Raw genomic sequence first — 57,671 nt, 5'->3', positions numbered from 1 at the left:
CTATGAAAAACATATCCTTCCGCTGAAATAACGGCGGTATCACAAGCGGGCGTTTTTTATGTATAATATCGTTCCTGAAAATTCAATGATGTGTTGGTATATAACTGCTTTATTCCTGATTTTGACCGGATGCAGGGAGTCCTCTGGTCGGACAGACAGCAGCAGGCTGAGGGAGACAACGTATGGAACCTGCTATAAGGTGACCGGCGTAAAAGACGGAGACACATTTGTACTGCTGATGAACGGCAGGGAACAGGTGGTTCGGTTTGCTCATATCGACTGCCCCGAAAAGAAACAGCCTTTTGGGAACCAGGCAAAACAGTTTGTTGCCGGGCTATGCTTTGGAAAATATGTCAGGCTTATTCATTATAACCGGTACGACCGGAACAGGCGGCTGATTGCGGAAGTGATCCTGGAAGACGGGCGGAACCTTAATAAGGAACTGGTAAGGAATGGCCTTGCCTGGCATTTTAAGAAATATTCCGGTGACACAGCATATGCGATACTGGAGACAGCAGCAAGGCAGCAACGGAAGGGGCTTTGGGCGGCGGAGAACCCCGTGGCACCCTGGAACTGGCGTCACCGGTAAAGGCCTGAATCAACAGTGTTACGGATTACGGTTTCCCGTAAACGAAGCAGCAAATGGCAGGCTATCTTAGCGGTAGCATGATACGGGATGTTACCGGGTTTGCTGTTGCCAAAAAAGTTTATTCATAATACAACCGCATAAAATGGAGAATGACTTAAAACTAAAGCTGGAGCAGCTGCATCAAAGAGTGGATGCGCTGAAAGATCAGATCAATACCGAAGAAGCTACCAAGAATGCTTTTGTGATGCCGTTTATTCAGGCAATCGGTTACGATATTTTTAACCCTACCGAAGTGATCCCGGAATACATTTGCGATATCGGAACAAAGAAGGGCGAAAAAATTGATTACGTGATCAAAAAAGACGGAGCGCCCGTTCTGATCATTGAATGCAAACACTGGAAAGAAAGCGTGGATGCGCACAATTCCCAGCTGCACCGTTACTATCATGTTTCCAAGTCCCGGTTCGGGGTGCTGACGAATGGATTGGTCTACAATTTTTACGCCGACCTGGAACGGCCGAATATTATGGATGATAAACCGTTTTTTACCCTGGAGCTGGCTAACCTGAAGGATTCCAGCATCCGGCTCCTTGAAAAATTTACCAAGAATGGCTACAATCTTATGGGTATTTTGGACTCAGCGGAAGATCTGAAATATATTAAAGCCATCCGCAACGAGTTCGAAAAAGAACTGAAAGACCCGTCCGATGAATTGGTAAAACTTTTGGTAAACCGTTTTTTTGATAAATCCCTGACGGCATCCCGGCTGAACAGTTTTAAGGAATACACCAAACGCGCCTTATCAAATGCGATCAATGAGTCCATTAATTTCAGGCTGAAAAATGCATTGAATATTAATGAGAAAAACCCTTCCAAACAGGAACCCCGCGAAGTAGCGCCGGTTGATGAGAACCCGGAAGGATTGAAGTGGATCACTACTGAGGAAGAAATAGAAGGTTCACAGATCGTAAAAGCCATTCTGCGGGAAGTAGTGCCGGCAACACGGATCGCATTCAGGGATACGCAGTCGTATTTTGGCATTTTGCTGGACGATAATAACCGGAAACCACTGGCGCGGCTGCATTTTAATTTCTCCAAAAAATACCTGGAGCTTTTCCACAGGGGGAAGGATAACGGAGAGAGAAAACTACTGGCATCACTGGATGATATTTACCAGTACCGCAAGGAGCTGTTGGCCACCGCAGATCATTATCAGCAAAAAAATGAGACGGAGGAACCATCCAATGAAAGATAAAGTCTATTATGGAGAAAAGCTTTTTGATCCCCGCTGGATCGAAAAACGGAAACGGATTTTGCGCCGGGACAAGAACAAATGTGTGATTTGTGCCAGAACGGAAGGAAAGCTGCATGTACACCACAAGCAGTATCATTTTGTTAAACGCTTACAAAAACATGCCGATCCCTGGGATTATAGCGACGACTTACTAATCACCTTGTGCGAAAGCTGTCATAGCCGCGGGCACTACCGGTATGAGGTGCCGATAAAATACATTTAATAATTACAAACAGCCTAAACAACGTTAAGCGATGGGATTTTTTGATCTATTTAGAAAGCAGGTACCTGTTCCGGCGGAAATACCTGATGAAGCAAGAAGTAATACACTTCCTGAAATAAAAGAATCTGATTTTATTGATGATTCTGATCCGGTGGAAGAAAACGGCGCTACTTATTCTGTGGTGTTCGGCTCAAAACTGCCCATCGATATTATCTATGGTTTTTTGAAAGAAGACTATGAAAATAAAGCCTATAATGATGCTTTGACAAATCCGGATCAGTCCTATAAAGCGGCAAACCTGGACATTGTCCGCAGCAACCTGGAGATAAAATTCAAACAGGTTTTTCTAAAGTATGAAGACATGCTGCGGGATATTGATTTTCATATACTTTCCCGCGGACAGGCCGGTTTAACAGATATTGTGGAGTTGTTAAGGTCAAAACAAAATACGTATGAAAAACATGTGGAGGAGTTGAAGAAGATGAAAGAAGATCTCGATAAAGGGGCCTTATACATGATGGGGATCTTTAAATCGTATGAAGTGGGATTCACCCGGGGACTGGCATCGCTCTCTTTACACAATTTAAAAATAGACGCTTCATTATGAAGAAAGACTGGTGGACAAAAATCGGCTGTTTTTTAACGGGCTGGAACTATCGCATATTGGGCACCTGTACGGAAGCCAGCAAAAAGCAGCTGAAGAAATATTCCTCGGCAATTTTGATCCTGATGATTCTCTGGTCGTTTATCGGCTATTCCTTTGCCGAACGGTATGTCAATGCGCCCCTGTGGGGCTGTATTCTAACGGCGTTTATTTTTGTGCTGATCATTATTCAAATTGAGCGCCAGATCATTCTTACAGTTGGTAAAAGTCAATGGCTGGGCATTTTTCGCCTGGTGATTGCTTTTATTATGGCAGTTCTCGGATCCGCTATTCTGGATCAGATCATTTTTAAAGATGATATTGAAAAGAAAATGATCCAGATCGTGGACCGGCAGGTTAATGAGCAGCTGCCCAACCGGTTGATGATCATCGATAAAAAGTTACAGGAGCTTCAAACGGAGATTGATTCGCTGGATAAAAAGAATCTGGCATTGCACGAAGAAGTAGCAAGGCGGCCAACAATACCATCAGTTTCGAAAACCACGACCAATATACAGGTCAGACGTGGTGACGGGAGCTATGCTACCAGACCTCAGACCACGGTGTCGATCACGCCGCTTCCTAATCCAAAAATAAAAGAAACTGAAATCAACGAACAGAACCTGACTGTGTTCCGGAATCAAAAAGAAGCGTACACGCAAGAAAAATTAAAAGCAGAGGCCTCATTAAGACAGGATTTGAAATCCAGCCAGGGCTTCCTGGAAGAGTTGAATGCCATTATAGAGATATTATCGGAACGACCGGTGGCATTGTTTTTTTATTCCATCCTTTTTGCATTTTTAATGTTTCTCGAATTATTTGTGGTGGCCAGTAAAATCAACGATACAAAATCCGATTACGATCTTGTAGTAGAGCATCAATTGAATCAGAAAATAAAGACATTGAATCAGTTAACCCAATGATCCAGGAGGCAGTGTTCGGGAGCGCTGAATTTTGTCCGGCAGGACATTGTAATTGTACCTCCTTGTGATTTACAGGTATCCGACTGCCGCTTTTGCAGCAATACTGAACAGGGCCTACGCACTGCGCAGGATCTTTTCCATTTTCCGGCCCTTCGCCAGTTCGTCCACCAGCTTGTCCAGGTACCGGGCCTGCTGTGTCAGCGGGTTTTCGATTTCCTCTACGCGGTAGCCACAGATCACCCCGGTAATAAGCCGGGCATTGGGATTCAGGGAAGCCTGCCGGAAGAAGTCCTCAAATGTTACCCTGTCTTTTATCAGCTGCTGCAACTTCCGGTCATTAAAGCCGGTCAGCCAGGTTATGACCTGATGCAATTCTTCTTTGGTCCGGCCCTTCTTCTCCACCTTATCAACATACATGGGATAAACAGAAGCGAAGATCATTTTTGCGATACGCTGATCCTGGGTATTGGAATTGTTCATGTCTTGTGCTTTAGCAGTGCTCTTTTTATCAATTCAACTTCCACGTGATCCGCAGCAGATTGCTTTATGTATCGCCGCCGGTCTTTTCGAAAGCGCACTGCCAATTTACAAAATATTCTTCAGGTTAGGGCCTGTGACGGCTCGTTTTCACCATGTCGCATAAAAGCGCATGTTCGTTTGGTTTTCACCTGGCAAAATGCGATGCGGTTGCGGATTTTGCGATGAATCAACTGGAGACAGTATAGCCCTTGCTGTTCCCGGAATACGGCCGAAGCATCGATCTGGGCAGGCAATTGTTGTTCCTGTATGCGGCTATAGCCCAAGTTCGGTATTGATAAAGTCCTTTACACCCCGGGGGCCGGTGATTGCAAGCCAGGCGACAGCTGCATTTCCGGCAATTTTTAATTCAAAGTCAAAAAAATCGCAACACAGCCGCTCTGTCTTTATAAATTCCGTCAGCTCATCCACAACGGCATCGCTGCCTTTAAACTGATAGGCATAACCATTTTTCAATGCTCTTTTTTTAATGACCTGTTTTTTTAAGCGTTCAATGACCGTCATCTTCCTTCTTTGCATTTCCTGGCTGGTTAACTTACAGGCCATGATTTGTGGCTGATCGCTGTTATCGCAACTGTCTGAACAGGGGGTAGTGATTTTATTTTTTGCCATGTCGGTTTGTTTAGGCCGCAACATTTCGCGGTATCCCGCAGTAGCAGCAAACAGAAAAATCAGCAAAAGACCTTTTATGATCATTGCTGGGCAGAGCGGGGTGCGTAGAAGATAATGCAAACTCCGATCAATGCAATCAATCCGCCGATAATGTCATAACGGTCCGGCTTAAACCCGTCTATTTTCCATGCCCATAGCAGGGAAAGTACAATAAAGATACCACCATAAGTAGCATACACCCGGCCAAAATTGGAGGGTTGCCATGTAGCCACCACACCATAAAAAGCAAGAATAAAGGCGCCGAGGATACCGTACCAGACAGGCTGCTCTTCTTTGAGCCATAGCCAGATGAGATAACCACCGCCAATTTCACAGATGCCCGCCAGAATAAAGATGAATAAGGATTTTATAATAAGCATGATCCTGAACGAATGATTGATTAATTGTTATTGTTTTTGGGTCTTGCCACACCACATCCAATGGCCTTAGTAGCTGTAATGGCCGGCTGCTTGCCGGCATCCAGTGCATTGATGGCTTCTCTTACGTAGTTCGTGTGTGCGGCGTTCGACTGTTGCGGATCATCATCGATCGCACCGGTGTATTCGATTACCAGCGTGCTCTTATTTTTTCTTATTAGGAATAAATGCGGGGTTTTGGCAGCGCCGTACAGGTTGGTTACCTTTTGACCAGGATCGAACAGGTAGGGAAATGTATAGCCTTTTTCTTTGGCACGTTCTTTCATGTTTTCAAAACTGTCTCCTTTTGAAATGGCCGGATCATTGGGATTGACAGCGATTACAGGATAACCGCGCGGACTGAATTCTTCATTCAGCGAAATGATGCGCTGTTCATAGGCCTTTGCATAGGGGCATGTATTACAGGTGAACACAACAATGAATCCTTTTGCTTTTGGAAAGTCATCAAAGCCAACCACCTTTTCATTGGTATTGGTTAACCTGATATCGGGCGCAATACTGCCGGGTGCAAGGGGACGGATCTGGGCATTTGCCAAAGCTGCCAGGAATAGTGTAAGTAAAAGAATCGTCGTTTTCATCGTTATTTATTTTGGTGATAAATTTTCACAAGATCATTAAAGTCATATGTTCCTTCATGGAACTTTCGTTTATTTTTTGCTTTGTTCACAATAAGGGTAGCAGGTAGTGCTCCGGACCAGGCGGTATCAATATTGTTCATATAGGTTTGTGCATCGGATTCATCCAACAGGAATACTTCATTTTTCAACTCCAGTTTTTTAACCAGGGGAAGCACAGTCTTGTCCAGGTCCGATTTAAAGTCGAGACTCACTAAAAGAACTTTGACTTTGCTTTGCTTAAACCGGTTATTGAATGTTTCAAAATGCGGCAGCTCTCTGAGGCAGGGAGTACACCAGGAAGCCCAGAAATTGATGATAAAGACGGTATCCCTGCCATTGTTGATGCGTGTGTTCAGGGTATTCAGTTTTATCGGGGGCACCGACTGTGCTCCGGCTTTTCCTGAATCGGTTATACAAATGAGAAAAAGTAATAAGAAAAGGGGACGCATGTTATAAGATTTATAATAAAATAAAAGCGGCTGAACGTATTACCTTTACAAAGGTAAACCATGGAGTATAGTCTACGGTCAAGTAAAAACTTTGAAATTTTATGTTAATAGGAGCATTGGTGGCGCGAACCGGTCTTTCGCGTGATACGATTCGCTTTTATGAGAAGGAGGGGCTGATTTCTGTGACCCGGAAAGAGCGTCGTAACAACAACTATAAAGAATATTCCGAAGCCGTACTGGAGCGGCTGCTAACCATAAAGCGACTTAAGAACTTTGGTTTTACATTGAAGGAGTCGGCTGAGGTACTGTCGATGATCGAAACGAATGAGGCCACTTGTGATAATGTAAGGGAAATGATCCACAGGAAGATCGGGTTGCTGGATGCACGGATAAAAGACATGCTTGTTCTGCGGAACCAGCTGATCAACGGTGTTAAAAAATGCTGTAGTCCTTCAGGACCGCGGGAAAACTGTCGGATAATCATATCTGATAATTCTCTATAAAGCCGTACCGTAGGGAAATGTGATTGTCAGTGATTACAGCCCCGGAAGGATTTGCCTACCCGTTCAGGAGGGAGGCGGATTTGCGGCTTATGACAGAGAGGCCCCGGGGCGTATTCTCCCTTTGTCAATTGAAAATTTTATGGACGCCCGAGGCCGAAATTTTTTAATGAAACCAGATAGAAGAAGGGCAAGCACTTACCAGAGTCGCTGTTGCGACCCATTAAATTTGATAGTTATGCGGAATGCATTGCAGTAATAGTGTTGCAGGCCGTCTTAGGCATCTGCCGTAACATTCACAGCCACCATGCCTTTTGGTCCCTTCTGAATTTCAAAAGCCACTTTTAGTTGTTCCTGCAATTGCACGGACGATGAGTTAATGTGTACAAAAAAACTTTCTTTGGTAACATTGTCCTTGATAAAGCCGTAACCCTTATTGCTGTCGTAAAAAGTGACCAGGCCCTTCCGGGTCGTATCACCGGCATTCAGTTCGCGGGTGTTGGCAACAACAGGGGGGATGTCTTCCGTTTTTACCGGCCTCCGTTCAGGCGGTGTTGCGGAAAGGTTTCCGTACTCATCCACATACGCCAGCATATCATCCAGGCTTTTTGCCTTACCGGAATTTTCCTTGCGCTCCTGTTTTTTTTCTTCTTTTTGTTTTTTTGCGTTTCTTTTACGTTGTTCTCTTTCTCTTTTGTTCCAGGTTTCTCCCATTCGATTGTTTTAAATTAAATAAATAGTTTAATGTGACTGTAATCCGCTATTTGGTGGCAGCGCTGAGACGGGTGAACCCGGAGCCGCTGAATAAGCGGGAAAGGTTAACATCTCTGGTACGCTCCCATTGCTGCAGGTTTTTTGAGCTCACTACCCGCCAGAAGTTTTTGGCCTTTAACTCTTCATAATCGCGTGAATTAATAAAAATGCCGGTTACAGTAGAACGGTCTTTAAAGTGAATGTTTACTGCCCCGGTATTTTTAGTAGCGGAGGCCAAAAATTTTTCTATCGCGTGTACATCCATAATATATTGCTTTTTTAAACGTCTTTTAATACTGAACCGGCATTTACCACTTACCAGCGGTTGGAATAGCTGCTTTTTTCTTCTTTCGGCCGGGCTTCCATTACTTTGATGGAACGTCCGTCCTGCATGGAGCCGTTCAGGTCTTTGATGGCTTTCAGGGCTGCAGCCTCATCCGGCATCTCTACAAAGCCAAAACCCCGGCTTTGCTTGGTGAATTTATCGGTGATTACGCGTGCAGAATCAACAGATCCATAGGCTGCAAATAAATCGTTCAGATCTTCAGTGCTGAAGCTGTACCCAAGATTGGACACAAAAATGTTCATTGTTTTAATTTTAATAAAGTGATAAATGATTCGAGAAGAGGCAAATATATAAAGCGGAAAAGCTGAAAAGCATGTGCTTACATAGAGCAGTACTCAAACTAACCGTGCAAAGATACAAAAAAAGGAGGATATAGCCCTTATTTTGTTTTTTTACGGTATTCAACGGCATTAGTAACAACCGGTTAGCCGGTGTTGTATTGAAATGCCGCTGCTGGTTGCGGATGCCCGGAACTCCGCTGCCTGCCGGGCGGGACCGGCTGAAAAAAACTTACCACAATATGAGGTAAATAGCTTATCTTCATAGAGTACAGAAGATCTGCGATGAATCGGGAGTTGCTTTTTTGTTCCCGTTTTTAAATGATGGTTCATCTTTCTGTAGTTAAGCCAAATCAATATAAACAAACAGTCAGGGTTTATCCGGAAAGCCTGACCGGGAAGGTGGTTTTTGCTTCTTTATGATCAGCCATCGTGAAAATGGTATTCGGTCGTTTTTATACGGAATCAGCTGAAGCACCAGGAGAGAATGGTGCCGGTTTTTTGTGGTGATAACGTTTGTGCAGTTGTAGCGGACGGCTGTCCGCTTTGTTGAAAGCCTGCCTGTGGTAGTTGATAACTTTTTAAAAAGATGCCATGCATTTTCAAAAACAGGATCTGATACACAAACATTACAGCTGGGCCAGTGGAGAGCATGTGTTCAAAGGACAGCCCAGCAGGAGAAGCTTTGATAAAAACAACGGTGATCAGGTATTGTTCCTCATCAATTTTTATGCTTCGCTCGAGGACCGGTTTACCCTGCGGGAAGGGAAGATCATTGAACAAAAGATCCATTCCGGTGTGCCTGAAGGGGCTAAGAGTGAATTGTCTGTTTTTAACTGGTTGCGATGGCATGTTTTTGTTTCAGAATAGATCCCGGATCCAATACCATTACGTATGACATACGAACAAATTGCCGGGGCGGTACAAAAGCAGGATCCTCCTGTATTTGAAATCCGGTTTAAAAGCCGCGCATCGGTAAAAGGGCTGTTTATAAAAGCAGCAGATTACAATGAACTAAAGCTGAAAAATTTCTGGCGTATTGTGGATGAAAGACGGATTGCCGAATATGAAAAGACGGGAAATGAAGACCTGGCACGTATTTTTTACGGGGACGGATTTTTAAAACTGGTAACAGCCGGGTGAGGCACCGGTTAATAACTGCGGGCGTTTATCCTGGATGCTGAGGAGGAATAAGCCGCGTAACAGGCAGGGTATTGCTGCTGTGGCAGCTGTTGTATATGCCGCAATTACGGAATTCATTTTCAACGAAGCATTGGTTTCCGGAAACAGGTCACCGCCAGGGCAGCATAATCCTGTATGTTGTTTGCTGGGATCTTTGTCAGGCCCGGTAACAGACCGCATTGATATTCATTCCTGCGCCCACCGACGCAAAAAGAATGATGGCCCCCTCCGGGATCTCATGTCCTGCAATTTTATTGTGCCGTATCAGGTGGTATAAGGTTGGAACGGTAGCTACCGAGCTGTTGCCCAGCCACTGGATGCTCATGGGCATTACATCCGGAGGGGGAGTGGCGCCGTATAATTTGTAAAGACGCTTTATGATCTCTTCATCCATCTTTTCATTTGCCTGGTGAATGAGGATCTTATGCACTTCACTGATGTGGATACCGCTTTTGTCAAGGCACTCCTTCATGGCAAGCGGCACATGGTTTAATGCGTACTCATATACTTTCCGGCCCTTCATTTTTATATAGAGTGTATTGTCCCCGTTCTGCCGGTAACTTTTGCCCATGTTGATATAGTCTGCTTCTTCTATGCTATGTGTTTGCGCGCAGCAGCTCAGTATTCCTGCATTGCCGGTAGTTGCGGGTCTGTATTCCATTACAACTGCGCCGGCACCGTCTGAAAAGATCATGCTGTCCCTGTCGGATGCATCAATAACGCGGGATAATGTTTCCGCGCCGATCAGCAGCACCTTGCGGGCCATACCGGCTGTAAACCAGGCGTGCGACTGGATCATGGCGTGCAGCCAGCCCGGACAGCCCACCAACACATCATAGGCGATGCATTCGGGCCGTTTGATGCCCAGGATATGCTTTACATTATTGGCCAGCGCCGGCACATTCTGTGACTGAATGGTACCATAGGTAACGTCTCCGAAATTATGGGCCACCACGATCTGATCCAGTGTTTCAGGATCAACAGCGCTATCTGTTAGTGCCTGCCAGCCTGCGGCAGCGGCCATATCAGAGGTATTGATATGCGCAGGGGCATAACGTCTTTCGCTGATACCCGTAATGGATTGGAATTTATCGATGATAACACCGGTGTCTGCCGGAATGGGGACGCCGGCCGCATCAAAAAAGGTGTTGCTATTAAACGCGTCATTTTTACATATTTCGCCGGGTATATACGCACCGGATCCGGTGATGATTGAAGCAAATTTCATGTTGTCGTTTTTTCGAGTAAAGCTAAATACGCGTCAGGGTTACTATACGGTTGCCTTACCAGAAAACAGTAGAACAATCAGTGAAGTAAATAACAGTTCCTGAATGTACTATTTATTTTTGAGAGCTTCGGCTAAATATTGTCATAATCGGAAAATGGCAGCAGTTGTTAAGAGTCTGCCTGCTTGAGGCTGGTGATGATATAGAATGTAAGACCGCCTCTTTGTTCTGCATGCCAGTGCCAGTCGTCCAGGTTCAGTACGGCGCCTTTGACGGTATAATTTTCCAGCATTGCGATGGCATCACCGGTAAAACAGATATTCGAAGCAGTCATCTCAACATTTTCAAGAAGCACCGTTAGGGCTGTTTTGCTGGAGTGGGGCATATCAGGCATTTTAAATGAGTTTAATAACGTGAAATAACCAGAAAATCATTACACCACGGCGGTTGCAGGCTTGGAACAACCTTCAGAACGAACCAGTTAGCTATATACAAGTTTATAACACCGGCAATGACAAATAGTTTAAGTATTGAGGTGGATTGTCATTTAGCGGCACTGAGTAAAGCCTTAAACACAAGAATGGGGAATATTTAACACCCGGTCGCTATAAAATTCCGGATGTGCCGGTTTATAAGACTATATTGCAGCACATTTAATTATCCTTTTATAAGTCTGAATGAAAATTTTATCTGCGTTAACTGATCCTGCCTACACGCACAAGACCCGTTTTAACAGCTATGAGAAGCTCTGGCTCCGTTTTATGAATGATAAGAGAGACCTTCCGTTTCTGTACCTGCTTTCACGGATCCATGTTTTTATATTGCCCGTAGCCGTGTTGTTATTCACGCCGCTTTTAACCGGTTGGGTCTGGTGGCTTGTTGCAGCGATCTATTTTTATTTTGCACAATTCTATTTTAAAGGCCGGTTTGGTCTGATGTTTCACTGTATGTGCCACCGGAAAATGTTTAAACCGGCCTATCAGCAAAAAATACACGGGTATATCAGCTGGATTGTGTGCCCGCTGTTCGGACATACACCGGAAAGTTATTTTAGTCATCATATGGGCATGCATCATGTGGAGAACAATAATGAAGCCGACTCCAGCAGTACGATGCGCTACCAGCGCGACAGCTTCCGGAGCTTTCTGGCCTATTTTTTTAATTTTCTTTTCCTGGGCGTTATACAAACATTCCAGTACCTGTATGTGCGGAAAAGAAAAAGGCTCTATACCCGGTTGACGCTCGGGGAGTGGTGTTATATCGTTGCCTGTGTCCTGCTCTGCTTTGTAAACCTGAAGGCAACGCTGATGGTTTTGGTGCTGCCTTTGTTGTTTGCCCGGTTTGTGATGATGCTTGGCAACTGGACACAGCATTCTTTTATCGACGACAACGATCCGGAGAATATTTATACGAATTCGATCAACTGTATTAATACTTCCTATAATCATACCTGCTGGAACGATGGCTACCACATTATACATCACTTGCGGCCGGGAATGCATTATACCGATATGCCCGGAGAATTTTTAAAAAGGAAAGACGAGTTCGCCCGGCAGAAAGCGATTGTATTTGACGGAATCCATTACCTGCATGTTTTTTATTACCTGATGACCAAGCAGTATAATAAGCTGGCTGCAAACCTGGTCAACATCAACAATATGTTTGAAACCCGGGAGCAGGCCATCCGGCTGATGCGGGAACGCACCCGGAGGATCCCTGCTGCTTCCGCAATATAAGCCCGGGGCCGGTCTGGGGTACGTTTACAAAATGCTGTACTGGTTATCGGTCGTCGCCCCGCATTGCCGGTGTTTTCTGTCCCGGTTTTTTATACCGGTTATGGAAATGCCCCGTCTTCTTAGGCTTCCAGTGCTGTTTCCGTTTTTCATCCGCAGCCGGTTGCGACGGAGCGGACTCTGTACGTTGCGGAGATGCCGGTTCAAAAGGATGCCCCTTAACTACCGGGATGGTTTTATTGATCAGTTTTTGAATGTCCTTCAGGTAAGGCTGCTCTTCTGCATCACAGAAAGAAACAGCAATGCCGCTGGCGCCGGCGCGTCCGGTGCGTCCGATGCGGTGTACATAGGTCTCCGGGATATTGGGTAATTCATAGTTGATCACATAACCCATACCATCGATATCAATGCCTCTTGCGGCGATATCAGTGGCAACCAGTACGCTTATTTTTCCTGTTTTGAAATTGCCAAGTGCGGTTTGCCGGGCACCCTGCGATTTGTTGCCATGTATGGCTGCCGCGCTGATGCCGGACCGGTTCAGGCTCTTGGCGATCTTGTCTGCGCCGTATTTTGTTCTTGCAAAGACCAGTGTGGACTCCGCGCCTGCATTTTGCAGTACATGCAGGAGCAGGGCGGGCTTATTCGGTTTCTCGGTATGATATACGGACTGCTGTATCTTATCTACTGTTGTTGCCGGCGGAGTGATCTCTATTTTTACAGGCTGCTTTAACAGCGCGTCGGAGAGTTTTTGTACTTCCGGTGGCATGGTGGCGGAAAAGAAAATGGTCTGGCGCTGCTGCGGCAGACGGGCAAGGATCCTTTTTACGTCGTGGATAAAACCCATGTCCAGCATGCGGTCGGCTTCATCCAGTACCAGGTAGCTGATCGCTTCTACCAGTGGATAACCCTGGTTGATCAGGTCCAGCAGCCGGCCGGGGGTGGCAATTAAAACATCCACGGACCGTTGCAATGCTCTTACCTGGTTGTGCTGTGATACACCGCCAAAAATGACTACCTGTTTCAAGGGCAGGTACCTGCCATAGGCGGTAAAACTTTCTGATACCTGCAGGGCCAGTTCTCTTGTTGGCACCAGTACCAGCACTTTGGGGTTATGCGAGGGCTCCTGTTTCTGCCCGTACAGCAGTTGTAACAGCGGCAGGGCAAAGGAGGCGGTTTTACCGGTGCCCGTTTGTGCACAGGCAAGAAGGTCTTTTTTTTGAAGGATCACCGGTATGGATTTTTCCTGTATGGGAGTGGGAGTGGTATACCCCTCATGGCTTAATGCTTTAAGTATCGGAGCAATAAGCTGCAGATTATTAAACGACAATTGAATAAAATTAAAGATGAATAAATCCAGATAACAGCAGCAACAGGATTATTGATGCAATACCTGTCTTACGTTAAGCAGCCACTATATTTGAACGGAGAAGGAAGGAAACAAATGCAGTGCAGGAATAACATAAAGTGCGCAAAGATACGCAGTTTCACCGGGTTTAACGATTTTATTCTTTAAAGGCGTGTCCGGCTGCACCGGGAAAAATAAACGGGATCTGTAAGCGAAGGCCTGGTAACAGCCCTGCTCCCGGCCTCCCCGCCGGGATGGATATTTTTCTTTTCTGTGAAATGGGCTGCGGGCTCCGGATGAATGATCAATCCTTCCCGTCCAGAAATTTTTCAGCAATGGGCACAAACGACCGGTAAAGGGTATCCCCGGGTTGGAGGGCCGTAATCTCGCCGATATAAGCTCCGTGGCCACCGGGAATGATGGCAATACGGGCATGAGGGATCAGTTTTGACAGGGTGATTATATGCCCGGGACCTGCTACATCCCTGTCTCCGTTTACCAGGAGCACCGGAGCCCTTATCGATCTTATTTCTGTATCGCTGAAATCCCTGAATCCGTTCATACGGTCGGCACAGCGTTGGAACAGGTTCCGCAGTTTTGCGGTATCCGGGGTAACACTGAGAAAAGCATCCTTGTATTGCTGCGGCATCTGGGAAAAAGTTGCTTTCTTCATCGCTTCCCAGAACTGCGGTGTGGTTCCGTCGCGTTTGAGCAGAAAAGACCCGGCAATGATCCGGTTGCAAAGCTGCGGATGCCGGATAGCGATCCGCAGTGCGGTATTGGCCCCGTTGCTGAATCCAAAGAGGTCCGCTTTTTTAACGGAAAGATGCTGCAACAGGGTCGCCACATCATCGGCATCCTGGTCAAAAGACAACCCGGTGTTGCGGTCCCCGGTGCGGCCATGGGCCTGCAGCTCCACACAAATAAGCTGCCGGTGCCGGGCCAGCAGGGGGATCACCCTTCCGAAAGTTGTCTGTATGGTGGAACCGCCGCCATGGATGAGCACGAGGGGATTTCCGGTGCCATACAGTTCGTAGTACATCCTGATGCCGTTTACATCGGAGTAGCCGCTCCGGAAGAAGGGGCTGTCATTTTCTGAGTGCTGCATGATATTGTTTTTTTGATCCGGCGCGGTGTTACAGGCGATGAGGCACAGGAGGAGAAGGGCCGGCAGCAGGAACCGGTTCATAATTGCTGATTGAGACGGTTGAACATTTCGATCCAGCCGTTGAAGGCGCCGGTGGACTTAGCAAGCGGCGCAGCCACTGTCTGGTGCAGAGTGACTTCAGTTTGTGCACCAATCGGTCTGAAATCGACCGTTACCATTGTTCTGGCAGGCCAGCCTGCAGGCATACCCACACTTACCGGGTCGATGTCGTTCCCCTGTTCGTCTGTAACTTCCGCCGTGAATACGAGTTTCCGGGGCGGGTCTATTTCAAGATAGGTTCCTTTACACCAGCAATCACTGTGCCCGGGATTGTGAACACAGGAATGAAATCCTCCTCCCTTTCTGACAGCGATCTTTTTAAATGCTATGGTACAACCTTCCGGTGCATACCAGGCTGCAAGCTGACCGGGGTCTGTCCAGGCGCGGAAGACGGTTTCCGGGTCGGCATTAAAAACATGAGTGATCCTTACTTCCTGTGCTGTATCAGCCGGGTTTTGTTCGTTTTGCATTTTTGGATTTTTTGGTTTTTATCGTATCCAGGTAATTGTCCAGGGCGGAAAACCGGCCTTCCCAGAATTGTTTGTATTGTGCCGTCCAGGAAGCGACTTCCCCCAGTTTGTCCAGCTGTGCGTTACAATAACGTTCCCTGCCTTTTTGTGTGACCGTCAGGAGCCCGCATTCAGCAAGGATCCTTACATGAACCGATACCGCCTGTCTGCTTACGTCAAATCGTTCCGCGATGGCAGTTACATGGAGCGGCTGCTTTGCGAGCAGATCGATGATCTGTCGCCGTGTGGGGTCTGCAATGGCCTGGAAAACATCTCTTCTGATAATCATATTATGCAACTAAATGATTGCAAATATAAGCGCAATTATTTGATTGCGCAAATTTTTTATCCCCGGCCCGGAGATCCCGGTATGCCCGGGTGGCTGAAATGCAGGTCCGTTTGTTACTCCGAATAGGTCTGCATCAGCTTTCTGTAGCTTGACAGGATCGTTGATTTGGATATGAACCCGATGAACCTCTCATCACGGTCGATCACCGGCAATTGCCAGGCACCCGTTTTGTCGAATGCCTGTATGGTCTGCAACATGTCATCATCCAGGTATATAAGGACAGGAGGAGCTTTCATAAGCGAAGCGATCCGGATCTGGTCAGGATCGGGGACGAACATTACAGGTCTTAGGTCATCCAGTGTCAGCACTCCGGAAAGTTTTTCTTTTTCATCCACCACTGCAAAAATATTCTTGTTGCCTGTTTTAATGATCTCCAGCAATTTGTTGAGTGTTGCGTCGGGTGGGATCCGCTGCGCCTGCCTGTCGATCAGGTCGGGGATATGCAGCAGCGACAACAGGTTCTTGTCATGTTCCTTTGTAAAGATCTTTCCCTCGTCAGCGAGTTTTTTCAGGTCCGGTGAAACGGGAGAGAAGCGCTTCGCAATTAAATAGGATATTACCGATACGATCATCAGGGGAATAAAAAGATCATATCCGAAACTGGATTCAGCAATGAGGAAGATCGCCGTAAGGGGCGCATACAATACACCGCTCATGACGCCCGCCATCCCTGCAAGCACCAGGTTGGTTTCCGGCACATTCTCAAACCCGGCAAGCTTGCAAAGCAATGCAAACAAATACCCCAGTGTACCCCCTGCAAATAAAGAAGGGGCAAAGTTGCCGCCGTTCCCGCCGCCAAATAACGTGAAGGGGGTGGCAAAGGCCTTAAGTATACAGATCAATGCCAGAAACACGATCACCGTCCATTCCTTAACCTCAAAATAGCGGAAAAAACTATTGTGCAGGATAGCGGATACCTGCCCGTTGGTAAATGCTTTTACGGCGTCGTATCCCTCGCCGAATAACGGGGGCAGCAGCACGCAGAGAATGGAAAGCAGCACGCCGCCTACCATTGCCCGCCGCATTTTGGACAACTTCATCCATTCAAACCACCGCTCGATCTTCTGACTGATGACCAGGAAATACCGGGCATAAAAGGCGGTCAGCAATCCCAGTACCAGGTAATACAGTGTGTTGAGGTAATTGAAGGGCTCTCTTGCATGAAACCGGAACAGGGCATCCTCCTGTAAGATGACCTTTGATACCAGGCTGCCGCAGACAGCCGCAACCACCAGGGGAATAAAATCTGTAAACACCACACCGGTGAGCAATATCTCAAAAGCAAACATGATACCGGCGATGGGCGCGTTAAATGCAGAAGCGATACCCGCTGTGGCACCGGCGGCGAGCAACAGGGTCCGCTCCTTATAGTTGAGTTTATAGGTCTGGGCAAAATTCGATCCGATGGCGGAACCGGTAACGGCAATCGGGCTTTCAAGCCCGGCAGAGCCGCCCAGGCCAACCGTAACGGCGCTCTGGATGACCTGTGAGTACATCTTAACGGGTGAAACAATACTTGAGTTCTGCGCGATCTCGTAGAGGATGGCCCCGATCCCTTTCCGGGACTGGCCTTTAAAAAAAGTGATGACGATCGCGGTTGTAAGAACGATACCCAGGAAAGGGAAGACGATGTAAAACAGGACCTGGTATTCAAAATGGATCTTATGGGTAATGAAGTAGTGGATATGGTGGACCAGTAATTTTAAGGCCACACCCGCCAATCCGGAAGTGATGCCAACCAGGATCCCTGAAAGGATAAGGAATTGTGTCCGGTTCATCCGGCTTTTTAACCAGTGCAGAATGACCTCATAACTTTTTGCCTTCCGGATACTGTACCGGGTAAAATCCCTTTTGAATCGTAAAAAGCTGTGGTATTTTCTTAAATAATTTTGTTTCATCCGTAACAGATTGCTCCCAAGCACCAGTACAAAGGTATAAAAAGCAGCGGTGCCCCTGAGCTGCGCAAGTTAGTACTTTGTTGTGTAAGTTTCGGATGTAAAAGATGTTGTATTGGAATCAGGCAGGCATAACGAACCGGAATGCAGCGCCCTTGCCGGGTTCGCTGGTCACATCAATAGTGGTATGATGTAATTCCAGTATTTTTTTTACGATCGCGAGTCCGATCCCCATCCCTTTTTTGGGAACGGTTTCTTTATCGAGTTGTTTGTAGCGCTCAAAGATATATGCCTGGTCTTCCGGTGCAATGCCAATACCGGTATCCACCACCTGCACGCTTACGCCCGCCGGAGCTTCCGACAGAACGATCCGGATGCTGCCGCCATCCGGCGTGAATTTAAAAGCATTGTCGAGCAGGTTTTGAAACACGCGCTCAGTAAGAGCGATGTCTGCAAAGACACGGGGCAGGTTGCGACCGGCATCCAGGTCAAGACGGATGGAACGTTCTGTTGCCTTTAACTGGTAAGCCATTAAAATATCCGAAGCCAGTTCATTGATCAGGAAGGGCTCTTTTTCGGGTGTTACCAGGTTGGCCTCCAGTTTCGCATACTGGAAAAGCTGCTCCACCAGTCCTGATAATTTTTGAGCACTGGCATGGATCACGGACAAATAGCGTTCCCGTCCGCTATCGGAAAGTTCGTGTTTTTTCATCATCAGGGTTTCGATATATCCCTGCATGATGGAAAGGGGCGTCCGGAGGTCATGCGATACATTGGCGATCAGTTCCTGCCTGAATTTGTCGGTGGCTGTTATCTTATCAAAATTGCTTACAATAACATCCGCCATTTCATTGAATGTGGAAGTAAGCATGCCCAGCTCGCCCCTGGCGTTTCCCTCGATACGCGCAGCGTAATCGCCTTCTTTAAACCGTTGTACTACAACAGCTGTTTTCCTGATGCTGTCTGTTATAAGAAAAAAGGTAACAAGTCCTACAATTAATGCTACGATCAGGGCTGTAAAGAAAATAGCGGCGCTCAGACGAAGGTAAAGATGGCTGTTCAATGCCACCAGCACCTCGCGTTGTTTTTCGCTGGCCAGCACAGCATATACATAGCCCGACAGGCGGCCGTTCTCGCTAATGGGTGCAACGGAAAAGATAGCAGGTTCCCCGGGTTGTTTGGGATTGTCACCCATAGGGCGTTCACCGTTTTTTGCTGCCAGCCATTTTTTTACGATCGCCATATTTATGCGGCGGATCTGTACGGTAGTGTCGGGCACCACAAAATCGGTAATATTTCCGGCTGTATCCAGCAGGTACACTTCAACGCTGGGATTGGCCACCATGGTGGAATGGATGATATCATGTGTGACCGTGGTATCCGGTTTCCCGTTCTTGATAGGCTGTGTAAAAGTGGCAAGGTGCCGGGCGAGATCTCCGTACAATTGCTGGTGTGCAGCCATGTAATAAGAGTTGGAGAACCGGGAAGCAATCAATATAAATACCAGGCCGAGCACTACCAGTACGATGGTGAATACCGTGGCGATTTTCCAGAACAACAAATTGCCTTTGATGGGTTTTGTCTTTGACATTATAGCTCTTCGTTAAACCGGTAGCCAATGCCCCAGGTAGTTAAAATATATTTCGGCGCAGACAGATCGGTCTCGATCTTCCCACGTAGCCGGTTGATATGACTGTTAACGGTATGCTCGTATCCTTCAAAATCATACCCCCATACGAGATTCAGCAGGCGCTTGCGACTATAACTTTTGCCGGGGTTGGAAGCCAGCAATACCAGCAGTTCAAATTCCTTTGGGGAGAGGTCGGCACGAAGTCCGTTTAAAATGACCTTTCGTTTGTCCAGATCAATCTCCAGTCCGTCATAACGGATCACCGAGGGCAGATGGCTGCTGAATTCTGATGAAGCGCTTTCTTCATTTCTTCTGAAGATGACTTTTACGCGGGCAATGAACTCCCGTATGCTGAAGGGCTTTGTAAGGTAATCATCCGCACCGGTTTCCAGTCCCATTACCTTATCGATTTCCTCCGATCGCGCCGTCAGCATAAGAATAGGGGTATGGCGATCAGTCTGACGGATCTTCCGGCACACCTCCATGCCGTTCAGTCCGGGTAACATCAGGTCCAGGATGATCAGCTCAAAGCGCGTATCCCTTACAGCCTGCAATCCATCTTGACCATTACTTACCGCGCTCACTTCACAGCCCAGGTCTTTCAAATGAATATCGAGCAGCTCAATGATCTCCGGATCGTCTTCTATAATGAGTACTTTTTGCATGTTGCTGTATTGCAGGATACAAATTTCCGGAAAAAAGAGATCAAAAATTGACTGTGATACTTTTGTTATAACTCTGTTACGCCTTTGGGAACTTGTCCTTGTTCTTTTGTAGTCTAAAATAAATCAGACATGAAAAAGAACATTATTCTACCGCTTACCCTAATTGCTGCTGCCGCAGTTACGGCATCCTGCAACAGAGACGAAGATATGCCACAGCTTCAATCGAATACCATTATGATAGAAAACGTACTGGACAGCAAACCGCTGGTGGAATCCGGTACATTTAAAGGAACCGGTACGCCCCCGGTGATCCTGCCCGGTCAATCGGTTTCTTTTTCATTTTACGCTGCCAAGAACCAACGGCTCACGTTTGCCACGATGTATGGCTGGAGCAATGACCTGTTCTTTGCACCGGCTAATCCGGGTATTAAATTATATAATGACGACGGGACGCCTGTTACCGGTGATGTATCTGCACAGATAAAACTCTGGGATAACGGAACCCGGATGAACCAGGCACCGGGCGCAGCTGTGATGCATCCGGGCACTGCGGAGACGGCTGTTAAAAATATTAAAGAGGTAAATGGTATGGATGACTTCGGGCATAGTTACCTGCCGGCCTCTCAGCTGATGAAAGCCTCGCTGAGCTATGATGGTAATTCTGAATTTACCATCACATTAAAAAATGCATCAGGGGGCACGGCCAACGAAACGCCCTTCAGTCCCGGTGTGTGGGCGGTTTCATATACAGCGGGCGGTGATCTGCTGCTGCCGGAACCCGTTTATTCCGCCGGTAAACCTTCCATGAATGGCCTGACCGGTATTGCGGAGATGGGTGACATCACAATGCTGAATACCTGGCTCACCCAGCATACCGGTATTTTCACACCGTTGTCCCCGGTACTGGTAGTCGTATATAACGGCTCCGTTAACCCGTTTTATAAAACAGGGGAGAACGATCGTGGGGAAGGTCTGAAAGAGCTTGCTCAAAAAGGCAATGCGGACATCCTTGCGGCAGCATTAAAAACCAAACCGGGGGTGAAAAACGTATATGTTCTGAAGGATGCGGCCAACACGGTGCTGCTGCCAAAGATCAACGGTGCCGCGGGTGGCAAGGTGGCGCAACAGTTGTCATTACTGCCGGGCGACCGGATCGCGATCGCTACCATGTATGGTTTTTCCAATGACTGGTTCTTCGCTACCACCGGGAATGATATCGATGGCGCGCAGAAAGGCGATGTGACTGCGACTATAGGCCTTTTTGATAATGGTACAGCCGTGAATCAATATCCCGGTGCCGGTGTAACACAGGCGAACCTGGCAGGTACACCGCTGCAGGAGAGCAAGGCGATACAGGTAGTTCCCAATCCTAATGCGTTTAATACATTGCCTGCGGTCGGCGGCATGATCAAAGTGACCCTGCAATAAATAAACAATATAAATAAAACATTATGCAATCATCTGTTTTGTTTTCAACAGTCGCTGTTTTTGAGCAGCGGGATGTAAGCAACGGCCGCTCCATAGTGCGGCGATGGGCCGGCCTGCTGCTGCTCCTGCTGCTGGCTGCGCTGCAGTTCAGTACGGCAGCGCAGCAAAGGAGGGATAGCATAACGGCGGATCATCCCCCGGCCTTTCCGGAGGATATCAGCCCGTTATTGACCGGGGAATCCATACCCCGGGTAACACTCCCGGATAAGGAAGGAAAACTGTTTGATCTGAACAAAGCCGTAACGGCGCAACCCGTGGTACTGATCTTTTACCGGGGAGGCTGGTGCCCTTTTTGCAACCGGCAGCTGGCCGGGTTGCAGGCCGTTAACGGAGATCTGGTAAAAAAAGGGTTTCAGGTGATTGCCATCGGCACCGACAGTCCTGAGCTGCTGAAGCGGTCTTCTGAAAAAGAAAAGCTGGATTATTTATTGCTGTCTGATGCCGGTGTTACAACCGCCCGGAAATTTGGTATAGCTTATAAAGCTCCGGAGCAGTATGCAGGGATCCTGCAAAAAAGTACAGGTGGTAAGAACAAGGACCTGCTTTTGCCGGTCCCGGCTGTTTTTATCCTGGACCGGAAAGGGGTTATCCGTTTTGAATACATCAATCCCGATTTTAAACAACGCATCAGCGTACCCCTGCTGTTGGCGGCGGCGAATGCGCTTTATGCGGAACTATAAAAGAAATAAAATGCGTATTACAACTATGTTACATAACGGAAAGGGCATATATGGCCTGATGGTAGCGCTGCTGCTGACAGCACTGCCTTCCTGCGGCCAGCGGCAGATACAGGTACAGGACTCAAAAACTTTTGCTGAAATGGCGGGCGGGGGCAGCGCCATTGCTGCTGAGCCGAAAGGAGCTGCCGGTACCGATACGGCTACGTTTGCAGCCGGATGTTTCTGGTGTGTGGAGGAACAGTTCAGGCAGCTGGATGGTGTGCTTGAGGTGACCTCCGGTTACACCGGGGGACATGTGGCCCATCCCGATTATCGCCAGGTATCCACCGGCACCACCGGTCATGCGGAGGCCTGCAATATTGTTTACGACCCCCGCAAGATCTCCTATGACGCGCTTCTGGCCGCTTTTTTTGTAGCACACGATCCCACGCAAATGAACCGGCAGGGAAACGATATCGGTACGCAATACCGTTCTGCGGTTTTTTATCATAATGCGGCGCAGCGGGAACGGGCAACCTACTATATTGGCCGCCTGAATAAGGAAAAAGTATATCCGGGCCGCATTGTAACGGAAGTGAATCCTTTTACTGTTTTTTATAAAGCAGAAGATTACCATCAGGACTACTATGCAAATAACCAGGAACTCCCTTATTGTCGCATGGTAATAAAGCCGGAACGTGATAAATTCCGTGCTGTTTTTAAAGACCGGCTGAAAAAACAGCCGCAAAATAAAAATTGATATGAAAACGATCAGTATTCCCTTGCTCTTTATTTTAATGCTCTGTTGCAGTTGTAACGCGCAATCCGGTGGTGCGGGGCGGCAGCGCAGCAATCCTTATTACTCCCGGACCGATACTGTGTCTGTTAATGTGAGCAATAAAGAGTGGAAGAAGATTCTTGGCCCGGAGCTGTATGCAGTGGCAAGAGAACAGGCTACGGAAACGGCATTCACCGGCAAGTACTGGAACAGCGAAGCCAGGGGAACTTATTACTGCGCAGTTTGCGGGAACCGGCTGTTCCGTTCGGATGCCAAGTTTGCGAGCACCTGCGGCTGGCCCAGTTTTTTTGAGCCTGCACGACCTAACAGTGTCCGCTATAAGGAGGACCATTCCTACAACATGCACCGGACGGAAGTGGAATGTGCGCGCTGCAGTTCACATCTGGGACATATTTTCGATGATGGCCCTCCGCCCACACATAAACGCTATTGTATGAATTCGATATCCCTTGACTTTGAGCCGGATCGTTAGCGGGGTCAGGTTAAATCAATTGCAACAGGAAACCCGCCAGGCTGCCCGTTAGGATGATATAAACGGTGTTTAGCCGGCCGGCAAAAAGGGTGAGCCCCAGGCAGAGCGCCAGTACAGCCGCGCCCCGCCAGGTTTCCACGGAGGCGGTGAAGAGGTGGAATCCCACTACTGCGATAATGGAAACGGAAGCTGCACTTAATCCGTCGAGGAAGATCCGCAGGCGCCGGCTTTTCCGTGCCGATGAAAGTACTTTATGCAAAAAAAACGAAATAAAAAAAGAAGGGAGAAAAATGGCTACAGTAGCCAGCACACCACCGGAAACACCATGAATGAGATAGCCGGCAAAGGTAGCGCTGGACAGGATGGGGCCGGGGGTGATCTGCCCGACAGCAATGGCATCCATCAGCTGCTGATGGGTAAGCCAGTGGTGTTTCCGTACAAGGGATTCCTCCATATAGGCAAACAGTACATAACCGCTTCCGTAAAGAACGGCGCCGATCTTCAGAAAAATAAAAAACAGTTTCTCCCCGGTGTACTTACTGCCGGTCTGAAGGAGCAGGGAAAAAAGCGGGAATACTGCGATAACAGACAGCCGGTGCCGGGGTGCATGAATAAAATAGTTCAATACCCCGGCTGCGAGGATCAGAACGACTTCGTTAACACCATAAAATGATCCGGCAACTACCAGTAAACAAAGCAACAGCAATACCCTGTTGTTGGTAAAGGTGTTTTTTGAAAGCCGGATCACCGTGGCGATCACCAAAGCGGTGGTGGCGGGTCGTACCCCGAAAATAAAATGCTGCACATCCGGCAGCGTACTGTAGCGCTGGTAGCAATAGCCGAACAGCAGGCAGATCAGCATTGCGGGGAAGATATAGCAGATGCCCGCAACGATCAGACCTGCCCGGCCGCCGCGCTCTTTGCCACAGTGCATTACGATCTCCACGGCATTTGGTCCGGGTATGATATAGGAGGTGCTTAAAACATCCATGAAATGCTGATGATCGATCCATTTGCGCCGCACCACCATTTCATTCTCAATGGTGGCCACCATTCCCGCTATACCTCCAAAGCCGATCGTGCCCAGCTTCAGACTGGAAACAGCGATCTCCTTTAGTTGTTGCAAACGGCTTTCATCATGTGCTGCTTTGTTTTCTTGCATGTAACAGACGGGTCCTGATGTGGTTTTTAAAGCTAGGGATTTATGGCGCAAATGCCGGTATCAATTATATAAAAGGCGTTTGCCGCTTATGAGCTCAACCGGCCGGCCAGTGCGGTTGCCGCTGTTATGGCACCGTGCAAATTCCGGAGGCTGCGGTAATTTTTTTAAATTTACAGTGTAGTATTTAAAAGATAAAACCAGGTTTTCCAATGAACTTTCCGTTTGACAAAGAAATCGTATTAGAGAATGAGATCGCGTTGCTCCGGCCCATACAGGCAGCAGATGTTGAAAATTTGCTGGCGGTCGCAACAAAAGACAAAGAACTGCTTCAGTTTTCACCCTTGCCTGTATATAACAAGGGATTATTAACGACCTATATTGATCATGCAATCGAAAGCCGTCAAAATAAGCAGCGCTATACGTTTTGTGTGTTTGACAAGATGCAAAATGCCTATGCAGGGTCTACCAGTTTTTTAAATATATCCAATGCAGACGACCGGCTGGAAATTGGCGCAACCTGGTATGGAAAGGCCTTTCAGCGCACGGGGCTTAACAGGAATTGTAAGTACCTGTTGCTGGAATATGCATTTGGCAGCCTTGAGGCTGAGCGTGTTGAGTTTAAAACGGATGAACGGAATACGGCTTCGAGAAAGGCCATTGAAAAAATCGGCGGACAATTTGAAGGCATTTTAAGAAACCATATGTTATTGTATGATGGCTTTAGAAGGAATACCGTGTGTTATAGTATCTTAAAACCGGAATGGAGCCGCTTAAGCGATCATTTTTTAGAAAGAAACACCCCGGTTGTATAGGTTGTGTCTGTTGACAGGAAGACAGCAGGCCGGTTGCCTGAATATACCGGTTATTTTCACCTCCGTCCATTTTTGAAATAGGTACAGCTCCCGAATTTTGCCCGGCGATTAAAACATTTAATTATGGCAAAAGCTTATTTACAAATTACCTTGAATATGGACAAAAAAGGGCAGGAAAGCGCAGCGGACGTATACAATAAATACAAAGCTCCGTTTCTGAACACGATCAAAGGGGCCCTGTCGAAAGAACTGCTGGTACGGGACGAGGGGGTGCAGGTACTGCATGGTTTTGAAACCGCGGGAGATGCGCAGGAATACCTTTTGAGTGCTCTCTTTAATAAAGACATAGTGGAGGCATTAAAACCCTGGCTCCGGAACGGTCCGGATATCAGGATCTATTCGGTAGTATGAGCGGGCGAACCGGTCGGGGAAATCCTGCTGTTGACGGTTGCGGCCTGCCGGATAGCTTTTTTAACCGGTTTTCCAATTTTCTTCAAAATTTGCCGGCTAAATTTGCAACATGAAAATACTGGTCATAGAAGACGAGGAGGAGCTGGCGAAAAGCATTGCCGAATATCTTTCCGAGGAGAATTACCTGTGCGAGTTTGCTCCTACCTTTGATGAAGCGCTGCATAAAGTAGGGATCTATGATTATGATTGTATCCTGCTGGACATTACACTGCCGGGAGGCAATGGACTGAAGATACTGGAGGAATTGAAAAAGGCAAATAAACAGGATGGGGTGATCATCATCTCGGCAAAGAATTCGCTGGACGATAAGATCAGGGGATTACAGATCGGAGCAGATGACTATCTTACCAAACCGTTTCACCTTTCAGAACTGGCGGCGAGGGTCTATTCCGTTATCCGGAGGAAGAATTTCGGGAATTCCAATATTTTTGTTCAGCAGGAGCTGGAGATCGATTTGTTAGGGAAAACAGTTACCGTTCATGGCAGGCAGGTAGCTCTTACCAAAAAAGAATTCGACCTCCTGATCTATTTTATCGGCAACAAGAACCGGGTGATCTCAAAAAGTACGCTGGCAGAGCATCTTTCGGGTGATCTTGCCGATATGCTGGATAATCATGATTTTGTATATGCCCATGTAAAGAACCTGAAAAAGAAATTATACGATGCGGGCTGCGGTCATTATTTAAAGACCGTTTACGGAACGGGGTATAAGTGGGAGCGCATTTAAATTTTTTGCCGGTGCAGCCGTTGCTCAATAAAATAACAAGGCCTTTTCTGATCTATGTGCTGATCGTGTTGGTTATTAGCATACCGGTTTATTATGTGGCCGTGGATGCGATCTGGAAACACGAACTGGATGAGCATAATCAGCTGATTGCACGGCGGACCGAAATACGGCTGAACCAGATGAAACTACAGGAAGCGCAGCTGACCGAAAGTATTGCACTCTGGAATAAAGTGCAGCCAGGCACCACTATTGAAGCTGTAAAACCCGGTGTCCCACTAAAGGACAGTAGTTTTACAGTAGTGCGGAAGCTGCCGTATTCCTCCGAACCCGATAACGACCGGTTCCGGGGACTGTCCACCGTTATTTATCTGAACCACCTTCCATATCGTTTTACCGTTGAGACCAATATCGAAGAAACCCGGGAAACCATCGCGGTGATTGCCTTTATTACCGTGGGCTTCGTAATCATCATCATGACCGGCCTGCTGTTGTTAAACCGGAGACTTTCGCTGATCGTATGGAAACCCTTCCATAGCAGCCTGGAAAAACTGAAGACCTTTAACCTGAACAGCCAGACTCCTGTGGCATTTGAAGAGAACGGTATCGCTGAGTTTGAGGAGCTGAACCGGTCGCTGCATACCCTTATCACGCACACTATTGCGGCCTTTAAAATTCAAAAAGAGTTTACAGAGAATGCATCGCATGAATTACAAACCCCGTTGGCGGTGCTCAAGAACAAGCTGGACATCCTGCTGCAGGACAGGGACCTGACCGAAAAACAGTACCATATTGTGGAGCAAATGAACAATGCTCTTGGACGCAGTTCCCGTATCAACAAAAATCTTTTATTGCTTGCCAAAATAGGGAACAGTCAGTTCGATAATTCGGAGCTCATCCGGTTTGACCTGTTGTTGCAGCACAGCATGGAGGTGCTGGAAGAGCATTTTGAGCAAAAGAATATATCCGTAACGGTCGGCACATTACCGCAGGTGGAGGTGCGGGGCAACAGCAGTCTGACTGAAACGCTGATCAATAACCTGTTGCTGAATGCGATCCGGCATACAGCGCCGGGAGGAACGATCCGCGTAGGACTGGAACAAAAGGGCTTTACCATGAAAAACTCCGGTACCGGACCGCTGGATACCGGCCAGATGTTTAAACGGTTCTCAAAATTGTCTACAGACAGTAACGGAAGCGGACTGGGACTGGCGATCGTAAATGAAATATGCCTGTTCCATAACTGGCAGATTCATTATCGCTTTGAACATATGCAGCATGTTTTTAACATTATCTTTTGAGTAAAACAGGGGCCGCTCCTGCTTCCGGACTTCATCCGTTCCCCGGAATTCAGAATTTCTTCGAAATTGGAACGGTACTTTGCATTTTTCAATGAACAAAAACATGGGGCTAAAAACGGGAGGGAGGCAGTTATCCCGGAAGGCACTGCAGGGCAGATTTACTGTTTTCTTTGTGCTGCTGGGGTGGTACCTGGTTCTTTCCTTTTTAATAAGAGTGACGTTTCTTGTCTGGTCTGCGAAGGACGTGGATCTTTCGCTGTTCCGTATTGCATGGGCTTTCATCACGGGGTTTGTTTACGACCTTGCGGCGGGATCCTGCTTTTTGCTTTTGTATGTGGTGTACCTGCTGGTGCTCCCGGGCCGGTGGATCGGATCATTGTTCGACCGGATTGTGACTTACGGATACCTGGCGATCGTATTGTGTATCATTTATTTCAGCCTGCTGGCGGAACTTCCCTTCTGGGATGAATTTGGCGTGCGGTTCAATTTTATTGCGGTGGATTATCTGATCTATACCTATGAAGTGGTGGCAAATATCAACCAGTCGTACCCGCTGCCCCTGATCATTGCCGTGCTGATAGCAATGGTGGTGCTTACATTCCTGCTGCTGAAAAAAGGCGGGGTCCTGCGAAATGCTTTTTCCGACCGGCGGCTGATAACTACCCGGGCAGTTTATGCGGTGCCGGTTTTGGCAGTGACCGTGTTGTTGTTGACCGTATTGAAAAACGAGCAGGCCGATTTCAGCAATAACCAGGTGATCAATGAGCTGGGTAAGAATGGTGTTTTTTCTTTTTTTGCAGCCTACCGCTCCAATGAGCTGGATTATGAAAAGTTTTACCCGAAAATAGCGGCAGGAACGGCGTATGCAATATTGAAGAAAGACCTGCTGCAACAGAATCAAAGCTATACTTCCGGCAACTGGGATGCCATAACACGATCTACAGCAGGCAGCAATGAGCAACGTCCCAATATTGTCCTGATCGCCATTGAAAGCTTTAGTGCAGATTTTCTTTCAGCGTTCGGAAACAGAAACGGGCTTACTCCCAACTACGACAGCCTGGCAACAAAGGGCATTTTCTTTACCAATCTCTATGCCACAGGAACAAGAACCGTACGGGGAATGGAGGCACTTACCCTTTCGGTACCGCCAACACCCGGTAACAGTATTGTAAGACGGCCGGATAACAGGGGATTGTTCTCCATCGCTACGATCCTGAAACAAAAAGCCTATCACCCCTGGTTCATATACGGAGGGGATGGTTATTTTGATAACATGAACAATTTTTTCGGGGGACAGGGATTTGACATCGTTGACCGGAACCGCGGTAACCCCCTGTCGGATAAAATTACAACACACCGCTATACTATACCGGACAGCGAAGTGCATTTTGAAAATGCCTGGGGCATCTGCGATGAAGACCTGTACACACAGGCCATCAAATATGCGGATAAAAGCAATGCAGCCAACACGCCGTTCTTTGAATTTGTGATGACCACCTCCAACCACAAGCCCTATACGTTTCCCGGAGGGCGGATCGATCTGCCGCAGGGCAACAGGGACGCTGCAGTAAAATATACGGATTATGCACTGGGCCAGTTTATAGCAATGGCGGGGAAGAAGCCGTGGTTTAATAACACTGTATTTGTTATAGTGGCAGACCATTGCGCAAGTAGTGCCGGGAAATGGGAGATCAATATCGACAAACACCATATTCCGGCCATCATCTGCAACCTGCCGCGTAAACCGGAGATGATCAACCGGCTTACCTCGCAGATCGATCTGATGCCTACCCTGTTCGGTTACCTGGGATGGAGCTATAATACCGATCTGTATGGCAAAGACATCAACCAGGTAAAACCGGGTGATGAGCGTGCTTTTATCGGCAACTACCGCACGCTGGGCATGTTAAAGGACAGTTTGTTCACCCAGATCGATGACCGAAAACAGGTAAAACAGTTCCGTGTTTCCGGCAGTTCGCTGTCAGAAACAGGAACAAAACGCCGGGACCTGGTAAATCAGACGATTTCGTACTACGAAACGGCCAGCGAGCGTTTCAAAAACGGAAAAATGAAAACGCTGCAGCAACAGGTGACGGTCCGGAACAATGAAAAACAACCACGGTTGCTGCCTTAAAGTAGCAACATCCCTGCCTGGAGCCAGGTTGCATCTTTTTCCCTTTTTAGGAAATAAAAAAGGCGGTACTCCTGTAAGTTTGCAGTAGGATGGGAATGGACCCGTGGATACGGTTAATCCTGTAATTTGCAACGAATGAGCCGCATACCGGATAAATGGAAGAGCCCTGCAGTAAAACGCTGGTTCAAACGCGTAGGCGTATGGGGCTTTTTATTTTTTCTTATAAAAGGATTGGTCTGGCTGGCAATTGCCTGGTGGGCCCTGCTGAAAAAATAGCGGTTTACAATGCTGTATAATACAAAAACATCAGTTGCTTGAGCTGACTTCAGACACGATTGCTATTTCAGAAACGAAGATTGCCGGAGGTGTTACTAGGCATATGTGATTACGTTCAAACATTAAAGTGTTGCATCTCATAGCATAAGGATGTTCCAAGTAAAGACGATGAGCTTGTCGGTCCATCTACAGACCGGGGGCCCGTTTGTTTTTGCAGGATGGATTTGTTTTTCTAAGTTTGCAAAGTAACTGTCGCGCCGTCCTTTAGCCAATCGACCCGATTTCCAGGGGCGGTAAACTTCAAAATTACTTTGTGATGTGTTTGTCTACTGCAACCCTCTATGCAAAGAAAATTGCTTTTCTTGTGCTATGCTGTTTTGCTTTTTATTTTGTGCAGGCGCAGGCTCCTGCCGTCCAGTGGCAGAAAATGCTTGGAGGCAGCGGTGCGGAAATGGGTGCGTCCGTACAACAAACAGCAGATGGCGGCTATATTGTAACGGGTTACACCCAGTCGAATGATGGTGATGTTTCCGTTGGGTATGGCGGGTATGATTATTGGGTGGTGAAACTCGATAATTTCGGAATACTCCAGTGGGAGCGGTCGTTTGGCACCGCGGGTGCTGAGATCGCTTATTCGGTGCAACAAACAACCGATGGCGGCTACATCCTTGCCGGTTATGATGCAGCTGGTGGTACCGGAGGTCCCAACTACTGGATCATAAAATTAGCAGCGTCGGGCAGCACACAGTGGCAGCGGTCACTTGGCGGGAGTGGATCTGAAATCGCCAGGTGTATACGGCAGACGCCTGATGGCGGCTATATAGTGGCAGGACACACCAATTCCAGTAACAGCGGGGATGTGGGTGCCAATCATGGGAACTACGATTACTGGGTGGTAAAGCTGGATGCGGGAGGCACTGTTCAATGGCAAAAATTACTGGGTGGCGCACAGGACGAACTTGCAAACTGGGTAGCGCCCACTGTTGATAACGGTTATATTATAGCAGGACATTCTCTTTCCAGCAATAGTGGTGATGTAACCGCTACGGGACATGGCAGTAATGATTACTGGATGGTGAAGCTGGATGCTACCGGCAACATCCAATGGCAGCGATTATTAGGAGGCTCCGGGAGCGATCAGGCCTTTTCGGTGTTGCAGACCACTGATGGTGGTTATACCGTGGCAGGGCGCTCCAATTCGACGGATGGCGATGTTAGCAATAACCATGGTGGTTTTGATTACTGGGTGGTAAAGTTAAACGGACTTGGCATTATTCAATGGCAAAACTCTTTTGGTGGTTCCGGCGTCGAGCAAGCAGCTTGCATGGCCCCCGTTTCCGATGGCGGTTCAGTTATTGCAGGTTACTCGAATTCAACAAATGGCGATGTGACGGGAAACCATGGTGGTTTTGATTACTGGTTGATAAGACTGAATGCCGCAGGTGCGCTTCAATGGGAAAAATCATTGGGGGGCAGTGTGGCGGACGAGGCCTTTGGGATACAGCAAACGGCTGACGGCGGCTATGTGGTTTCCGGCTTTGCTTCTTCTAACGATGGAGATGCTTCGGGCAATCATGGTACCGGGACCAGTGATACCTGGGTGGTTAAACTGGCTTCTGACGGCGTTTTACCGGTGACCTTCGGCACGCTGAGCGCTGCCATTACGGACGGTAATCTGAAGGTGGCCTGGGAAACCCTGGAGGAACAAAACTGTTCGCATTATAATGTTGAAGGTTCACTTGATGGGGTGGTATTTAAAAAGTTGGGTACGGTCGCTTCCGCAGCTACGGATGGCAACTCCTCTATACCCCTTGAATATGATTTTAGTACTTCGGCAGGAGCACTCAGCTTTGCGTCATTGGTGCTGCTGCCCTTGCTTTTCTCTTTTGGAAGAAGAAGGTATTTATTGCATGTAAAATGTATGGCTGTTATCGTGCTTTTGTTTGGTGCTATTGCCTGTAATAAACAGGTAGGCGTAAAGCCGGATTCCACTTCAACACTGTTTATCCGCATTGCACAGGTGGATAAAGATGGTAAGAAGCATTACTCCAAAACGGTTATGGCAGTAAGAAAATAGCCGCCACCCCTGAATTATAGGTTGTGGTTATTCAAAACTCAACAGGAAATAGGCGGTGTCCGGTCCGGCGGGGAAAATGATCTGTTTCAGGTGTTTTTTCAAAATATTTTATACTGGTAATCATGTTTTTATACTAAGCTATATAAAATATTAAGCAGCCGGGGTATTCTGGTACCTGTCTGGACCTTCTCCCGGATACTTAGTTGATGCCGGAGCTTTTGTTTTGGTTATTTTTGCAGGAATGAAATCCGGATTTGTAAACATATTTGGGAAACCCAATGCAGGAAAAAGTACCCTGCTGAATGCCCTGATGGGGGAGAAACTGGCGATCGTGTCCTCTAAAGTGCAGACAACCCGCCACAGGATCAAGGCCATTCTGACGGAAAAAGAATACCAGATCATTTTTTCTGATACGCCCGGGATCATAGAGCCCCGGTATAGATTGCATGAGAAAATGATGCAGTCCGTAAAAGGTGCGCTGGAAGATGCCGATGTGGCCCTGCTGATCATGGATGTGAACGATGACTGGGAAGAGAACGACCAATTGTTTTCCGGGCTTCATCTTAAAGTGCCCTGCGTGCTGGTGATCAATAAAACAGATACAGCCCCGCGCGACAAAGTACAGGCCTGCATTGATTATTTTAAAAATAAACCTTATTACAAAAAGATTGTTGCTATATCTGCGCTGGCAGGTGCCGGACTGGATGATTTCATCAAACCGGTAGTGGAATTGCTTCCGGAAGGTGCGCCGTTTTACGATACGGATGATATCAGCGATCTGCCCACAAAATTTTTCGTAAGTGAACTGATCCGGGAGAAAGTGTACGAACTGGCGCAGGATGAAATCCCGTATCATACCGCCGTACTCGTAAGGGAGTTCAAGGAAAAACAGACCCTGGTAAAGATCGTTGCGGATATTATTGTGCACCGGGAAACCCAGAAAGCGATCCTTATCGGTGAAAAAGGAAGTATGGTAAAAAAACTGGGCACCGCGGCCCGGAAAGATATTGAAGCGTTTCTGGATCAGAAGGTGTTCCTGGAATTGTTTATAAAAGTGAAGCCCAAATGGCGCGACAATGAGCTGTATCTGAAAGAGTACGGGTACGGTTCCTGATCCGCCGGGCAGGGTGTCACAGGAAAAATAAAATTGCAGGAACGACAATATTTCATCATATTTGTTATTGAATATTTTTGCCCTACCCGTAGGGCTCATCAAAAAAACAACATTTACGTTGCTCCACGGGAGGGGCAGCGGGAGAATTTTAAAAGATAAATGGCAGTACCACAAAAACCAACTTACAGACCGCCCGGCACAGGATTCCGGCCGGGAGGTAATAACAACAATCGATTTAAAGGTCGATTCCAACCTCAAAAAGAAGCTGAACACCGCATCAATCATCACATTCGCGTTCCCCAGGTAAGACTTGTTGGCGACAACGTAGAGCAGGGCATTTACCCGACACAGGAAGCCCTGAAAATGGCCCAGGGTATGGAGCTGGATCTGGTGGAAATCTCACCGAAAGTGGATCCGCCCGTTTGCCGTATCATTGATTATAATAAGTTTTTATACGATAAAAAGAAAAAGGATAAAGAACTGAAGGCAAAAAGCAAGGCTACTGAGATCAAAGAGATCCGGTTCACCCCTAATACGGATGAGCACGATTTTGATTTCAAGGCCAAGCATGCTGAAGGCTTTTTGAAAGAAGGTAACAAGGTGAAAGCCTACGTTCAGTTCAAAGGCCGGGCCATCCAGTTTCAGGATCGCGGACAGTTGTTGTTATTGAAATTTGCAGAACGGCTGGCAGAATTTGGCACACTGGAAAATATGCCGAAACTGGAAGGCCGTCGCATGCTGGCGATGATCGCCCCGAAATCCGCAAAAAAGAAATAAGGATTTTTTTAATTGTTTTTATAAAAAAAGGCTCACTTAAAAATGAGCCTTTTTTGTTTGTCCTATTTTCACTGTTGATCTGGATGGAGAGTTGGGATTTGAGTTTTCAGCAATCAGTGATCAGCTTTCAGCGCCGCACCTTTCACCATTTATTTTCACCTCTAGGCCTCCATATATGCTTCAACGGGCTCGCAGGTACAGATCAGGTTCCGGTCGCCCAGTGTATTGTTTACGCGGGAGACCGAAGGCCAGAATTTATTATGTGCCACATAGGGCAGCGGAAATGCAGCTTCTTCGCGGGTATAAGGATGCGCCCAGTTGCTGCTGATCACTGTTTGCTGGGTATGGGGCGCATTTTTTAAGGGGTTGTCTTTTGCATCCCACTCTCCGGATTCGATCCGGGCGATCTCTTTGCGGATGTTTTGCAGGGCATCGCAGAAGCGGTCCAGCTCTGCTTTATCCTCGCTTTCAGTGGGCTCGATCATAATGGTTCCCGGAACGGGAAAGCTCATGGTAGGGGCATGGAAACCATAATCCATCAGTCTTTTGGCCACATCTTCCGCTTCCACCTGTGCTGTTTTTTTGAAGGGGCGCAGGTCTACGATGAACTCATGCGCGCACAGGTTATTGTTGTTGGTGTATAATATGTCAAAGCCTTCTGCCAGCCGTGCCCGCATGTAGTTGGCGTTCAGGATCGCGTAGGCCGTGGCCTTTTTTAATCCTTCTGCACCCAACATGCGGATATAGGCATAAGAGATCAGCAGGATGGAGGCAGAGCCATAAGGTGCCGCCGAAACTGCGCCTTCGTGTGTGGCTACTCTTTCCGGAGTATGGGCCTGGCCGTTGCCTTCGATGGAAATGGTTTTTGCTCTGTGCAGGGCTATGTGACCCGGCAGGTGTTGAGCCAGGTGCGCCTTCACGCAGATCGGTCCCATGCCGGGGCCTCCGCCGCCATGCGGGATGGCAAAAGTCTTATGCAGGTTGAGGTGACAAACATCCGCCCCAATCAAACCGGGCGCGGTAAGACCTACCTGTGCATTCATGTTGGCGCCATCCATATATACCTGTCCGCCGTTATCGTGTATGATCTGGTTGATCTCCTTTACCGTTTCCTCATAAACACCGTAGGTGCTGGGGTAAGTGATCATGATCCCTGCAAGCGTATCCCTGTATTGTGTGGCCTTGGCCTTCAGGTCTTCTATATCGATATAGCCGTTCTCCAGCGCTTTTACCACCACCACTTTCATGCCGGCCATTACCGCTGAAGCGGGGTTGGTGCCGTGCGCCGAGATCGGGATCAGCAGGACGTTCCGCTGTGGATTGCCCTGCGCTTCGTGATAGGCTTTTATAGTAAGGAGACCGGCATATTCGCCCTGTGCGCCGCTGTTGGGTTGCAGGCTGCAGGCATCAAAGGCCGTGATCTCACAAAGGTACTGACCGAGCTCGTCCGCGATCTGTTTGTACCCCGCCGCCTGCTGCGCAGGAGCAAAGGGATGGATATTGGCCCAGTGTGCCCAGCTCAGCGGGATCATTTCCGTGGCAGCATTGAGCTTCATGGTGCAACTGCCCAGGGAGATCATGGATGTATTTAAAGAAAGGTCTTTGTTCTCCAGGTATTTGATATAACGCATCATTTTGCTCTCGCTGTGATACGTATTGAATACCGGGTGCGTAAGATAGACGGATGTCCGGGTCAGCGCTTCCGGGATATGTCGCAGGGTTTCGCCGGCACTGAGCGTGAAGGACACCGGTGCGGCATCGTCTTCAAAACAGTTGATAAGGTCGTACAGATCCTCAATGATAACGGTTTCATCGAGAGAAATGCCGATATGCTGGTGATCGATCTGTCTTAAATTGATACGCTGTCTTTCTGCTTTTTCCAGGATGGGAGTGCTGTTGTTCACTTTTACCACGATGGTATCAAAATAGCGATCGCTAATCAGCCGGAAACCGCGTGCTTCAATAGCTTCACCAACGATCTGGGTAAAGATGGCGACGCGTTCTGCTATTTTCCGAAGGCCTTCCGGTCCGTGATATACGGCATACATGGCGGCCATATTGGCCAGGAGCGCCTGGGCGGTACAGATATTGGAAGTGGCTTTTTCGCGTTTGATATGCTGCTCGCGGGTTTGCAGGGCCATGCGGAGCGCCCGGTTGCCGCCGGCATCCTCACTGATACCGATGATACGTCCGGGAATGGTCCGTTTGAATTCGTCGGTTGCGGTCATGAACGCCGCATGCGGGCCGCCATAGCCCAGCGGTACACCAAAACGCTGTGCGGAACCGATGGCTACATCGGTGCCCAGTTCCCCCGGAGGGGTCAACAGGGTCAGCGCAAGCAGGTCGGTAGCCATGGCCACATAACCGCCGGCAGCGTGTACCGTTTCGATAAAGGACCGGTAGTCTTCAATACTTCCCTTGTTATTCGGATATTGTACCAGTGCGCCAAAATAGGCGTCGGTGATCTCCGCATCCTGATAACGCCCTTCCACGATCTCGATGCCAAAAGGCCGGGCCCTTGTATACAGTACATCTTTCGTTTGCGGAAACACCTCGCTGTCCAGGAAGAATTTAGGTTTCTGAATGGCTTCCGAACGGTTTTTTGAATGAAAGAACATGCCCATTGCCTCGGCGGCGGCCGTAGCCTCATCCAGCAGGGATGCATTGGCCAGTGGCAATCCGGTAAGGTCGCTGATAACGGTCTGGAAATTCAGCAGGCTTTCCAGCCTTCCCTGTGAGATCTCGGCCTGATACGGCGTATACTGTGTATACCAGCCCGGGTTTTCAAAGATATTGCGCTGGATCACCGACGGGGTGATCGTGCCATAGTATCCCTGGCCGATATAGTTATGGAAGATCTTATTTTTCAGTGACACATTTTTGATGTGCCGCAGGTATTCATTTTCACTCATCGGCTTTGGAACGTTCAGCTGGTGCGGCATCCGGATCCCGGCCGGAACGGTTTTTTCCATCAATGCCTCCATGTTGTCAAGACCCGCCTGCTCCAGCATTTTCGCAGTTTCAGCGGCATCCGGACCAATATGGCGTCTTACAAATTCTGTTGATTGAGCGTCTAAAATATTCATATAACTTTTGAGGTGTTAAAGTACAATTGAGGTGTGCAAAGGTACAAGCATTTTATGATAAAAAATAGCCCGGCATTCCGGAGTAATGCCTGAAACAGAGCGTGTTCTATGATGTTGTCTGCCTGTTGAGGGCGCTTTTTTTGTTTACTGTTCAATGAAAATTATCGTTTGTCTTCTTTTATTTAGCAAATGTTTGCTTTTGTTATAAATTTTCAAAAAAGACCCCGGGGGTTGGGGAAGGGTTCAAACGATTGCGCATGGAAGACTGGCAGGTACATCCTGGGTGTGCAACCGGTTGGGCGGATGCCGGAGGACAGTATATATTATCAGGTGATTGTTGAGGGAAGGCTGTAATAGCAGGGCGGCCTGTTTTAATGATCCGGGGGCAATCCGTTAATTTTGCAATCATACAAAAATATCCGGACGGACAATGACAGCAGGCATATTACAGAATTGGGAGAAGAAAGCAAAGGAGCATAAAAAACAATACCAGCAGTTTTTAAAAAGAACTGATAAGAATGGGGTGTTGAAACAGCTGCCTGCGCTTCACGAAGCGGCTTTTGAAGCAGTGGATTGTCTTACCTGTGCGAACTGTTGTAAGCATTATTCGCCCCGGTTCAAAACTCCTGATGTAAAACGGATCGCCAGGGGGCTGGGATTGAAAGAAAGTGTATTTATCGACACCTATCTGCGCGTGGATGAGGACGGGGACTTTGTGGTGAAGCAATCGCCCTGTCCTTTCCTGAACACGGACAATACCTGTGGTATTTATGATATCCGTCCTTCAGACTGTGCCCGGTTTCCCTATACCGATGAGGATGTGCTGATAAAACGACCGGCACTTACCCTTAAGAACAGCGAGTTTTGTCCCATTACCTATTATGTGCTGGAAAAGCTGACCGGCAATGCCGGGTAAACAGGCTCCTGTACGATGGGTTTTCTTTTTGAAATACCTTTTTCTAAAAAATAATGCGTTATCGGGGCCGGGGGCCCTGGTTGCCGCTTATTCCGGGCCGGCGGAATACTGCTTCAGCATCGTGATGGTGGGTACAAAAAATAATGTACCGGTATGTGCCGTGCTGAAGTCCAGGATCCGGTCGTAATTGCCGGGAGGATCGCCCAGGAACATATGCTCCAGCATTTTTTTCGTAGTGCTGAAGGTATTGGCATAGGCAATAAAATAAGTGCCCACTTCACCTTTGGAGGGATGACCAAAGGGCATATTATCCCTTACGATCTTAAGGTCGTTCCCCTTTTCATCTTCGATGCCGGCCAGCGCACTGTGCGAGTTGGAGGGTTTAACATCGTCGGGCATTTCAATGTCGCTGATCTTATAGCGCCCGATGACTTTTTCCTGTTCTTCTGTAGACAATGCTTCCCACCCGCTCATGTTGTGGATGTATTTCTGCACAAAAAGATAACTGCCGCCCTTATATAAAGGATCCTCATCGCCCACCATAGCAAAATATTCCCTTTCGTTGCCAATGGGGTTTTCGGTGCCATCGACAAAACCCAGGATCGAGCGGCCGTCCCAGTAACGGAACCCGTGTACTTCCTCCAGGCATTCGGCTGCAGGGCTGAGCACCGAAGCTACAGCGCTCGCCATATCAAAACAACTGGCCGTATTGATGGCCCTGAAATGAAAATGAAGATCTCCGGGGGTGGCCACGGCTGTATGCCGGGATCCGGCGATCGGTTCAAAATTCTTCAGTTCCCGCGGCAGCGGTGCCGGCAGTCCCAGCTTTACCCAGGCATCATGACCCACGCCCATCACACAGCTTGTTTTGCCATCATTGATGCGGATCGTAAACGAATGATTGAGGTTTTCTATAAGCGCGCAAAGCCGCTCGAATACGGAGCGGATGGCGGCCCCGTCCTTAAATTTCCACACGGAAAATATGGTATTGTTGTTCGGGTATTCAGTGACGTTCTGCGCCTCCGTTGCTGTTGTTCTTTTCATGTGCTTTCAGAAATAATTTTACCCGAATATAAAACAAGCTTTCCAACTGTATAGCGGTGGTGGAAAAACGGAACATATCCGGCCCTTTGTTCAGCCTGGCGGATGTCGGTCTGCCGGTTTGTTGTGTTGACACTGCCGCTGCCGGGCGCGGTATCCCGGCCCTCGAACCGGGATAGATGATTTTGACAACAGGATGCCGTATTTCTGCTATTTTTTTTTGGAATCGCAATCCGGCATTGGCGTAGCTTTGGGAGGATTAAGCAAATCGTAAGGAACATATTCGCCCTCCTGTATATTATATGAACAATAGTATCGCCTTAGCTAAAGGAAGCTGCCGGAACAGCGGGCAGGATTTCTTCATCAGTCTGTCGGGATACTTACAGGAAAAAGGAGGATTGATATGCCCTGATAAAAAATGCTACTATGAAAAATAATTATTCCGGATTTGAATATACGGGCGAGCAATTGTATAAATACGTCCGGGCCTCTGGTATTTTTACGATCATGCTGGTTGACGGAAGGATCGTACATTTTGTGCCGGACAACGAAGCCGAGTTTGCCGAATGGCTCCGGCAACAGGGCGTTTCCGATATCCGGAAGGAGCTGCCGTCTGTTGATGTTTAGGCCACTGCCGGTGTACCGGCAGGCGATCAGAAGAACTGAAGTGCCGTGTCTGGATGCCGGGAAGAATTTATTTGCCGATTGTTTTTCGGATGTATAAATAGGTGCAGTTATTTGAATGGAGAATCGCTGCATGAGAGAAGGCTGAAGAACTTGCAGGGTTTATTGCAGTGCGCGTATAAACCCTGCCTTTAGCCGTATACCGGTCTGCCGGTGCTTTTGAAAAATACCCGTTTACCCCACACATACAGATACCGCTGAGCGCTTCCGTGGAGTATATTTTACCTGTAAATTTTATTGTCAAACCTGGTCGAATTATCAATGCTCTATTAAGGTATGACCGGCTGAGCCGTAACCCGATAACCGGCCGGCTGCAGTTGTTTTTATTGAACGGTCATTTAATATATCATTTCCGGCATTCTCTGCTTAAAGAAAAAATAACGGCACTCATCGAATAACGTGTTCTGTTGAGCGAAAAGAATGCTTACGGAAAATAGACCTGTTTACCTTTGCACCCGAATTGACAACTCCTCTGGTTTCCTCCTGATTTAGACTGTAACAATAATAATGCACATAACGGTATCGGACCGGTTATGCGGATCGTAAAATGGTAATGTCTAAATTAATTGAAGATGCAAAATAGAAAGAAAAATCGTATGTTGTCGGCGCTGCTGTTCCTGTCAGCAGTTGCTTTTGGTCAGGGATCTTTAAAGTTTGAACCGGGCGGCGGCCCTTCAGGTAACGGCCCGGCCACGGCCAACCAGGTGGTAACGTTCAATTATGGTGACGGTGCGGTATATCAGCCCAAAGTGACCGTGACCTTTTCCTTAAGTAATCAGAAGTTTTCCAGTATCGAAGGCAATCCCGGAGTGCCCGGGCTTACGTTCGGAGGGTCGGGGATCGATGGCAGTAATTCCGGTGTTAACAGAATACAATCAGCCCCGCTCTATCCCCGTTTGAACAGTATTTCCAACTCAGCAAATGCCAATTACTCCACTAATGGAGCAGCACCGGCTGTTAATGTAAGCAATGATCACGGGGTGCAGCTTTTTACAGCAACCGATGCCCTCATTGATCGCTATTCAGCTTCCGGTTATCCGGTGAACAGGGATGTGGAATATGGTACGCTTACCGTTACCTTTAGCCGGCCGGTTACCAATCCCGTACTGCACTTTACCGGGTTGGGCGGATATTACGGATATAATGTCTCAAATAATGATATCTACTATGTATTGGGTTATGCTGCAAAATTTGAGCTGCTCAACGGGAACTATAATATTTCCAGACTGGCGGGCAGCCGGTATTTTGATGTGACCGGCAAAACAGTCGGGAACTCGGCACCGGCGATCGGATCCAATACACAGGGAAGTACTATTGAAGTAAACAATACCACTATCCGCAATATAACCCGGTATGCGGCATCGGGCAGTGTATTGGTAACCGGGAATAACATCACTTCTTTAAGCTTCCGGGTGTCGATCCATCCCGACGGCGGAATGACAACCAATGCCGCAGGAACACGTGTAAGCGGCGCCAACGGCCGTACGCCGCGATGGTCTGCGGGGGCTAATGATGCGGAACTGCCGGCAGCCATTAACGGGGATGTGGCATTGCTGAGTACCTCGCTTACGGCATATACCATCAGCGGGAATGTGTTCAATGATGCGAATGGTCTTACTGACAATAGAGTGAACGGAAGCGGAACAAATGCGGGCGGACTGAATGCCGTACTGATCGATGCTGCAACAAATACGGTTGTTGCTGTTGTTCCGGTTAAAACAGACGGTACCTATAGTTTTGGAAATGCTGCATTGCCCGGCGATTACTTCATTGCTATTACAACACGCACTGCTGCGGCGGGCGATCCTGCTCCCGAAGCAGTATTGCCCCAGGGCTGGGTGGCAACGGGCGAACAGCTGGGTACCGGGGCCGGTCATGACGGTAAAGCAGACGGGATCCTCACGGGTATTACAATTGGTAACGGTAATCTTGACAATGCCAACTTTGGTATCGAGCGGATCCCGGAGGCTGAGGATGTGACACACAGCATCACAAAACCCGGGAAGAATGCCATAGCAGAAGGAACTGTTACCACGCCGGTGCGGGGCACCGACGCGGAAGAAGGAAATATGGGGAATGGGAATACGGTAGTGATCACGGAATTGCCCTCCAACGGAAAGCTGTTTTATAACGGGAACCCCGTTACTGCAGGGGAGGTTTTCCCCGACTTTGATCCGGCTAAATTATCCTTTACAGAACTTCAGGATGGTACCGATGAAACCTCTTTCAAATATACATTTGTGGACGCGGCAGGAGAACAGGGTGTTCCGGCCACCTATAAAGTGACCTGGAGCGGATTTCTTCCTGTTACGTTTAAAACCGTGGAGGCTTATTTCGACAATGGAAACCTGATGGTGAACTGGAGCACCGTGATGGAAAAGGATAATGATCATTTTGAAGTTGAAGTATCCGCCGACGGCATCAATTTTAAAAGCATCGGTACCGTGGCGTCTAAAGGTTTGAACGGAAATTCCGACAGTGAACTAGAGTACAGCTTTACAAAAGCAGCAGGTACCATGGCCTCGCTTGCAGGGCTGGGCTTCCTGGTAGCCGGGCTGGCATTTTCTTCTTCCCGGAAAAGAAGACAACTGCTGATGGCAGCACTGTTTGTTACAGGAACTGCGGTTCTTGCCGTTTCCTGTAACAAAAGAGACCAGCTTGCCATTGAGCAGCCGGGTAAAGTTTTTGTAAGGATCGTTCAGGTCGACAAAGACGGCACCAGAAAAGCTTCTAAGATCGTACAGGCTACAGTGCGCTAATGGATTACAGATAAAGATGAAGAGGCTTCCCCCGGGAGGCCTCTTTTGTTTTGGGGATCTGCATGCGTCCCCGAGGGACTTTTCTCCCAGACGTCAGTGTAAATGCTATGGAAGAATTTATCTGCCCCAGGCTTGGAGATAAAAGCAAAGAAGCCCCTGAAAAGGAGCTTCGTGTTGGCTTTACATTCGAAACCTACTTGAAAGAACAATGAGTATTGCAACTTTTAACCAGAAGCAAAAATAATTACCCTGTTTATGATAGTTACAGGAATAAATTTTGGTTTTTATATATTCTTTAGTGAAAGTTATATGATATGACTGCTGTGCCGCACGCAATTGTGCCGGACCGCAATGGATACAGGACCCTGGGAATAGTGCCGGCAGTTACTCCCTAAACGTTATTGGTACGTAAATATTGCAAATCAATTGTAGAATTGTGTAACAGCCTGCAACCCCTTTTTTTTCAATTTTGTGGTATAATGATCAATAATAAAAGTATGTCACAGAATAATCTTCAACCCATCTTTCTTCCGCTGGAGGATGTGGAAAGCGAACATTGCGCACTTATTGTAGATAAGGGGCTGGCGCAGGTAAAGGGGATCGAGCGTCACCAGGTGGAACTGAACAACCGGAGGGCTGCCATTACTGTAAAAGAACCTTCGGCAATACTGGAGGCGGTGAATATGATAAAGGATCTGGGATACGGGGTTACCACCGTTAAACAATCCTTTCCTGTATTGCAGATGACCTGTGCTTCCTGCGCAGTTAGCGTGGAAAGTATGGTGAAATCCGAAGAGGGGGTGCTGAATGCCTCAGTGAATTTTGCAACGGCCACGCTTACGGTGGAATACCTGCCCAACCTGACTAATGCCCAGGCGATTCAAAAAGCCGTTCAGGCCATTGGTTATGATCTGCTAGTGGAAGATGAAGCAACGCAACAGGAAACCCTGGAGGCCATTCATCAGAAAAAATACCGGCAGCTGAGGCGGAAGACGATCTGGGCCGTGCTGTTGTCTTTACCGGTAGTGGTCATCGGTATGTTCCTGATGGACATTCCTTATGCCAATGAGATCATGTGGCTCTTTGCCACGCCCGTTGTGCTTTGGCTGGGAAAGGATTTTTACATTAATGCCTGGAAGCAGGCCAGACACCGTTCTGCCAATATGGATACCCTGGTGGCATTGAGTACCGGTGTGGCCTATCTGTTTAGTGTATTCAATATGATTTTCCCGGATTTCTGGCATAACAGGGGATTGCATGCGCATGTATACTTTGAAGCGGCCTCAGTAGTGATCGCATTTATCCTTCTTGGCAAATTGCTGGAAGAAAAAGCAAAGGGCAATACCTCCTCCGCTATTAAAAAGCTGATGGGGTTACAGCCAAAGACGGTGACCATTGTGCGCGGGAATGGTGAGCAGGCCGAAATATCCGTTGAACAGGTAAAAGAAGCGGATGTGTTGCTGGTAAAGCCGGGAGAAAAAATTGCCGTGGACGGGATCGTGGTATCAGGTAATTCCTATGTGGATGAAAGCATGCTGAGCGGTGAGCCCGTGCCGGTACTGAAGACGGAAAAGGAAAAGGTTTTTGCAGGCACCATCAATCAGAAAGGCAGTTTTCAGTTCAGGGCCATCAAGGTAGGTAAAGACACCATGCTGGCGCAGATCATCCGCACCGTTCAGGATGCGCAGGGGAGTAAGGCTCCTGTACAAAAGCTGGTAGACAAAATTGCCGGCATCTTTGTGCCGGTTGTGATCGGTATTGCCGTACTGACGTTTATTTTATGGATGGTGCTGGGGGGCGATAACGGCGTGGTACAGGGACTGCTGGCTTTTGTAACGGTATTGGTGATTGCATGTCCCTGTGCACTGGGACTGGCCACACCAACCGCTATTATGGTGGGAGTAGGAAAGGGGGCCGAGAATGGGATCCTCATCAAGGATGCGGAAAGTCTGGAGCTGGCTAAAAAGATAAATGCCATTGTTCTGGATAAAACCGGCACCATTACAGAAGGCCGGCCCCAGGTGACCGATATCGTGTGGCAGCAGGAAGATGCCATTACCCGGCAATTGTTGCACAGCATCGAAAAACAATCAGAACACCCGCTGGCAGAAGCTGTGGTAAGGCACCTGGAAGGTACGCAACTGCTGCCGGTGACCGGGTTTGAAAGCATTACCGGTAAAGGAGCGAAGGCGGTGTATAACGGGCAGACCTGGTTTGCCGGGAATAAAAAACTCCTGGCCGAACACGGCATCATCATCGGTGATGAACTCGCTCGTAAGGAGGCCGAATGGACCCGTGAGTCGAAGACGGTGATCTGGTTTGCAGACAGCCGGCAGGCATTGGCCGCCCTTGCCATCTCCGACCGGATAAAAGAAACTTCTGTGGCTGCCGTAACGCAATTACAGAAAGCGGGTATCGAATTGTATATGCTCACCGGTGATAACGAGGCCACCGCCCGGGCGATCGCGGAACAGACCGGTATCCAACATTATAAGGCCGAAGTGCTGCCGCAGCATAAAGCGGATTTTGTAAAACAATTGCAGCAGCAGGGTAAAACCGTGGCCATGGTAGGCGATGGGATCAACGACAGTACGGCGTTGGCGCAGGCGGATGTGAGCATTGCCATGGGAAAGGGGAGCGATATCGCGATGGATGTGGCCAAGATGACCATTATCTCTTCTGATCTTACCCGGATCTCCCAGGCCATCCGGTTATCAAAACAGACCGTAGCGGCGATCCGGCAGAACCTGTTCTGGGCCTTTATCTATAATGTTATCGGTATTCCCATTGCGGCCGGCATCCTCTACCCGGTGAATGGGTTTTTACTCAATCCGATGATCGCAGGTGCCGCCATGGCACTGAGCAGTGTAAGTGTGGTGGGAAATAGTTTGCGGCTGAAGCTTAAAAAATAATCCGGACAAGAATGACCTTATCTTCCTATATGTGGCCGGTCAGAAAGGTGACCCGGCAAACGGCGGGCAGTGTTACCCTGTCACTGGATACCGGGGGCAGCAATTTTTATTACCAGCCCGGTCAATATGTAAACCTTACTGCAACTATCGGCGGTGTGGACTATCAGCGATCCTATTCCCTGAGCTCTGTTTGTGGGGTGCATCCATTCCCGGAACTGACGATTAAAAGAATACCTGGAGGAACGGTGAGCAATTTTCTGGTGGAGCAAGCCCGGGAAGGGATGTTGCTGAAAATAGATGGGCCGCTTGGAAATTTTATACTTCCGGCAGAAAGATCCGGAAGTTTTGTATTTATTGCAACCGGAAGCGGCATTGCGCCCCTGCTTCCGATGATCCATACCCTTTTGCTCGGAGAGAACGCCGTTGTTACCCTGTTACTGGGAAACCGGTCGGTGGCGGAAATTATTTTTCATACAGAACTGGACCGGTTGCAAAAACAGTTCTCCGGTCGCTTCACCGTGTCTCATGCGCTTTCGGGCGAAAGCCCGCTTCCCCGGGGTATCAGCGGAACGACCGGGCGGCTTGCAGCCGGCTGGATACAGCATACGCTTGACAAGCGCATGCCGGGCGGGATCCCGGAGGCATTTTATTTTCTGTGTGGCGTGCCCGCTATGATGGAAAATATTTCAGCGGCGCTATTGCGGCTGGGTGTTCCGGAAACACAGGTTTACAGGGAAGATTTTGACCCCGCGGCAACTCCTGCAATCCCACCGCTGCAACATGAGCGTCGCGAAGTATTATTTTTCTTTGAAGATTCGGTGCGTCTTCTTGAAGTTGAAGGCGGCAGTACCATTCTTACAGCGGCGCTGGCTGCCGGTGTGCCACTGAATCATTCCTGTGATAACGGCTCCTGCGGTGCCTGTAGGGCCACTCGCACCAGCGGTTCGGTCACTATGAACAGAAACCTGGCACTGACACCGGAGCAATTGCTCGCCGGTGATGTGCTGCTCTGCCAGTCGGTGCCCGTTACCGGCGATGTGACCATAGAGGTCGACCGCTGGCAGTAGCAACTGTTCCGGGATCCCCACTGTAAAAAAATGGTTAAAAGCAGAGCCGACTGTAAGCTACGGAGAGAACATCAAGTAAGGGTTTGTCATGTAGCATGTTGCAGCACCTTGATGAGGTGACTGGTGTCGGTCAGTCCGAATTCAGCAGCAATTTCTTTTAACCCCGTTCTGCCGCCTGAGATCCGCTGCCGGATCAGTGTGCTCCGGTATTGCCGGATATATGCCCTTAAGGTAATGCCGGTGTTCCGTTTAAAATAAGCGCCGAGGTATTCCGTAGCGATATTAAAATGTTCCGCCATCATGCGGGCTCTTAGCTGGTCCGGTTCATAAATGTATTTGTGAATATAACAGAAAACAGCCTGCAGATCCCTGCTCCTGTTGCCCGCAGTCTTCAGCTCCGGCATATTTCTTTTTAAAATATGCGACAGGGCAAGCAGCTGGTGCCAGATCAGTTCCCGGTTGCCGGTTGGGTCCGGCTTTAATGCGATAAGGATATCAAAGATCAGGGATACGATGGCCAGTTCCTGTTCCGGCAGTTTAAAACCGGCCTGGTGGGTCTCCCGGCTTTTTATAAGATATTCAAGATGGTGCACTGCGGCCTGTGGTCCGTCTGCATGGTGCAGGTAAGCATCCGTGAACTTCAGATAAATAAAATGCGTGCGTTCCCTGATTTTAAAATAATGCTGTTCTTCCGGTCCGAGTAGAAAAACAGCGCCGCCGGTATAAGACAGGGCATTCCCGTTTATGATATGATGACCCGACCCCTCCCGGATAAAGATGAGTTCGTAATGATTGTGATTGTGCTCCGGATGCTTCCACCGCGAAGCCTTAAAGTCCGAAATGAGGAGGGGCTCAAATTGCCGGTAACGTTTCATATTGGAAATTTACAATATTATAGTTGATTTTTACAATTGCTACTAAAAAGCCAAGGCTATTTTTGCCCCACGAAATTTAAATAGATCTGTATGAAATCAAAAAACAATACAGCGCTGATTGTCGGCGCCAATGGGGTGATCGGTACAAACCTGATCCATTACCTGCGGGAACTAGGAACATGGGATATTATCGGACTGTCGCGCAGGGGAGGAACGGATACGGACAACCTCCGGTACATCGCAGTCGATCTGCTGGACCCGGAAGACTGCCGGAAACAGCTGGCGGCACTAACTACCGTTACGCATATCTTTTATGCTGCTTACCAGGGCCGGGAAAGCTGGGCCGCCCTGGTAGCTCCTAATCGCGCCATGCTGGTGAATGTGTTGACGGCTGTTGAACCGGTAGCCGTAAACCTGCAGCATGTAAGCCTGATGCAGGGGTATAAAGTGTATGGTGCCCATCTGGGGCCCTTTAAAACACCGGCAAAGGAAACGGATGCCGGACACATGCCGCCGGAATTCAATATCGATCAGCAACAGTATCTTGAAAAACAGCAGCAGGGCAAACGCTGGACCTGGTCGGCCATCCGGCCATCGGTTGTAGGAGGTACGGCCACCGGCAATCCCATGAACCTGGCAATGGTGATCGGGGTGTATGCCACGATCTCAAAAGAGCTGGGGCTTCCGCTTCGTTTTCCCGGCAAGGCAGAAGCCTATGAAACACTGATGGAAATGACGGATGCCACCCTGCTGGCAAAAGCAACGGTATGGGCGGCCACGAGTCCGCAATGTGCCAACCAGGCATTTAATATCAACAATGGCGACCTGTTCCGCTGGAACGAACTCTGGCCGAAAATTGCGGCTTATTTTAACATGGAAACAGCGCCACCCTTACAATTGCCGTTGCAGACGATGATGGCGGATAAAGAAGCGTTATGGGAACACATCCGGCAAATACATGGATTGGAACACAGCTATAGCGCGGTGTCGTCCTGGGCGTTCGGGGATTTTGTGTTTTCCTGGGACTATGATTTTTTTGCAGATGGTACACGGGCAAGACGGCTGGGCTTCCATGAATTTGTGGATACAGAACAAATGTTTTATGGCCTGTTTGATGAAATGCGCAGGAAAAAGATCCTTCCCTGATACCCTGCATGATTTTTGCCGGTATATTCGTTCACCGGCCAGGTATAGAAAGGACCGGATTTTCAATAAGCGTTTTTACGATCGTATCTAAAAAATAAAGAAAAATATGAAACCACGCATTTCGGTCCTGACGATCGGTGTAGATGATCTAGACAGGGCTTACCGGTTTTATCACGAAGGACTGGGGCTGCCTTCGGAAGGCATTGTCGGAAAAGAATTCGAAAACGGCGCTGTTGCGTTTTTTGATCTTCAGAACGGGTTGAAACTTGCGGTCTGGCCGCGTAAAAGTATTTTGAAAGATACAGGGCTGTTGAAACAGACACCCTCCTCAACGGAATTTACCATCGGGCATAATGTAATAGAAAGGGAGGAAGTGGATGCCGTCATGAAGCAGGCGGAGCAGGCCGGTGCACAGATCATAAAACCGGCACAGGATACATTCTGGGGCGGCTATGCCGGATACTTTCTCGATCCCGACAATCATCTCTGGGAAGTGGTTTACAACCCGGCCTTTCTTCCCGCTGAAAGCTGATAGCTTTCTGTTTCCTACAGGGCTCTTATCTGCGAAGGTACAAAGATGTTGACGCGCGGAAAAGGGGAGTCATGATTTTTTTTCTCTGCTTTTAAGATAACCGGAATACCATATGACAAATGCACCCACCGCCATAAAGGCGGGTCCCGCAATCCCGGAAAGATCGGGGGAAAATACATCAAACGTTATGAGCAGGCCCAAAAGAACAAACCCGATGCCTGCCAGGAAAAAGCTTTTGTGTTTTTTCATTCAATCGATTTACACATCTGGGGCAATAATAAAGCTTACTTTTTGCTTTTTGCAAATTTATGCGGGTTTAACGGCGTAAGGGTTATATAAAACCTGCTAAAAACTTATAAAATTTATAAGTTTTTAGCAGGTTCACTGGAATCGGGTCTAGACGCTGTTGTTTGACCACGCGTAAAACCTTGAGCCGGATAGTAATAGTACAGCATTTTCAGTTGTGTCCGGGCATTGGAAAAGCAGGACCGGGTTGCTGCCCGGACCAATGCCCAGGAGTAAAATAATGTATTCTGGTCCTTATTGAAATTTCAATCTGGTTCTTTAAGATTTACTTTAATGATCCTGGAATAGGATTTTGTGCCGTCTTTATCCACCTGGACAATGCGTACAAACAGCTCATTTTCTCCTGCTGGCGGCAGCGCAGTTTTTTGGCAGGCCATCAGCAAAGTGCCACAGAAGATCATTAAGTTTATTGATGCTGATAAAAGCTGCTTCTTTTTTCTAAAGAAACCCCATCCAAGTATCGAAAGAAAAAGGATCAGCCCCCCGAAAGTTTGCACTTCGTTTAAGGACCGGCTGAAACTATATTCCAGTGGCGCATTGGAATTTCCGTTGTTCGACCGGGACCGGACCGTTCCGATAGCGATAAATTTTTTTCCGTCTTTGGAAACTTCAACTTCAAAGTAATCGTTATTGTTTTCTTCCAGTGTGCTCCATTGCAGTACCAGCGTACCATTGCTTACCCGGGCAGTAACCGGTCCAAATGCTACGGCAAGTGCACCTTCCCAGCTCACGGTAAAGGTAGCGGGGGTGGCACTCTGGTTTCCTGCAGCATCCAGAAAACTGAATTTGAATGAAGTGAAGGTGGTGCCATCCTGGAGATCGGTAAAGGACAGGAGCCGGGGATCAAAATTTTCTATCGGTTGTCCTGCTGTTACCGGCTGGCCGTTGTACAGCAATGTGCCGTTTTCGGGGAGTTCGGTAATAACAACAGAATTTCCGTTACCCAGCTGGCCGTCATCAGGATCAGAACCGCTAATGGAGCCATCGATCGTTCCTGCGGGGATGGAATTGTCTCTGGGTATGGGGATGGTTTGTGTAAAGTCATCAGTGACCGGCTGCTGGTTAATGCCAAAATTCGCTTCCGTTACATTGCTGTTGACGGTAATTCCCGTGAGGATTCCGTCTGGAGTGCCATCGTTTCCGCTGCCCGACCCCAGGTGCTCACCGGTGGCTGCCCAGCCGTCCGGAAGACGCACCGGAGGCGGAGCTTCATCAACAGTAGCGTTTTCAGTGGTGAGCTCAACAGAATAGTCGCCTGCCAATACATTGTTGTTAAAGGTGTAGGTGCCATCGGCATTTACCGGAACAACTGCTGCCACGGTGTTGGCCCCTGCTGCGATCAGTACCGCGTTGAGTCCGCCGGCATTGGTGCCCGTTCCGTTTACGGTATTATCACTGAGCCCGTTCGCATCATTGAATACTGTTCCGCTTAAACTGTAAGTGGCCAGGGAAACACTTACCAGAATGGCATCGGAGGTGACCCGGTTGGTAAGTCCCCAGGTATTGCCGCCACCATCGCCATCCATGGCCACCCGGAAGGTAAGTGTGCTGATTTGAGAACCATTGATACGAACGCTTCCGGAGGCTCCCGAGGGGCTGCTGTTATTGGTGCCCCCGTTATAACGTGCGGATGAGTTCCGGATGGTGGTGCCGGAGACATTAAATGCAAAATTGCCGCTGAGCCTTGAAACGGAAAAACCCGCACTGGTCAGTTCAAACCGTAAGGCCAGCCCCAGTGTTTGCCCGTTGCTTGAATTCGTGGTTCCTCCCAGGCCGGTTATGTGTAACACGGGATTGTTCACCGGGCGGTTAAATGTAAGCGTGAGATCCGCATAATATACGTTCTTTGAATTGGTTGCCACTTTGTTGGAGCCATTGGCATTCAGCAATGCATCTGAAAAACCGGTCAGTTGTATGGAATAATCATTGGCAACATTGACAGCAGGTGTGGCGCCCCCGGTTGAATAATGACCATTGGTTGATGCCCCCAGACTGTTTATCAGCGAATAATAAACAGCGCCTCCCACCGGGCTGTTCGCAGAATTATTGTTGCCCCCGCCAAAAACAAGACCGGGTGTGCCGGAATTGCCCTCAATGCCGGGGTATTGCTGGTTGCTTATGGAATAGGTGACGGTGGTGGGAGGACTGTACACACCTGCATCTCCGTAATACATGGTGACCACTTTATTCGTTGTGGACGGTCCGTTCCCCGACGGTCCGCCTCCGTTTTCATACTTCAGGGAACGCTGGGCACCTGCTGTAATACACGTTATACAGCAGAAGATAAAAAAAGACAGTTTGAGATGAGGTGTCGGTTTCATAAACAAGGATTTAAAGTGAACTGATTATGCTACCAGGTCTGACGGGCTTTTCATCATATTGAAAAATTACGGAACAATTTATTGCCATCGGTCGGGGTACCGGGGATAATGATAATTTCAATGACTTTTTTAATAAGATCTACAAGTAATTTTTTCAAAGTGATTTCATTCTCCGGTATGATTGCTCTTTCCTTCCCGTTTTATGGGGCGGTCCGTTTTCAAACAGAAAGGTTGTCTGTGATCTTTAGTTGAAGCAGCGAAGGAGGAACCTGTGTCATCAAAAGTGAAGGGTTCCGGCACTTGTGGCATAAGAGGACAATCTTATCGATCGTAGAAATGCAGAAGGGTACCGGGGAAGCAATACACAGGAGCAGCGCAGCATTTCAAAAATAAATTTCAAAAAAATAACAGTTCTAGTATCCGATAGCCTTACCTTTGAATCCTCTTAACTTGAATCTCTAAACCTCCAAATTATTGAGCCAATACTAAAAAAATATTATAAGTGTTTGTGTAAATAGGATGGGAAATGTTGACGGATCGCCCTCCATAAGATAAGACGGACAGGCTTCTGAAAAAGACCTGGTTCAGTTTTCTGATAAGTCGGCATGGCGCCCCATTCATAAAGACTAATAATTATTATAATAGCGCGGACAAGAATTTTGAGCCCAATCTGAACTTATGCATCCAAAATTTCCAGATGAGGACCTGCTGATCGTGTCTCCATGCGAAATCCCGGACGTCAGGTTCGCCCTGACTGTAGCGCGGGCCGGAGCCTTCCCTGTTGTGCACCTGGGGCGGAAAAAAGCGGATATCGTAACTGCCCTTGATGAGATGGACAGACAGGAACGGGACAACTTTGGCATCTGTCTGACAACCGCTCTTCCGGAGGATATCCGGTTGCCGGACAATATTTCAGTTGTTATAGCACCCTGGAGCCTGCACGGGCAAGTGTCCGGTACCGATCCGGCCCGGTTGTTTTACCAGGTTACTGCATTGGAGGAGGCGTTGCAGGCGAAAAATGCCGGAGCCGCCGCTTTGATTGTAAAGGGCAATGAAAGCGGGGGAGCGGTTGGGGAGGAGTCGGCCTATATCCTGTTTCAGCGTGTAATAGCTGCTGTTAAAGATATTCCTGTTTATGTACAGGGCGGGATTGGCATCCACACGGCTGCTGCGGTGAAAGCGCTTGGAGCAGCAGGGGTGGTGCTCGACAGCCAGGTATTGCTGTTCCGGGAATGCAATGCTCCCGCAATCATAAAAAAAATCGCAGAAAAACTAAACGGGAATGAGACGCGGGTCATTGACGGGTACCGGGTACTCGTACGCCCCGACAGCCCGGTTTTGCCTGCTGCTGCGGCTTTTGCCGATATCAGTCCGTTGCTGGGTAACTGGGAACTGCAAACAGGTTTTATTCCCCTGGGGCAGGATGTGGCGCTGGCAGCCGGTCTTTCAGCCCGTTATAAAAAAATGGAACACCTCGTGTTTGCCTTTCATGAGGCAATGCACGGACACCTGGTTCAGGCCAAAGCCCTGAACGTGCTGTGTCCGGGAAATACAATGGCACAGGCATTGAACATTCACTATCCTGTAGCGCAGGGGCCTATGACCCGTGTAAGCGATGTGCCGGAATTTGCAGCAGCGGTAGCCAATGCCGGTGCACTGCCGTTTGTGGCGTTAAGTCTTTTAAAAGGGCAACCGGCACGTGATCTTATCCGGCAGACCAAAGCACTGGCCGGCGGTAAAACCTGGGGCGTGGGCATTCTAGGCTTTGCTCCGCAGGAGCTGCGCGAGGAGCAGCTGGCATTGATCCGCGAAGAGCGGCCACCGGTGGTGCTGATCGCAGGGGGCAGGACCTCGCAGTCCAAACCACTGGAGAAGATGGGGATCCCTGTATTCCTGCATGTGCCTTCTGTAGTATTACTGGACCTGTTCCTTCGGGAAGGAGCCCGGCGTTTTGTGTTTGAAGGAAGGGAATGCGGCGGTCATGTCGGACCCTTATCAAGCATGGTGCTCTGGGAGAAACAGATCGAACGGTTATTGCAGGAAGATGATCTTTCGGATATCCATGTTTTTTTTGCCGGTGGCATACACGATGCGCTTTCTGCCGCATTTGTTGCTGTAATGGCTGCGCCGCTGGCAGCACGGGGTGCAAAGCTGGGGGTGCTGATGGGTACGGCTTATATCTTCACCCATGAAGCCGTGCAGACAGGTGCCGTGCTTGAACAGTTTCAGCAGCAGGCCATCGCAAAAAAAGATACGGTATTGCTGGAAACAGCACCGGGTCATGAAACCCGCTGCCTCTGTTCTCCTTTCACTGATTTTTTTAATCAGGAAAAACAGCGGCTCATAAAAGAAGGATGGGATAAAAAAGAGATCTGGAAGCAACTGGAGGCACTGAATATTGGCCGCCTGAGGATCGCTGCCAAGGGTATCGAGCGGCAGGACAGCAACCTGGTGGCGGTGGATGCAACCGGGCAGCTGGACCGGGGTATGTATATGATCGGACAGGTAACAGCAATGCATCACGGCACCATGAGCCTCCGGGAGCTGCATGAAAATGTAACAGAAGGCAGCGCCGCTTATTTACAATCGGCCGCGTTGCCAATACTGCCTGTGAGAACGGACAAGGCCGTGGATATTGCCATTGTGGGTATGGCCTGTATCTATCCCGGAGCTAGAGACCTCGATGAATACTGGCGCAATATTGTAACGGGTACCGATAGCGTAACGGAAGTACCTGACGACCGTTGGAATAAAGCACTTTACTTCGATCCGGATTCTGGCGCGGAGGGTTTGTCGCACTCCAAATGGGGCGGCTTTATTCCCCGTATAGATTTTGATCCGCTGGAGTTTGGCATACCGCCGCAGTCGCTTGCCGCGATCGAACCCAGTCAGCTGCTCAGCCTGCTGGTGGCCAAACAGGCGCTTGAAAATGCCGGTTATAAGGACGGTGATTTTAATGCGGAAAATGTATCCGTGATCCTGGGCGCTGAAGGTGGCAACGACCTGGCGAACAGCTATGGTTTCCGCAATTATTTTAAACAGGTCTTTGGCGAAATGCCGGAAGAACTGGATAAGGCCCTGCCCAAACTTACAGAAGATTCTTTTCCGGGAGTGCTGGCAAATGTGATTTCCGGAAGGATCACCAACCGGCTGAACCTCGGCGGCCGCAATTATACAGTAGATGCAGCCTGTGCCTCATCGCTGGCGGCCATCGACCTGGCCTGTCAGGAGCTGATCCTTGAAAAGTCGGATATGGTGCTGGCCGGTGGTGTAGACCTGCATAACGGTATCAACGACTACCTGATGTTCTCGAGTACGCATGCGCTTTCGCGTAAAGGACGCTGCGCCACTTTTGACGCGGAAGCAGATGGTATTGCATTGGGAGAAGGTGTAGCTATTGTAGTATTGAAACGGCTGAAAGATGCTGAGCGCGACGAAGACCGGATCTATGCTGTTATCAAAGGTGTGGGCGGCAGCAGCGATGGCAAAAGTCTTGGATTGACCGCTCCCCGTAAAACCGGACAGCTCAGCGCACTCGGACGGGCCTATGAACAGGCGGGTATTTCACCGGCAGCATTGGGGCTGCTGGAAGCACACGGAACCGGAACCGTAGTGGGCGACCGCACAGAACTGAGCGCACTGACCGACCTGTTGCTGAATGCAGGTGCTTTGCCGGGGCAGGTACATCTGGGCTCTGTAAAAACGCAGATCGGGCATACCAAATGTGCAGCGGGCCTGGCCGGGCTGATCAAAGCGGCACTTGCTGTTTATCACGGTGTAAAACCCGCTACTATCCACCTGCATCAACCCAATGGGTATTACGCACCATCGACCAGTCCGTTTGCGTTTAATGCAGCGGCAGGTATCTGGACCGATGCAATCCGAAGGGCCGGTGTGAGCGCCTTTGGCTTTGGGGGGACCAATTTTCATGCAGTGCTCGAAAGTAACCCTGCACAGGAGCCGGCAATGCCATTGCCTGCCTGGCCGGTTGAATTGTTTGTTTTCCGGGGTGTAACTTCCGGTGCGGCAATACAGGTGATGGAGCGTGTAAAAAAATTGCTTTATGCGAATGATACCCTTTCATTAAAAGACCTGGCGTACAGTCTGGCAGTTTATAATGAAGCACCGGTACAGTTCAGTATCATTGCCGGAAGCAGTGTGCAGTTGCTGGAACGTATAGAGGCTGCAAGGCAGGGCATTGCAGCCGAGGGCGTTTTTTCAATAGATAAAAAAGAAGGTAAGGTGGCGTTCCTGTTTTCCGGGCAGGGCAGCCAGCGTATCAATATGGCGCGGGAATTGTTTGTTGCGTTCCCCGCAATGCGCTGTTTGCTGGCACGGCATAAAAAATATGAAAAAATATTGTTTCCGGATGCTGTGTTCAACGAAGCCGCACGCGCAGCACAGCAGGAAGCGATCAAAGATACGCGCAATGCCCAGCCGCTGCTGGGGATCGTGGATCTCGCCATTGCCGAATACCTCCTTTCGCTTGGCATCGTGCCCGACATGGTAGCCGGGCACAGCTATGGTGAGTTGCCTGCATTATGCTTTGCGGGGGTGTTTGATCCGGAAGTGCTGGTCGATCTGAGTGAAAAAAGAGCGGCCGCCATATTGAATGCTGTTGGCGCCGATAAAGGAATGATGGCCGCCGTGAGCTTGCCGTCCGCCGCATTGCAGGCATTGATCAAAGACGAAAAGGATATATGGGCCGTTAATTTTAATGCGCCCAAACAATCAGTGCTGGCGGGAACCACAGCTGCCATGCAGCAACTGATGGAACGGATGAAAGAAGAGAAGATCTCCTTCCGGCAACTGGAAGTGGCCTGTGCTTTTCACAGTCCGTTGCTGGCCGGCGCTGAAGACCTGTTTGCTGCTGCACTTCAGGCGGTGCCCTTCCACAGCCCGCAATTAACGGTATGGTCCAATACCACGGCCGGTGTCTATCCGGCGCAGCCGGAAGCGATCCGGCAGCAGCTGGCAAAGCACCTGGTGGAGCCGGTTAAGTTTACGGAAGAAATAGAAGGCATGTATGCTGAAGGTGCGCGGATATTTATTGAAGCCGGACCGGGCAAAGTACTGGCGGGACTTACCCGGTCGATCCTGAATAAAGATGGGCTGGTATTGCATACAGAAGATAAGGATCAGGGAGGTATTGCGCTGCTGCTTAAAACGATTGCAGCTTACCTGGCAACAGGAAGGGAGGTGCATCTGCAGCAATTATTCAGCAACAGGAATGCGCGGCTGCTCAAAATCGATACACCGGAAGCTTACCGTAAAAGCCCCGCCCTCTGGTATATAGACGGACAGAAGGCATTACCGGCTTCCGGTACGCTGCCGGACCACGGCGCCTTGCCGATCGTACAACCCCTTCAGCTGAAAACGTCAACTGCTTCCATGATACAGGAACCTTCTTCCACAGATAAAATGATGCTGGAATACCTGAACAGCATGAAAATGATGATACAGGCACAGCGGGATGTGATGATGAGTTATCTCGGGCAACCCGTGATGATGCCGCCGGCTGTACCGGCGAACCGGGTGCCACCGCCCATTCCACCGGCTTCAACGGTTCCTGCTGTTGTAATCCCGGATATAACTCCTGCCGCGTTGCCGCAACCCGGGGCTGCAGATGTGAAAGCAGTATTGCTGGAGGTGGTAAGTGATAAAACCGGTTACCCCAATGAAATGCTGGGTTTGGAAATGGACCTGGAAGCCGATCTGAGTATCGATTCTATAAAAAGAATGGAGATCATCGGTGAGCTGCGGAACAGGCTGGGCGGTT

Annotated in this window: 54 protein-coding genes (2 of these 54 cut by a window edge); 31 read left to right on the top strand and 23 right to left on the bottom strand. The window is 48.6% G+C overall.

Annotated features, from left to right (window positions below; genetic code table 11):
* The 6 genes from K7B07_RS26870 to K7B07_RS26845 form a co-directional block, all read left to right on the top strand.
* Positions 1-31: the 3' portion of a hypothetical protein gene (locus tag K7B07_RS26870; RefSeq protein WP_223713668.1), read on the top strand. It extends 869 nt beyond the left edge of the window; the window shows 31 of its 900 coding nt (coding positions 870-900); the start codon falls outside the window, past its left edge; the stop codon is at positions 29-31.
* A gap of 54 nt (positions 32-85) precedes the next feature.
* Positions 86-589 carry a thermonuclease family protein gene (locus K7B07_RS26865; RefSeq protein WP_223713666.1) on the top strand — a complete coding sequence of 168 codons (504 nt, stop codon included), beginning with the start codon at positions 86-88 and terminating at the stop codon, positions 587-589.
* 142 nt (positions 590-731) lie between these two features.
* Positions 732-1,844 (top strand): type I restriction endonuclease, encoded by a 1,113-nt coding sequence (locus K7B07_RS26860; RefSeq protein WP_223713665.1) that lies wholly within the window; start codon positions 732-734, stop codon positions 1,842-1,844.
* Positions 1,813-2,106, top strand: coding sequence for an HNH endonuclease (locus tag K7B07_RS26855; RefSeq protein ID WP_223713663.1), 294 nt, complete (start codon positions 1,813-1,815; stop codon positions 2,104-2,106). Before K7B07_RS26860 ends, K7B07_RS26855 begins: the two co-directional genes overlap by 32 nt.
* Positions 2,107-2,137: 31 nt before the next feature.
* Positions 2,138-2,713, top strand: a complete 576-nt coding sequence (locus tag K7B07_RS26850; RefSeq protein ID WP_223713662.1) for a hypothetical protein — start codon at positions 2,138-2,140, stop codon at positions 2,711-2,713.
* On the top strand, positions 2,710-3,672 hold the full coding sequence (locus tag K7B07_RS26845) for a DUF4407 domain-containing protein (RefSeq protein WP_223713660.1): 963 nt from the start codon (positions 2,710-2,712) through the stop codon (positions 3,670-3,672). The genes K7B07_RS26850 and K7B07_RS26845 overlap by 4 nt, the downstream gene beginning before the upstream one ends.
* Before the next feature lie 114 nt (positions 3,673-3,786).
* Here the strand turns inward: K7B07_RS26845 and K7B07_RS26840 are convergent, their stop codons facing one another.
* The 5 genes from K7B07_RS26840 to K7B07_RS26820 form a co-directional block, all read right to left on the bottom strand.
* The gene (locus tag K7B07_RS26840; RefSeq protein ID WP_223713659.1) at positions 3,787-4,152 is read right to left on the bottom strand and encodes a DUF2200 domain-containing protein; all 366 of its coding nucleotides are present in this window, start codon (positions 4,150-4,152) and stop codon (positions 3,787-3,789) included.
* Between the two features lie 312 nt (positions 4,153-4,464).
* The gene (locus K7B07_RS26835) at positions 4,465-4,821 is read right to left on the bottom strand and encodes a hypothetical protein (protein WP_223713657.1); all 357 of its coding nucleotides are present in this window, start codon (positions 4,819-4,821) and stop codon (positions 4,465-4,467) included.
* A gap of 80 nt (positions 4,822-4,901) precedes the next feature.
* The gene (locus tag K7B07_RS26830) at positions 4,902-5,240 is read right to left on the bottom strand and encodes a YnfA family protein (protein ID WP_223713656.1); all 339 of its coding nucleotides are present in this window, start codon (positions 5,238-5,240) and stop codon (positions 4,902-4,904) included.
* 20 nt (positions 5,241-5,260) lie between these two features.
* A complete protein-coding gene (locus K7B07_RS26825; protein ID WP_223713655.1) occupies positions 5,261-5,875 on the bottom strand; it encodes a thioredoxin family protein in 615 nt (204 codons plus the stop codon).
* Positions 5,876-5,877: 2 nt separating this feature from the next.
* Positions 5,878-6,363 carry a TlpA disulfide reductase family protein gene (locus K7B07_RS26820; RefSeq protein ID WP_223713654.1) on the bottom strand — a complete coding sequence of 162 codons (486 nt, stop codon included), beginning with the start codon at positions 6,361-6,363 and terminating at the stop codon, positions 5,878-5,880.
* A gap of 101 nt (positions 6,364-6,464) precedes the next feature.
* On the opposite strand from K7B07_RS26820, the gene K7B07_RS26815 reads away from it, so the two are divergent.
* On the top strand, positions 6,465-6,866 hold the full coding sequence (locus K7B07_RS26815; RefSeq protein WP_223713653.1) for a MerR family transcriptional regulator: 402 nt from the start codon (positions 6,465-6,467) through the stop codon (positions 6,864-6,866).
* A 273-nt stretch (positions 6,867-7,139) separates the two neighbouring features.
* On the opposite strand, the gene K7B07_RS26810 is transcribed toward K7B07_RS26815, so the two are convergent.
* Genes K7B07_RS26810 through K7B07_RS26800 form a run of 3 tightly spaced genes read right to left on the bottom strand, consistent with a single transcriptional unit; the run spans position 7,140 to position 8,204 of the window.
* On the bottom strand, positions 7,140-7,577 hold the full coding sequence (locus K7B07_RS26810) for a cold shock domain-containing protein (RefSeq protein WP_223713652.1): 438 nt from the start codon (positions 7,575-7,577) through the stop codon (positions 7,140-7,142).
* A 46-nt stretch (positions 7,578-7,623) separates the two neighbouring features.
* Positions 7,624-7,881, bottom strand: a complete 258-nt coding sequence (locus K7B07_RS26805) for a short-chain dehydrogenase (RefSeq protein ID WP_223713651.1) — start codon at positions 7,879-7,881, stop codon at positions 7,624-7,626.
* A 50-nt stretch (positions 7,882-7,931) separates the two neighbouring features.
* Positions 7,932-8,204 (bottom strand): RNA recognition motif domain-containing protein, encoded by a 273-nt coding sequence (locus K7B07_RS26800; protein ID WP_223713649.1) that lies wholly within the window; start codon positions 8,202-8,204, stop codon positions 7,932-7,934.
* Positions 8,205-8,834: 630 nt separating this feature from the next.
* Here K7B07_RS26800 and K7B07_RS26795 point away from each other — a divergent pair.
* Complete coding sequence (locus K7B07_RS26795) at positions 8,835-9,110, top strand: hypothetical protein (protein WP_223713648.1); 276 nt, start codon at positions 8,835-8,837, stop codon at positions 9,108-9,110.
* Positions 9,111-9,134: 24 nt separating this feature from the next.
* On the top strand, positions 9,135-9,383 hold the full coding sequence (locus tag K7B07_RS26790; RefSeq protein WP_223713646.1) for a hypothetical protein: 249 nt from the start codon (positions 9,135-9,137) through the stop codon (positions 9,381-9,383).
* Positions 9,384-9,579: 196 nt separating this feature from the next.
* On the opposite strand, the gene K7B07_RS26785 is transcribed toward K7B07_RS26790, so the two are convergent.
* A complete protein-coding gene (locus tag K7B07_RS26785; RefSeq protein ID WP_223713644.1) occupies positions 9,580-10,650 on the bottom strand; it encodes a 3-oxoacyl-ACP synthase III family protein in 1,071 nt (356 codons plus the stop codon).
* A gap of 167 nt (positions 10,651-10,817) precedes the next feature.
* Positions 10,818-11,033, bottom strand: coding sequence for a hypothetical protein (locus K7B07_RS26780; protein ID WP_223713642.1), 216 nt, complete (start codon positions 11,031-11,033; stop codon positions 10,818-10,820).
* Between the two features lie 292 nt (positions 11,034-11,325).
* Between K7B07_RS26780 and K7B07_RS26775 the strand changes: the two genes are divergently transcribed.
* Positions 11,326-12,384: a fatty acid desaturase family protein gene (locus K7B07_RS26775; RefSeq protein ID WP_223713641.1), complete on the top strand. Its 1,059-nt coding sequence runs from the start codon at positions 11,326-11,328 to the stop codon at positions 12,382-12,384.
* A gap of 43 nt (positions 12,385-12,427) precedes the next feature.
* Here the strand turns inward: K7B07_RS26775 and K7B07_RS26770 are convergent, their stop codons facing one another.
* The 7 genes from K7B07_RS26770 to K7B07_RS26740 form a co-directional block, all read right to left on the bottom strand.
* Positions 12,428-13,708, bottom strand: a complete 1,281-nt coding sequence (locus tag K7B07_RS26770; RefSeq protein WP_223713640.1) for a DEAD/DEAH box helicase — start codon at positions 13,706-13,708, stop codon at positions 12,428-12,430.
* Positions 13,709-14,030: 322 nt separating this feature from the next.
* Complete coding sequence (locus tag K7B07_RS26765) at positions 14,031-14,834, bottom strand: alpha/beta fold hydrolase (RefSeq protein WP_223713639.1); 804 nt, start codon at positions 14,832-14,834, stop codon at positions 14,031-14,033.
* A 77-nt stretch (positions 14,835-14,911) separates the two neighbouring features.
* Complete coding sequence (locus K7B07_RS26760; RefSeq protein ID WP_223713637.1) at positions 14,912-15,403, bottom strand: SRPBCC family protein; 492 nt, start codon at positions 15,401-15,403, stop codon at positions 14,912-14,914.
* Positions 15,378-15,731 (bottom strand): ArsR/SmtB family transcription factor, encoded by a 354-nt coding sequence (locus tag K7B07_RS26755; RefSeq protein WP_223713636.1) that lies wholly within the window; start codon positions 15,729-15,731, stop codon positions 15,378-15,380. The genes K7B07_RS26760 and K7B07_RS26755 overlap by 26 nt, the downstream gene beginning before the upstream one ends.
* A gap of 113 nt (positions 15,732-15,844) precedes the next feature.
* Positions 15,845-17,689, bottom strand: a complete 1,845-nt coding sequence (locus tag K7B07_RS26750) for a chloride channel protein (protein ID WP_223713634.1) — start codon at positions 17,687-17,689, stop codon at positions 15,845-15,847.
* 118 nt (positions 17,690-17,807) lie between these two features.
* The gene (locus tag K7B07_RS26745; RefSeq protein ID WP_223713633.1) at positions 17,808-19,277 is read right to left on the bottom strand and encodes a sensor histidine kinase; all 1,470 of its coding nucleotides are present in this window, start codon (positions 19,275-19,277) and stop codon (positions 17,808-17,810) included.
* Positions 19,277-19,981: a response regulator transcription factor gene (locus K7B07_RS26740; RefSeq protein ID WP_223713632.1), complete on the bottom strand. Its 705-nt coding sequence runs from the start codon at positions 19,979-19,981 to the stop codon at positions 19,277-19,279. The genes K7B07_RS26745 and K7B07_RS26740 overlap by 1 nt, the downstream gene beginning before the upstream one ends.
* Positions 19,982-20,110: 129 nt before the next feature.
* On the opposite strand from K7B07_RS26740, the gene K7B07_RS26735 reads away from it, so the two are divergent.
* The 4 genes from K7B07_RS26735 to msrB are packed head-to-tail and all read left to right on the top strand — an operon-like array spanning position 20,111 to position 23,399.
* Complete coding sequence (locus tag K7B07_RS26735; protein WP_223713630.1) at positions 20,111-21,409, top strand: spondin domain-containing protein; 1,299 nt, start codon at positions 20,111-20,113, stop codon at positions 21,407-21,409.
* 23 nt (positions 21,410-21,432) lie between these two features.
* Positions 21,433-22,149, top strand: coding sequence for a peroxiredoxin-like family protein (locus tag K7B07_RS26730; RefSeq protein WP_223713629.1), 717 nt, complete (start codon positions 21,433-21,435; stop codon positions 22,147-22,149).
* A 10-nt stretch (positions 22,150-22,159) separates the two neighbouring features.
* Entirely contained in the window at positions 22,160-22,888 is a 729-nt protein-coding gene (gene msrA, locus K7B07_RS26725) for a peptide-methionine (S)-S-oxide reductase MsrA (protein WP_223713628.1), read from the top strand.
* A 1-nt stretch (position 22,889) separates the two neighbouring features.
* Positions 22,890-23,399 (top strand): peptide-methionine (R)-S-oxide reductase MsrB, encoded by a 510-nt coding sequence (gene msrB, locus K7B07_RS26720; protein ID WP_223713627.1) that lies wholly within the window; start codon positions 22,890-22,892, stop codon positions 23,397-23,399.
* Between the two features lie 10 nt (positions 23,400-23,409).
* Here the strand turns inward: msrB and chrA are convergent, their stop codons facing one another.
* A complete protein-coding gene (gene chrA, locus K7B07_RS26715; RefSeq protein ID WP_223713625.1) occupies positions 23,410-24,561 on the bottom strand; it encodes a chromate efflux transporter in 1,152 nt (383 codons plus the stop codon).
* A 209-nt stretch (positions 24,562-24,770) separates the two neighbouring features.
* Here chrA and K7B07_RS26710 point away from each other — a divergent pair, with 209 nt between their 5' ends.
* From K7B07_RS26710 to infC, 9 genes are all read left to right on the top strand, one after another.
* Positions 24,771-25,373 carry a GNAT family N-acetyltransferase gene (locus K7B07_RS26710; protein ID WP_223713624.1) on the top strand — a complete coding sequence of 201 codons (603 nt, stop codon included), beginning with the start codon at positions 24,771-24,773 and terminating at the stop codon, positions 25,371-25,373.
* A 123-nt stretch (positions 25,374-25,496) separates the two neighbouring features.
* Positions 25,497-25,784 carry a hypothetical protein gene (locus tag K7B07_RS26705; protein ID WP_223713623.1) on the top strand — a complete coding sequence of 96 codons (288 nt, stop codon included), beginning with the start codon at positions 25,497-25,499 and terminating at the stop codon, positions 25,782-25,784.
* A 109-nt stretch (positions 25,785-25,893) separates the two neighbouring features.
* The gene (locus tag K7B07_RS26700; protein ID WP_223713622.1) at positions 25,894-26,571 is read left to right on the top strand and encodes a response regulator transcription factor; all 678 of its coding nucleotides are present in this window, start codon (positions 25,894-25,896) and stop codon (positions 26,569-26,571) included.
* An 11-nt stretch (positions 26,572-26,582) separates the two neighbouring features.
* Positions 26,583-27,869: a sensor histidine kinase gene (locus tag K7B07_RS26695; RefSeq protein WP_223713621.1), complete on the top strand. Its 1,287-nt coding sequence runs from the start codon at positions 26,583-26,585 to the stop codon at positions 27,867-27,869.
* Positions 27,870-27,972: 103 nt separating this feature from the next.
* Complete coding sequence (locus K7B07_RS26690) at positions 27,973-30,003, top strand: LTA synthase family protein (protein ID WP_223713620.1); 2,031 nt, start codon at positions 27,973-27,975, stop codon at positions 30,001-30,003.
* A 135-nt stretch (positions 30,004-30,138) separates the two neighbouring features.
* Positions 30,139-30,279 carry an alanyl-tRNA synthetase gene (locus K7B07_RS26685; protein ID WP_223713619.1) on the top strand — a complete coding sequence of 47 codons (141 nt, stop codon included), beginning with the start codon at positions 30,139-30,141 and terminating at the stop codon, positions 30,277-30,279.
* 313 nt (positions 30,280-30,592) lie between these two features.
* The gene (locus K7B07_RS26680; RefSeq protein WP_223713618.1) at positions 30,593-32,356 is read left to right on the top strand and encodes an autotransporter outer membrane beta-barrel domain-containing protein; all 1,764 of its coding nucleotides are present in this window, start codon (positions 30,593-30,595) and stop codon (positions 32,354-32,356) included.
* Between the two features lie 241 nt (positions 32,357-32,597).
* Positions 32,598-33,470 carry a GTPase Era gene (era, locus tag K7B07_RS26675; protein ID WP_223713617.1) on the top strand — a complete coding sequence of 291 codons (873 nt, stop codon included), beginning with the start codon at positions 32,598-32,600 and terminating at the stop codon, positions 33,468-33,470.
* Positions 33,471-33,629: 159 nt separating this feature from the next.
* Positions 33,630-34,247 carry a translation initiation factor IF-3 gene (infC, locus tag K7B07_RS26670; protein WP_223713616.1) on the top strand — a complete coding sequence of 206 codons (618 nt, stop codon included), beginning with the start codon at positions 33,630-33,632 and terminating at the stop codon, positions 34,245-34,247.
* Positions 34,248-34,408: 161 nt separating this feature from the next.
* On the opposite strand, the gene gcvP is transcribed toward infC, so the two are convergent.
* Complete coding sequence (gene gcvP / locus K7B07_RS26665) at positions 34,409-37,333, bottom strand: aminomethyl-transferring glycine dehydrogenase (protein ID WP_223713611.1); 2,925 nt, start codon at positions 37,331-37,333, stop codon at positions 34,409-34,411.
* A 430-nt stretch (positions 37,334-37,763) separates the two neighbouring features.
* Here gcvP and K7B07_RS26660 point away from each other — a divergent pair, with 430 nt between their 5' ends.
* Positions 37,764-38,249 carry a YkgJ family cysteine cluster protein gene (locus K7B07_RS26660; protein ID WP_223713610.1) on the top strand — a complete coding sequence of 162 codons (486 nt, stop codon included), beginning with the start codon at positions 37,764-37,766 and terminating at the stop codon, positions 38,247-38,249.
* An 87-nt stretch (positions 38,250-38,336) separates the two neighbouring features.
* Here the strand turns inward: K7B07_RS26660 and K7B07_RS26655 are convergent, their stop codons facing one another.
* A complete protein-coding gene (locus K7B07_RS26655) occupies positions 38,337-39,293 on the bottom strand; it encodes a Dyp-type peroxidase (protein ID WP_223713609.1) in 957 nt (318 codons plus the stop codon).
* A gap of 423 nt (positions 39,294-39,716) precedes the next feature.
* Here K7B07_RS26655 and K7B07_RS26650 point away from each other — a divergent pair, with 423 nt between their 5' ends.
* The 4 genes from K7B07_RS26650 (at position 39,717) to K7B07_RS26635 (ending at position 46,712) form a co-directional block, all read left to right on the top strand.
* On the top strand, positions 39,717-39,917 hold the full coding sequence (locus K7B07_RS26650) for a hypothetical protein (RefSeq protein ID WP_223713608.1): 201 nt from the start codon (positions 39,717-39,719) through the stop codon (positions 39,915-39,917).
* 629 nt (positions 39,918-40,546) lie between these two features.
* Positions 40,547-42,733: a hypothetical protein gene (locus tag K7B07_RS26645; protein ID WP_223713607.1), complete on the top strand. Its 2,187-nt coding sequence runs from the start codon at positions 40,547-40,549 to the stop codon at positions 42,731-42,733.
* Positions 42,734-43,230: 497 nt separating this feature from the next.
* Positions 43,231-45,645: a heavy metal translocating P-type ATPase gene (locus K7B07_RS26640; RefSeq protein WP_223713606.1), complete on the top strand. Its 2,415-nt coding sequence runs from the start codon at positions 43,231-43,233 to the stop codon at positions 45,643-45,645.
* A gap of 11 nt (positions 45,646-45,656) precedes the next feature.
* On the top strand, positions 45,657-46,712 hold the full coding sequence (locus K7B07_RS26635; protein WP_223713605.1) for a flavin reductase family protein: 1,056 nt from the start codon (positions 45,657-45,659) through the stop codon (positions 46,710-46,712).
* Between the two features lie 86 nt (positions 46,713-46,798).
* On the opposite strand, the gene K7B07_RS26630 is transcribed toward K7B07_RS26635, so the two are convergent.
* Entirely contained in the window at positions 46,799-47,587 is a 789-nt protein-coding gene (locus tag K7B07_RS26630) for a helix-turn-helix transcriptional regulator (protein WP_223713603.1), read from the bottom strand.
* Positions 47,588-47,677: 90 nt separating this feature from the next.
* On the opposite strand from K7B07_RS26630, the gene K7B07_RS26625 reads away from it, so the two are divergent.
* Together K7B07_RS26625 and K7B07_RS26620 are read left to right on the top strand one after the other, a co-directional pair.
* On the top strand, positions 47,678-48,733 hold the full coding sequence (locus K7B07_RS26625; protein WP_223713602.1) for an SDR family oxidoreductase: 1,056 nt from the start codon (positions 47,678-47,680) through the stop codon (positions 48,731-48,733).
* Positions 48,734-48,839: 106 nt separating this feature from the next.
* Complete coding sequence (locus K7B07_RS26620; RefSeq protein ID WP_223713601.1) at positions 48,840-49,265, top strand: VOC family protein; 426 nt, start codon at positions 48,840-48,842, stop codon at positions 49,263-49,265.
* Between the two features lie 69 nt (positions 49,266-49,334).
* Here K7B07_RS26620 and K7B07_RS26615 read toward each other — a convergent pair whose 3' ends face one another.
* Positions 49,335-49,514: a hypothetical protein gene (locus K7B07_RS26615; RefSeq protein WP_223713599.1), complete on the bottom strand. Its 180-nt coding sequence runs from the start codon at positions 49,512-49,514 to the stop codon at positions 49,335-49,337.
* Positions 49,515-49,816: 302 nt separating this feature from the next.
* A complete protein-coding gene (locus K7B07_RS26610) occupies positions 49,817-51,892 on the bottom strand; it encodes a hypothetical protein (RefSeq protein ID WP_223713598.1) in 2,076 nt (691 codons plus the stop codon).
* 678 nt (positions 51,893-52,570) lie between these two features.
* Here K7B07_RS26610 and K7B07_RS26605 point away from each other — a divergent pair.
* A protein-coding gene (locus K7B07_RS26605; protein WP_223713597.1) for a type I polyketide synthase crosses the window boundary here: on the top strand, positions 52,571-57,671 show its 5' portion. Its footprint extends 1,886 nt past the window's final position; 5,101 of the gene's 6,987 nt are visible here — the first part of the coding sequence; the start codon lies at positions 52,571-52,573; the stop codon falls past the right edge of the window.

The organism is Niabella beijingensis, from assembly GCF_020034665.1.
GTDB lineage: Bacteria > Bacteroidota > Bacteroidia > Chitinophagales > Chitinophagaceae > Niabella > Niabella beijingensis.
This window is presented reverse-complemented; position numbering and strand designations above follow the sequence as displayed.

Excerpts from the sequence above, each read along its gene's own strand:
- K7B07_RS26865 (WP_223713666.1), top strand. The coding sequence starts at position 86 with ATGATGTGTTGGTATATAACTGCTTTATTCCTGATTTTGACCGGATGC.
- K7B07_RS26860 (WP_223713665.1), top strand. The coding sequence starts at position 732 with ATGGAGAATGACTTAAAACTAAAGCTGGAGCAGCTGCATCAAAGAGTG.
- K7B07_RS26855 (WP_223713663.1), top strand. The coding sequence starts at position 1,813 with ATGAGACGGAGGAACCATCCAATGAAAGATAAAGTCTATTATGGAGAA.
- K7B07_RS26850 (WP_223713662.1), top strand. The coding sequence starts at position 2,138 with ATGGGATTTTTTGATCTATTTAGAAAGCAGGTACCTGTTCCGGCGGAA.
- K7B07_RS26845 (WP_223713660.1), top strand. The coding sequence starts at position 2,710 with ATGAAGAAAGACTGGTGGACAAAAATCGGCTGTTTTTTAACGGGCTGG.
- K7B07_RS26840 (WP_223713659.1), bottom strand. The coding sequence starts at position 4,152 with ATGAACAATTCCAATACCCAGGATCAGCGTATCGCAAAAATGATCTTC.
- K7B07_RS26835 (WP_223713657.1), bottom strand. The coding sequence starts at position 4,821 with ATGGCAAAAAATAAAATCACTACCCCCTGTTCAGACAGTTGCGATAAC.
- K7B07_RS26830 (WP_223713656.1), bottom strand. The coding sequence starts at position 5,240 with ATGCTTATTATAAAATCCTTATTCATCTTTATTCTGGCGGGCATCTGT.
- K7B07_RS26825 (WP_223713655.1), bottom strand. The coding sequence starts at position 5,875 with ATGAAAACGACGATTCTTTTACTTACACTATTCCTGGCAGCTTTGGCA.
- K7B07_RS26820 (WP_223713654.1), bottom strand. The coding sequence starts at position 6,363 with ATGCGTCCCCTTTTCTTATTACTTTTTCTCATTTGTATAACCGATTCA.
- K7B07_RS26815 (WP_223713653.1), top strand. The coding sequence starts at position 6,465 with ATGTTAATAGGAGCATTGGTGGCGCGAACCGGTCTTTCGCGTGATACG.
- K7B07_RS26810 (WP_223713652.1), bottom strand. The coding sequence starts at position 7,577 with ATGGGAGAAACCTGGAACAAAAGAGAAAGAGAACAACGTAAAAGAAAC.
- K7B07_RS26805 (WP_223713651.1), bottom strand. The coding sequence starts at position 7,881 with ATGGATGTACACGCGATAGAAAAATTTTTGGCCTCCGCTACTAAAAAT.
- K7B07_RS26800 (WP_223713649.1), bottom strand. The coding sequence starts at position 8,204 with ATGAACATTTTTGTGTCCAATCTTGGGTACAGCTTCAGCACTGAAGAT.
- K7B07_RS26795 (WP_223713648.1), top strand. The coding sequence starts at position 8,835 with ATGCATTTTCAAAAACAGGATCTGATACACAAACATTACAGCTGGGCC.
- K7B07_RS26790 (WP_223713646.1), top strand. The coding sequence starts at position 9,135 with ATGACATACGAACAAATTGCCGGGGCGGTACAAAAGCAGGATCCTCCT.
- K7B07_RS26785 (WP_223713644.1), bottom strand. The coding sequence starts at position 10,650 with ATGAAATTTGCTTCAATCATCACCGGATCCGGTGCGTATATACCCGGC.
- K7B07_RS26780 (WP_223713642.1), bottom strand. The coding sequence starts at position 11,033 with ATGCCCCACTCCAGCAAAACAGCCCTAACGGTGCTTCTTGAAAATGTT.
- K7B07_RS26775 (WP_223713641.1), top strand. The coding sequence starts at position 11,326 with ATGAAAATTTTATCTGCGTTAACTGATCCTGCCTACACGCACAAGACC.
- K7B07_RS26765 (WP_223713639.1), bottom strand. The coding sequence starts at position 14,834 with ATGCAGCACTCAGAAAATGACAGCCCCTTCTTCCGGAGCGGCTACTCC.
- K7B07_RS26760 (WP_223713637.1), bottom strand. The coding sequence starts at position 15,403 with ATGCAAAACGAACAAAACCCGGCTGATACAGCACAGGAAGTAAGGATC.
- K7B07_RS26755 (WP_223713636.1), bottom strand. The coding sequence starts at position 15,731 with ATGATTATCAGAAGAGATGTTTTCCAGGCCATTGCAGACCCCACACGG.
- K7B07_RS26750 (WP_223713634.1), bottom strand. The coding sequence starts at position 17,689 with ATGAAACAAAATTATTTAAGAAAATACCACAGCTTTTTACGATTCAAA.
- K7B07_RS26745 (WP_223713633.1), bottom strand. The coding sequence starts at position 19,277 with ATGTCAAAGACAAAACCCATCAAAGGCAATTTGTTGTTCTGGAAAATC.
- K7B07_RS26740 (WP_223713632.1), bottom strand. The coding sequence starts at position 19,981 with ATGCAAAAAGTACTCATTATAGAAGACGATCCGGAGATCATTGAGCTG.
- K7B07_RS26735 (WP_223713630.1), top strand. The coding sequence starts at position 20,111 with ATGAAAAAGAACATTATTCTACCGCTTACCCTAATTGCTGCTGCCGCA.
- K7B07_RS26730 (WP_223713629.1), top strand. The coding sequence starts at position 21,433 with ATGCAATCATCTGTTTTGTTTTCAACAGTCGCTGTTTTTGAGCAGCGG.
- msrA (WP_223713628.1), top strand. The coding sequence starts at position 22,160 with ATGCGTATTACAACTATGTTACATAACGGAAAGGGCATATATGGCCTG.
- msrB (WP_223713627.1), top strand. The coding sequence starts at position 22,890 with ATGAAAACGATCAGTATTCCCTTGCTCTTTATTTTAATGCTCTGTTGC.
- chrA (WP_223713625.1), bottom strand. The coding sequence starts at position 24,561 with ATGCAAGAAAACAAAGCAGCACATGATGAAAGCCGTTTGCAACAACTA.
- K7B07_RS26710 (WP_223713624.1), top strand. The coding sequence starts at position 24,771 with ATGAACTTTCCGTTTGACAAAGAAATCGTATTAGAGAATGAGATCGCG.
- K7B07_RS26705 (WP_223713623.1), top strand. The coding sequence starts at position 25,497 with ATGGCAAAAGCTTATTTACAAATTACCTTGAATATGGACAAAAAAGGG.
- K7B07_RS26700 (WP_223713622.1), top strand. The coding sequence starts at position 25,894 with ATGAAAATACTGGTCATAGAAGACGAGGAGGAGCTGGCGAAAAGCATT.
- K7B07_RS26690 (WP_223713620.1), top strand. The coding sequence starts at position 27,973 with ATGGGGCTAAAAACGGGAGGGAGGCAGTTATCCCGGAAGGCACTGCAG.
- K7B07_RS26685 (WP_223713619.1), top strand. The coding sequence starts at position 30,139 with ATGAGCCGCATACCGGATAAATGGAAGAGCCCTGCAGTAAAACGCTGG.
- era (WP_223713617.1), top strand. The coding sequence starts at position 32,598 with ATGAAATCCGGATTTGTAAACATATTTGGGAAACCCAATGCAGGAAAA.
- infC (WP_223713616.1), top strand. The coding sequence starts at position 33,630 with ATGGCAGTACCACAAAAACCAACTTACAGACCGCCCGGCACAGGATTC.
- gcvP (WP_223713611.1), bottom strand. The coding sequence starts at position 37,333 with ATGAATATTTTAGACGCTCAATCAACAGAATTTGTAAGACGCCATATT.
- K7B07_RS26660 (WP_223713610.1), top strand. The coding sequence starts at position 37,764 with ATGACAGCAGGCATATTACAGAATTGGGAGAAGAAAGCAAAGGAGCAT.
- K7B07_RS26655 (WP_223713609.1), bottom strand. The coding sequence starts at position 39,293 with ATGAAAAGAACAACAGCAACGGAGGCGCAGAACGTCACTGAATACCCG.
- K7B07_RS26650 (WP_223713608.1), top strand. The coding sequence starts at position 39,717 with ATGAAAAATAATTATTCCGGATTTGAATATACGGGCGAGCAATTGTAT.
- K7B07_RS26645 (WP_223713607.1), top strand. The coding sequence starts at position 40,547 with ATGCAAAATAGAAAGAAAAATCGTATGTTGTCGGCGCTGCTGTTCCTG.
- K7B07_RS26640 (WP_223713606.1), top strand. The coding sequence starts at position 43,231 with ATGTCACAGAATAATCTTCAACCCATCTTTCTTCCGCTGGAGGATGTG.
- K7B07_RS26635 (WP_223713605.1), top strand. The coding sequence starts at position 45,657 with ATGACCTTATCTTCCTATATGTGGCCGGTCAGAAAGGTGACCCGGCAA.
- K7B07_RS26630 (WP_223713603.1), bottom strand. The coding sequence starts at position 47,587 with ATGAAACGTTACCGGCAATTTGAGCCCCTCCTCATTTCGGACTTTAAG.
- K7B07_RS26625 (WP_223713602.1), top strand. The coding sequence starts at position 47,678 with ATGAAATCAAAAAACAATACAGCGCTGATTGTCGGCGCCAATGGGGTG.
- K7B07_RS26620 (WP_223713601.1), top strand. The coding sequence starts at position 48,840 with ATGAAACCACGCATTTCGGTCCTGACGATCGGTGTAGATGATCTAGAC.
- K7B07_RS26615 (WP_223713599.1), bottom strand. The coding sequence starts at position 49,514 with ATGAAAAAACACAAAAGCTTTTTCCTGGCAGGCATCGGGTTTGTTCTT.
- K7B07_RS26610 (WP_223713598.1), bottom strand. The coding sequence starts at position 51,892 with ATGAAACCGACACCTCATCTCAAACTGTCTTTTTTTATCTTCTGCTGT.